This is a genomic window from Calditrichota bacterium, assembly GCA_013151735.1.
Taxonomy (GTDB): Bacteria; Zhuqueibacterota; JdFR-76; order JdFR-76; family BMS3Abin05; genus BMS3Abin05.
Genome location: JAADHR010000146.1, coordinates 19,595 through 73,322, shown reverse-complemented (window position 1 = coordinate 73,322; position 53,728 = coordinate 19,595). Strand labels below are relative to the sequence as shown.

At 48.6% G+C, this 53,728-nt stretch carries 44 protein-coding genes; 2 read left to right on the top strand and 42 right to left on the bottom strand.

Annotated features, from left to right (window positions below; translation table 11 throughout):
• The 10 genes from GXO76_10760 to GXO76_10715 all read right to left on the bottom strand — a co-directional run.
• Positions 1–473 (bottom strand): exo-alpha-sialidase (locus GXO76_10760; GenBank protein ID NOY78335.1); only part of this gene is annotated, 473 nt, incomplete at its 3' end.
• A 176-nt stretch (positions 474–649) separates the two neighbouring features.
• Complete coding sequence (locus GXO76_10755) at positions 650–1,549, bottom strand: hypothetical protein (GenBank protein NOY78334.1); 900 nt, start codon at positions 1,547–1,549, stop codon at positions 650–652.
• A gap of 175 nt (positions 1,550–1,724) precedes the next feature.
• Positions 1,725–3,275 (bottom strand): acyl--CoA ligase, encoded by a 1,551-nt coding sequence (locus GXO76_10750; GenBank protein NOY78333.1) that lies wholly within the window; start codon positions 3,273–3,275, stop codon positions 1,725–1,727.
• 144 nt (positions 3,276–3,419) lie between these two features.
• A complete protein-coding gene (locus GXO76_10745; GenBank protein ID NOY78332.1) occupies positions 3,420–3,641 on the bottom strand; it encodes an acetyl-CoA carboxylase biotin carboxyl carrier protein subunit in 222 nt (73 codons plus the stop codon).
• 81 nt (positions 3,642–3,722) lie between these two features.
• The gene (locus GXO76_10740) at positions 3,723–5,330 is read right to left on the bottom strand and encodes a carboxyl transferase (protein NOY78331.1); all 1,608 of its coding nucleotides are present in this window, start codon (positions 5,328–5,330) and stop codon (positions 3,723–3,725) included.
• Positions 5,331–5,645: 315 nt separating this feature from the next.
• A complete protein-coding gene (locus tag GXO76_10735; protein NOY78330.1) occupies positions 5,646–7,001 on the bottom strand; it encodes an MFS transporter in 1,356 nt (451 codons plus the stop codon).
• Between the two features lie 38 nt (positions 7,002–7,039).
• Positions 7,040–8,419, bottom strand: coding sequence for a beta-glucosidase (locus GXO76_10730; protein ID NOY78329.1), 1,380 nt, complete (start codon positions 8,417–8,419; stop codon positions 7,040–7,042).
• 386 nt (positions 8,420–8,805) lie between these two features.
• Complete coding sequence (locus GXO76_10725; protein NOY78328.1) at positions 8,806–9,180, bottom strand: hypothetical protein; 375 nt, start codon at positions 9,178–9,180, stop codon at positions 8,806–8,808.
• A gap of 205 nt (positions 9,181–9,385) precedes the next feature.
• A complete protein-coding gene (locus GXO76_10720; protein NOY78327.1) occupies positions 9,386–10,945 on the bottom strand; it encodes a T9SS type A sorting domain-containing protein in 1,560 nt (519 codons plus the stop codon).
• A gap of 143 nt (positions 10,946–11,088) precedes the next feature.
• Positions 11,089–11,421: a P-II family nitrogen regulator gene (locus GXO76_10715; GenBank protein ID NOY78326.1), complete on the bottom strand. Its 333-nt coding sequence runs from the start codon at positions 11,419–11,421 to the stop codon at positions 11,089–11,091.
• A 369-nt stretch (positions 11,422–11,790) separates the two neighbouring features.
• Here GXO76_10715 and GXO76_10710 point away from each other — a divergent pair, with 369 nt between their 5' ends.
• Both GXO76_10710 and GXO76_10705 read left to right on the top strand, forming a co-directional pair.
• Complete coding sequence (locus tag GXO76_10710) at positions 11,791–12,777, top strand: NAD(P)/FAD-dependent oxidoreductase (protein ID NOY78325.1); 987 nt, start codon at positions 11,791–11,793, stop codon at positions 12,775–12,777.
• Positions 12,767–13,465 carry a hypothetical protein gene (locus GXO76_10705; protein NOY78324.1) on the top strand — a complete coding sequence of 233 codons (699 nt, stop codon included), beginning with the start codon at positions 12,767–12,769 and terminating at the stop codon, positions 13,463–13,465. The genes GXO76_10710 and GXO76_10705 overlap by 11 nt, the downstream gene beginning before the upstream one ends.
• A 118-nt stretch (positions 13,466–13,583) precedes the next feature.
• On the opposite strand, the gene cadA (GXO76_10700) is transcribed toward GXO76_10705, so the two are convergent.
• The 32 genes from cadA (GXO76_10700) to GXO76_10545 all read right to left on the bottom strand — a co-directional run bounded on the left by cadA (GXO76_10700) (position 13,584) and on the right by GXO76_10545 (position 53,574).
• The gene (gene cadA, locus GXO76_10700; protein ID NOY78323.1) at positions 13,584–15,488 is read right to left on the bottom strand and encodes a cadmium-translocating P-type ATPase; all 1,905 of its coding nucleotides are present in this window, start codon (positions 15,486–15,488) and stop codon (positions 13,584–13,586) included.
• A gap of 116 nt (positions 15,489–15,604) precedes the next feature.
• A complete protein-coding gene (locus GXO76_10695) occupies positions 15,605–15,940 on the bottom strand; it encodes a P-II family nitrogen regulator (protein NOY78322.1) in 336 nt (111 codons plus the stop codon).
• A 94-nt stretch (positions 15,941–16,034) separates the two neighbouring features.
• Complete coding sequence (locus tag GXO76_10690; GenBank protein NOY78321.1) at positions 16,035–19,145, bottom strand: efflux RND transporter permease subunit; 3,111 nt, start codon at positions 19,143–19,145, stop codon at positions 16,035–16,037.
• Between the two features lie 238 nt (positions 19,146–19,383).
• On the bottom strand, positions 19,384–20,334 hold the full coding sequence (locus GXO76_10685) for an HlyD family efflux transporter periplasmic adaptor subunit (GenBank protein NOY78320.1): 951 nt from the start codon (positions 20,332–20,334) through the stop codon (positions 19,384–19,386).
• Between the two features lie 89 nt (positions 20,335–20,423).
• Positions 20,424–21,614: a TolC family protein gene (locus tag GXO76_10680; protein NOY78319.1), complete on the bottom strand. Its 1,191-nt coding sequence runs from the start codon at positions 21,612–21,614 to the stop codon at positions 20,424–20,426.
• A 279-nt stretch (positions 21,615–21,893) separates the two neighbouring features.
• Entirely contained in the window at positions 21,894–22,325 is a 432-nt protein-coding gene (locus GXO76_10675) for a hypothetical protein (GenBank protein NOY78318.1), read from the bottom strand.
• Positions 22,326–22,528: 203 nt separating this feature from the next.
• Positions 22,529–22,885, bottom strand: a complete 357-nt coding sequence (locus GXO76_10670) for a helix-turn-helix transcriptional regulator (GenBank protein ID NOY78317.1) — start codon at positions 22,883–22,885, stop codon at positions 22,529–22,531.
• Positions 22,886–23,152: 267 nt separating this feature from the next.
• Positions 23,153–23,629, bottom strand: a complete 477-nt coding sequence (locus GXO76_10665) for a hypothetical protein (protein ID NOY78316.1) — start codon at positions 23,627–23,629, stop codon at positions 23,153–23,155.
• Positions 23,630–23,680: 51 nt separating this feature from the next.
• On the bottom strand, positions 23,681–25,861 hold the full coding sequence (locus GXO76_10660) for a TonB-dependent receptor (protein ID NOY78315.1): 2,181 nt from the start codon (positions 25,859–25,861) through the stop codon (positions 23,681–23,683).
• Between the two features lie 590 nt (positions 25,862–26,451).
• The gene (locus tag GXO76_10655; GenBank protein NOY78314.1) at positions 26,452–27,615 is read right to left on the bottom strand and encodes a divalent metal cation transporter; all 1,164 of its coding nucleotides are present in this window, start codon (positions 27,613–27,615) and stop codon (positions 26,452–26,454) included.
• A 203-nt stretch (positions 27,616–27,818) separates the two neighbouring features.
• A complete protein-coding gene (locus GXO76_10650) occupies positions 27,819–28,175 on the bottom strand; it encodes a helix-turn-helix transcriptional regulator (GenBank protein ID NOY78313.1) in 357 nt (118 codons plus the stop codon).
• Positions 28,176–29,617: 1,442 nt separating this feature from the next.
• Positions 29,618–31,315, bottom strand: coding sequence for a hypothetical protein (locus tag GXO76_10645; protein NOY78312.1), 1,698 nt, complete (start codon positions 31,313–31,315; stop codon positions 29,618–29,620).
• Positions 31,316–31,340: 25 nt separating this feature from the next.
• A complete protein-coding gene (locus GXO76_10640; GenBank protein ID NOY78311.1) occupies positions 31,341–31,769 on the bottom strand; it encodes a hypothetical protein in 429 nt (142 codons plus the stop codon).
• Between the two features lie 13 nt (positions 31,770–31,782).
• Positions 31,783–32,376 (bottom strand): methylamine utilization protein, encoded by a 594-nt coding sequence (locus GXO76_10635; protein ID NOY78310.1) that lies wholly within the window; start codon positions 32,374–32,376, stop codon positions 31,783–31,785.
• 237 nt (positions 32,377–32,613) lie between these two features.
• Positions 32,614–33,009 (bottom strand): DUF302 domain-containing protein, encoded by a 396-nt coding sequence (locus GXO76_10630; GenBank protein NOY78309.1) that lies wholly within the window; start codon positions 33,007–33,009, stop codon positions 32,614–32,616.
• Between the two features lie 29 nt (positions 33,010–33,038).
• Entirely contained in the window at positions 33,039–35,123 is a 2,085-nt protein-coding gene (cadA, locus tag GXO76_10625) for a cadmium-translocating P-type ATPase (GenBank protein NOY78308.1), read from the bottom strand.
• 508 nt (positions 35,124–35,631) lie between these two features.
• Positions 35,632–36,372: a hypothetical protein gene (locus GXO76_10620; GenBank protein NOY78307.1), complete on the bottom strand. Its 741-nt coding sequence runs from the start codon at positions 36,370–36,372 to the stop codon at positions 35,632–35,634.
• 60 nt (positions 36,373–36,432) lie between these two features.
• Positions 36,433–37,776 (bottom strand): hypothetical protein, encoded by a 1,344-nt coding sequence (locus GXO76_10615; GenBank protein ID NOY78306.1) that lies wholly within the window; start codon positions 37,774–37,776, stop codon positions 36,433–36,435.
• Positions 37,773–38,516, bottom strand: a complete 744-nt coding sequence (locus GXO76_10610; protein ID NOY78305.1) for an outer membrane lipoprotein-sorting protein — start codon at positions 38,514–38,516, stop codon at positions 37,773–37,775. The genes GXO76_10615 and GXO76_10610 overlap by 4 nt, the downstream gene beginning before the upstream one ends.
• A 43-nt stretch (positions 38,517–38,559) precedes the next feature.
• Entirely contained in the window at positions 38,560–41,475 is a 2,916-nt protein-coding gene (locus GXO76_10605) for an MMPL family transporter (protein NOY78304.1), read from the bottom strand.
• A 2-nt stretch (positions 41,476–41,477) separates the two neighbouring features.
• Entirely contained in the window at positions 41,478–43,187 is a 1,710-nt protein-coding gene (gene ptsP, locus GXO76_10600; protein ID NOY78303.1) for a phosphoenolpyruvate--protein phosphotransferase, read from the bottom strand.
• 13 nt (positions 43,188–43,200) lie between these two features.
• The gene (locus tag GXO76_10595) at positions 43,201–44,376 is read right to left on the bottom strand and encodes an NAD(P)/FAD-dependent oxidoreductase (GenBank protein NOY78302.1); all 1,176 of its coding nucleotides are present in this window, start codon (positions 44,374–44,376) and stop codon (positions 43,201–43,203) included.
• Between the two features lie 174 nt (positions 44,377–44,550).
• Positions 44,551–44,727 (bottom strand): YHS domain-containing protein, encoded by a 177-nt coding sequence (locus GXO76_10590; GenBank protein ID NOY78301.1) that lies wholly within the window; start codon positions 44,725–44,727, stop codon positions 44,551–44,553.
• 74 nt (positions 44,728–44,801) lie between these two features.
• Positions 44,802–47,210 carry a hypothetical protein gene (locus GXO76_10585; protein ID NOY78300.1) on the bottom strand — a complete coding sequence of 803 codons (2,409 nt, stop codon included), beginning with the start codon at positions 47,208–47,210 and terminating at the stop codon, positions 44,802–44,804.
• 57 nt (positions 47,211–47,267) lie between these two features.
• The gene (locus GXO76_10580; GenBank protein ID NOY78299.1) at positions 47,268–47,885 is read right to left on the bottom strand and encodes a class I SAM-dependent methyltransferase; all 618 of its coding nucleotides are present in this window, start codon (positions 47,883–47,885) and stop codon (positions 47,268–47,270) included.
• 19 nt (positions 47,886–47,904) lie between these two features.
• Positions 47,905–49,092 carry a hypothetical protein gene (locus GXO76_10575; GenBank protein NOY78298.1) on the bottom strand — a complete coding sequence of 396 codons (1,188 nt, stop codon included), beginning with the start codon at positions 49,090–49,092 and terminating at the stop codon, positions 47,905–47,907.
• A gap of 41 nt (positions 49,093–49,133) precedes the next feature.
• Positions 49,134–50,327, bottom strand: a complete 1,194-nt coding sequence (locus tag GXO76_10570) for a multicopper oxidase domain-containing protein (GenBank protein NOY78297.1) — start codon at positions 50,325–50,327, stop codon at positions 49,134–49,136.
• A 38-nt stretch (positions 50,328–50,365) separates the two neighbouring features.
• Positions 50,366–51,469, bottom strand: a complete 1,104-nt coding sequence (locus GXO76_10565) for a DUF2231 domain-containing protein (GenBank protein NOY78296.1) — start codon at positions 51,467–51,469, stop codon at positions 50,366–50,368.
• Between the two features lie 64 nt (positions 51,470–51,533).
• On the bottom strand, positions 51,534–51,755 hold the full coding sequence (locus GXO76_10560) for an SHOCT domain-containing protein (GenBank protein ID NOY78295.1): 222 nt from the start codon (positions 51,753–51,755) through the stop codon (positions 51,534–51,536).
• A 364-nt stretch (positions 51,756–52,119) separates the two neighbouring features.
• Positions 52,120–52,437, bottom strand: a complete 318-nt coding sequence (locus tag GXO76_10555; protein ID NOY78294.1) for a cupin domain-containing protein — start codon at positions 52,435–52,437, stop codon at positions 52,120–52,122.
• A 194-nt stretch (positions 52,438–52,631) separates the two neighbouring features.
• Positions 52,632–52,865 carry an SHOCT domain-containing protein gene (locus tag GXO76_10550; GenBank protein ID NOY78293.1) on the bottom strand — a complete coding sequence of 78 codons (234 nt, stop codon included), beginning with the start codon at positions 52,863–52,865 and terminating at the stop codon, positions 52,632–52,634.
• Between the two features lie 82 nt (positions 52,866–52,947).
• Positions 52,948–53,574 carry a hypothetical protein gene (locus tag GXO76_10545; protein ID NOY78292.1) on the bottom strand — a complete coding sequence of 209 codons (627 nt, stop codon included), beginning with the start codon at positions 53,572–53,574 and terminating at the stop codon, positions 52,948–52,950.
• Between the last annotated feature and the right edge of the window lie 154 nt (positions 53,575–53,728).

The window sequence follows — 53,728 nt, the reverse complement described above, 5'->3', positions numbered from 1 at the left end:
AGGGCCAGCGGCAGGAGAAGGCGCCCACTTTTGAGCTGTAGCGCCCGGTCGTTATTCATCACGTAATAACCGGGCTCACGAATGCACGGCACGGGGTCATTCCAGGTTTGGGCTTCATCTGTGGAAAGGCGCATCATCGGCACACAGTCCGTATCCGAATTTTTGCGCAGGTAAAACAGGGCAATTTTGCCGCTGCGCAGATGCAGCAAGGAAACGGACATGGTATTCTGCTTCCCCTCGTTGGGCAGAATGAGGGTGTCGCGGGACGTCCAGGTGCGGCCGTCGTCGGTCGAAAAACGACCCGCCAGATACGCACTGGACTCATCCCCCGTGCCACCGGTGAAGTGGGTGTACACAAATAAAATGCGCCCGTCTTTCAGGCGAACAAAATCGCCTTCGCTGTTGCGGGGATTATCGAGTGACGGCTCGATTCGTAAAACGATCTGCTTGCCGTTTTGCAGGTTGGATTCCATTTTTCCCTGACAGGACATAAAGAAAACAAGAAATAGGCTTATTAAAGAGAGGGTTGTTTTCATTGGAATACCTTTTTTGTGTTTCTTAAAGCAATTGCCCGCGAAAGGCTCAAAAGAGCACGAAAACAACCGGTATGCTTTTGTGGTAGATCTTTTTGTTTTCACCATAGGCAATTTTATTCATTCACTGAATCCGTCGCAATTTTCACAAAACCGTCTTTAACGACGACCTGGTTTTGTCCGTTGAGCGCAATAAAATAATATTCCTGTCCATCTTCTTTTCGAATTCCTTCGAAAAATCGAATCTGAATTTCAGATCCTGGAAAAACCATTCCGGAAAAACGGGCGCGGATTTCCCTTATTTTCCCAGGATTTCTACCGGCAGATGTGTTCACAATTTCCCGCACCACTAATCCCAACGTGGCCGTGCCTTGAACAAGAATGTCCGGTAGGCCCACCTGGTGTGCAAACTTTTTCGACGTGTGAATGGGAAACACGATGTTCGTGCACCCATCGTAAATGTAAGGCAGCAGGGGATCAATGGATAATGTCTTTTCCCACAATTGGGGTACGCCTTCCGGAAAAGTTGGTACTGGCGGAAGATCATCTTTACTTTTGCACGCACCTTCACATGATACGCCCCGCAGCAAGGCACCGGTTACTTCCGAAAAAACCAGTTGATTTTGTTCGTCAAACGCCCGAAACCGAAGAGACAGCTGGGTTCCGCTTTTATGAGGCAAAATAGCGGCGACGTCTGTTTGAATCAAAAGGTGCTGCCCCGGACGCACCAATCGGTGTAAAATAAGGTGTTCAGCGGCATGAACCATCGTGGAAAGCAGATTTTCAGGGAATTTCACACCGAGAAGATATTCATTTAAGTGTTTCACAATGGGCCAGGTCAAAGCCACCGGAAAAGTGGGCGGTGCTGAAATCCCTCCCTGCCTTTCATCGTCAAAATAAAAGGGATTGGAATCGTGCAGCGCTGCCGCAAAGTTTTTGGTTTCCCTCCACCCGACTGTGACGTCATATTGCCGAAAGCGCGCTTGCAACAAATTGGAACGAATTGAAAGAGACATGCGTTCTATTCTCCCAAGAATCGGCCTTGCGAGGTTTAACTCCCTGCAAGTTTTCTGCTTACGAGTTTGAATAAAAAAGGTTTTCGCCGCGAATTTCGATGATTTCCATGAATAGATTTTTTGAATTTATAGGCCTAAAATTCGTGTAATTCGCGGTTATTAGTAATGAACTCATTTATTCCGAGAGGTATTTTTCCAGATTCTTTCGAATTTCCTGCTTGGCCAGCTTTCCAATCAGCGTTTTGGGCAGGTCTTTCCGAATAATAATCCGCTTCGGACGTTTGTAATCCGCCAGCCCCTCTTCGCAATAGTGAGCAATTTCCTCGGGTTTGAGGGTTTCGCCCTCTTCCGGCACCACAAAGGCATATCCCACTTCCCCAAAAATTTCGTCCGGGACCTCAATAATACATGACGTGTTGATTTTGGGATGAGCATTGAGGAACGATTCGATCTCCAGTGGGTACACATTGTAACCGCCACTGATGTACATCTCCTTTAAACGTCCCACAAAATGGAGGTAATTGTTCTCATCCAGGTAGCCCAGGTCACCCGTTTTAAGCCAGCCGTCCTCAAACGTGCCCGAATTGTCCTCCGGATCCATGTACGTCCGAATGACGCTGTCTCCCTTAACCAGAAGTTCACCAACCTCGCCGGTTTGAGCCCACTCACCGGTCGTCTTTTTAATTTTAAGCCCGAAGTTTTTCCAGGGTGCGCCTTCGGTTTGCGCGACGATTTCCAGCGGATCAGAGGGTTTCGTAAAGGTGAAAAATCCGGCTGTCTCACTCATTCCCCAACTGGAGGCAATATTGGCGTTTGGAAAACTTTCCTTAATTTTTTCAATCAGTTCCGGCTGGGAGGGCTCACCGCTCACAATGATTAACTTAACCGAATCAACGTTGAAGTCCTTTACATTGACCATCTTAAACATGAGCCGAAAAATAGTTGGAACGCCGCCAAAGTAGGTGATCTTGTATTTCCCAATAAATTCGAGCATTTGTTTGGGATCAAAAGTGGGCATGAGCACTCCCGTAGCCCCTGCATAAAGCTGTACAGCGAGCAAATCGTGTGTGCCGCCCACGTGGCTGGTGGGAAGATTGATAATCACTTTGTCGTCGGCGCTCAATTCCCAGGCTTCCACCGTTGCTTTTGCCATGGCATAGGTGATTTTTTGTGTGATCACTGCTCCCTTGGGCTTCCCGGTGGTTCCACTGGTAAAAATAATAATCAGGGGATCGTCGGGCTGCGGGTGAAGTTCATCCGGGATCGGATTGGCCGGGGCCTGAAGCAACGCCTCGTAAGGTTTGGAATTTTCAATAGTGAGTGCGCCGAAATAGGAAAAAACATGCTCAAAGGGGTATTCCTTGACAAGCGCTTCAGCGGTTTGTTTGATGGATTCCGGATTGGCCAGTGCCACCAAAAGTTTCGGCTGGGTGCGCTTGCTGAGGGCAATCATTTCAGCCGGTTTAAAACGGGGATCCAGAGGCACCACCACTAAACCGATTGCAGAAGCCGCCATATAAAGCGTCACAAAGGCAGGGGATTGCGGCAAAATAGTCGCGATTTTGTCCCCTTTTTTCAAACCAAGCTGCAGAAATGAATTGGCCATACGCTGAATGCTTTCATTGAGTTGCGCATAGGTCATTGTCCGATCCATAAAAATGTAGGCCGGATGGTCAGGTATTTGCTTGGCCCAATTTTCAATTACTTTGCAGAAATAGTTTTCCATGTTTGTACCCTCCATTTTGGGAAAAACAAATTCTTGTTTTTTAACGATTCCCCTTAATCAGGCACCTCCTTTCATTATCTGGATTTAATGTGGATTTGAAAGAAAAAAAACGCCTCTATGCAGAAGTTTTATCGTTTCGAGCATTCATTCAATAAGTGCCAGAACAGTGGACGTGTCTACCTGGTCTTTTTCTTTCACCCGAATCTCCTTTACCACCCCGGATTTCGGAGCCAGAATCGGATTTTCCATTTTCATCGCTTCAATGATCATTAATTCATCGTCTTCATTTACAACGTCTCCCACCTGCACCAGAATTGTCCGAATAAAACCGGGCATTGGAGCTGTTACCTCGCTATTTCCCTGCATGTTTCCTCCAAAAGGACTTGTTTGGGTTGTTTGTAAAAATAAAAAATATTTTGCCTAAAAAATTTGCTTCGGGGGCAACTCTTAGCACCGCATGCCGCGGGTTTTGATTCCCAATCGTGTCTTTTCAATGGGATAAACCATCTCAATCCAGTCACACAAGAGCTTCCGTGTATTCCGGGGATCGATGATATCGGGAATACCAAACGCTTCGGCCGTGCGAAACGGAGAGGCAAATCCACGATACATTTCCATCAGCTCGTTTACATAAGCCATCGGGTTCGGCGCTGATTCGATTTCCTTTCGGTGCGCGGCGTAAACCCCGCCTTCCACCGGAATATTTCCCCACACGGCCGAGGGCCAGGCATACCGCCAGTTAAGCTGATTAGGATTGGATTGCGCTGCTCCGGCCACGCCAAAGCACTTCCGAATGTACACTGTGGCCCAGGGGATAGTCGCCTGAAGCACAGCAAAACTGGCCCGCACTCCTTTGCGAATCGTGCCGTTCAGTTCGGCCTCCCTGCCAATAAAAAACCCCGGCTGATCTACCAGATTAACAATCGGAATGTGAAAGGTGTCGCACATGTCCACGAAACGCTGGAATTTTTCCCCCACATCCCAGGCAAAGGAACCGGCCCGGAAACGGGGATCGTTTGCCAGTACACCCACCGAATACCCATTCAACCGTGCCAGTGCGGTAATCTGAGAACGCCCCTGGTACTTTCCGATTTCAAAAACCGAATCCTTATCAAAAATCAGGCGAATGATTTTTCGCATGTCGTAAGGTTTTTTGCCGTTTCTTGGTACAATTGAAAGGAGCTCCTCATCCCGCCTGTCGCATGAATCCCCTGCCATTTCCCGCCTTTGCGGCATTTCCCAGACATTGGCAGGCAAATAGCTTAAAAATCGTTTGGTCTGTTCAAACGCATCCTTTTCCGAATCGGCCTCATTGTCCACCACACCGCTGCCTCGCGTGTGAATCCGATAGCCTCCCAAATCTTCTTTGGAAATGGTTTCGCCAAAAGCCCATTTGACCAGAGGCGGCCCTCCCACAAACACATGGCTTTTCTCTTTTACCATGACTGAAAAATGGGAATTAACCATCAAAAGTGCACCAATTCCCGACACAGGTCCCAGTCCGATGGACGCCACCGGTACCATGGAGAGCAGCTCGGCCATGTGCTGAGCGGCCACATCGTTTACGGTGGGTAGTTCTGTGTAACCGATTTCTGCGATCTCCTTGATGGTGCCACCGGCACCGTCCAGCAATCGCACAACCGGCAGGCGCAATTCGCGGGCCATTTTTGTGATGTACGCCAGCTTCGACTTGTAAAGTCGTCCTACAGAAGCCCCCTTGATGGTAAAATCGTCTCCGTGCACCGCCACTCGCTGCCCGTTGATTTTTGCCAGCCCCATTACAATCGGACAGGGGATAAATTCAGTGAGGGTGTTCTTTTCGTACCTGGCCACTCCAGCCTGCACACCGGTTTCCTGAAACGAATTTTTATCGACCAGGGCATCAATCCGCTCCCGAACCGTCATTTTGCCCTCATCGTGCTGACGCTGAACATTTTTCTGGCCTCCCATCCGGTAGGCCAGATTTTTGCGAGCCTCAATTTCTTCCACTTCTTTTTGCCAGGAATCCTTTTCGGATTTCGAGGCCGACGTATTTTCTTCCGGATTTTTCGGCATTGTGTTTCTCCTTCTTTCAAGAAATGGAATTAGTGAAAATCTCCAAATTGGGTATTCAAAGAGAATTTCACTTCTCCCAAAAAAGGACAGGGTCAATCAAACCACTTTTTATCTCAAAGGGCTACTTTTTCACGCGGAAAGAATTTTGGCTGTTTCAACAATCTCCCAAAATCCGGGCGCATAAAATGCTAATGTATGTCAAACCTTTATTGGCAAGCAGATTGGGAAAGTTTGATTTTTATGAGAATTTAAAGAATTCATTTGTAAAAAACCAGCAAAAAATAATCATTCTGCTCTGGTTTCATTGCCACCCCACTACCGCGCGTTTTCTTTTCGAATGGCCAAATCGTTTTGAATCCGGATCAGTAGATTCTTATCAATCTTATAAAATGAAAAGATGACCAGGGCCAAAAAAGCGGCAGCGGCCGGGAGAAAACTCATCAGCAGTCGGATGCCCAGCAGGGCATGGGCGGACTGAGCGGCATTAGCGACGTAGCCAAAAAAGGCCAGAACGCCTCCGGTGAGGGCGCCAGCCACACCGGAACCGAATTTTATGGAAAGCGTTCCTGCCGAAAAAACCAATCCTGTGGCGCGGCGGTTGTTTTTCCATTCGGAGTAATCAGCGGTATCGGCCAGCATGGCGAAAAACAACGTGATTCCCGGACCGGTTGAAAATTCCATCAGGGTGCCCAGAATAAAAATGGCCGTGATGTTTTGGGTTCCGGCGAAAAATAAAAGTGCGCTGCTGATGAGCGCCAGCAGCAGACTGGCTTTCATGGTACCTCGTTTTCCCAGCACGCGCGTAAAGGGCCCGGTAAGGGCCGCGCCAATCATCGCTGCAATCACATTAATAACCATAAATGCCGTTGCCAGGTTCACTCTCCCCAGGTAGTATTTGAAATAAAACATCGTGGAACCCTGCTTGAGGGTGGTCATCGAAACAAAAAAAACGCCTATAAAAAACAATATAATCCAGGGACCGTTGTGGAAGAGATCTTTTAAATCATCCTTGAGCGCAGAGTGTTTGCCTTTGATGGGTTTTACGCGTTCACGCGTTGTAAAAAAGGTGATCAAGAAAAAGACGACGCTCATCCCGGCGAAAAGCATCATGGTGTATTTGTAGCCCAGCATCTGGTTGCCGTGCCCGAAAAATTGAACCAGATAAATGCTGAAGCCCTGGACAATCAGGGCACCCAGAAATGCAAAAAAGAAGCGGTAGGAAGAGAGACTGGTTCGGTCGTCGGGGTTGGGCGACATCACGCCCATCAGGGCGGAATAGGGGACATTGCTGGCCGTGTAAACCAGAATGAGTCCGATATAGGTCACGTAAGCATAAATCAGTTTTCCGACGGGGCCCAGGTGGGGTGTGGTGAAGGTCAAAACGGTGAAGATCCCAAAGGGAAGGGCCATCCACAAAACCCAGGGGCGGAATTTCCCCCAGCGGGTTTCCGTGCGATCGGCGATCATGCCCATAATGAAATCTGTAATGCCGTCCAGAAAACGGCAGGTCAGCAAGAGGGTGCCGACGGCCGCAGCGGTAATGCCGAAGACATCCGTGTAGAAAATGGGTAGAAAAACCATGAGTGTTCGCCAGACCAAATTGGTGGCCGTGTCGCCTAATCCGTAACCAACCTTTTCAACAACAGAGAGTGTTTGTCGTGACTGTTCCATTTGCAAGTTCCTTTAGCGATTCCGATTCAGAAGCAGGTTTACAATCCGTTATTTGTGATGACCGCAGCATACCAGCGGGCAGAGTCTTTTGGAATGCGTTTTTGTGTGTTGTAATCCACGTAATGGATGCCAAATCGGCGCGAAAAGCCCAGGGCCCATTCGAAATTGTCCATAAATGACCAGAGAAAATACCCCCGCAGATCGACGCCTTCCCGAATGGCCTGATAGGCCTCGCCAATGTAATCCGAAAGAAATTGAATTCGTTTGGGATCATGGACCTGATTATCCACAACCCTGTCGCGGCAGGCGCAGCCGTTTTCTGTGATTACGACGGGCGGATGGGTGTACCGGGTATCGATCCAGTGAAGCAGCTTTCGTAATCCCCACGGAACAATGCTCCAGCCCATTTCTGTTTTGTCCCATTTGGGATCAGCAGAAAGCCGGACGTCCTGATCCTCTGAGATGCCTCCGTTGCCGTAAGGGGTGGTGGAGACAGGCTTTCCCTTCGAATCGGCCGCATACAGGGTCGTGTAATGGTTGAGGCCAAAAAAATCTGTGGAGCCGGAGAGCAAGTCCTTGTCCCGGTCGGAAAAGCGGGGCAGGCGGTCCGCCACGCGAGCCCGCATCACGTCCGGGTAGTCGCCGCGGTAGATGGGATCGGTAAACCAGCCCAGGAAGAATTCCAGCGCCCGCTGGGCGGCTTGCTTGTCCGAAGCAGAATCGGTCAGCGGTTCCCGCCAATCGCAATTGTTGGTGATGCCGATTTGCCCGCCTTGCCGGGGTTGAAATTTTTGACGGTAATGATCGACGGCGAGGGCGTGGGCACGCAAAATCTGATGCCCTGCCTGATAGGGTTCCGAATGGGAAACCCGGCCCGGCGCAAAAATTCCCTGACCATAGCCAAGGATAGCCACTACCCAGGGTTCGTTGAATGTAATCCAGTGCTTCACGCGGTCTCCGAAATGCTCAAAACAGATGGAAGCGTAATCCCTGAAGATTTCAGGCATTGCCGGATTGAGCCAACCATCCCGTTCCAGCTGCAGCGCCAGCGGCAAATCCCAGTGGTACAGCGTGACCCAGGGGGTGATGCCGCGATCGAGCAGTTCGTCAATCAAATCGGAGTAAAACCGAATACCCTGAGGATTGGGTTTCCCGCGTCCTGCGGGCTGAATGCGGGACCAGGCAATAGAAAACCGGTAATGTTTTAGTCCCATTTCGGCCATGCGGGCGATATCCTCCTTGTACCGGTGAAAATGGTCGCAGGCCACGTCTCCGGTATCCCCGTTTTTTATTTTCCCGGGTGTATGGGCAAAAGCATCCCAAATGGACAGTCCCTTCCCACCCTCGAGCCAGGCGCCTTCAATCTGGTAACTGGCCGTTGCCGTTCCCCAGATAAAATTCTCCGGAAATTCTTTCATACGAATTTTTCCTGTTCCCATTGGTTTTGTTTAGAAAAGATTCTTGTAATCTGTTAAAAGCGAATTTTCTGTTTTTCATTTCAAGCAACTTTTGGCCTGAAAAGGGATGAAAAATGTCGCAAGGCAGATTTTTTTGCAGACTTTTCCAAAATAAGAAAAAAATGTGTCTTTTCAAAATGATTTTTTAGGAAAAATTGGGAATATGAAATTGGTGAGAGGCTCTGGAGGGAAAGGGCACTAAATGTTTCTTGCCGCGAATGCGCCAATTAGAAAACACATCGTGAGTTTTTATTCAGATTTGGAAGACCCTGAATATAGGACAAGTTAACAATTATTCGGTGCGCTGTTAAGAGAGGTGATTTGCAGATGCAGGGATTGTGTCTTCTTCAGTCCTGGGTTCTGTTTTTGGAATTGTGATTTTCCGGATCATTTTTTGAAGTCTGATTGGATTTGGTTTGGTGATGTTTATTTGACGCACGGGCGTTTTCCCATTCACTCTGTTCCGTAAAGTTAACATAACTTCTTTTACACCGTTCCCAGAATGAACTGCAAAGTCGAACACGGTGCTGCTGGAGGAATTTTTCGATTTTGGAGAGATTCATCATTTCGAGATTGTAAAAAACCCGCATAAACCGTTTTCTGGGATTGAATGTTACATCAATAATTCCGGATTGGCGATTCAGCAGTTCCCGGAGCTCCTCCAACTCGGAGGAGTCAATTGGTGCCTTAAATTTGATACATCGATGTTTAATAATAGACATTTTATGTCTCCTTTATGTGAACCTGATCTCCGGGCACTTTAAACAAGGGTTGAATGATTACTGTACAAAAACGTATGAATTATACTGCCGCTGCAAGGGACAGGTTAACATCCCGCCTTTTGATATGTTTAGACGTCATATTGTTATTTTGCCCCTTGCATCGACAGCTGCGCTTGGATAGAGTCAGTCCGTGTGTGGATAGTGCTTATTTTGCCAGAGTCATTTTTCGGATTCCCACGATCCGGTTGTTGATCCTAATTTCATAAAAATAAATTCCCGAGGGAAGGGACGCCGCCTGAAACTGAACGCGGTGTACACCTGCATCCGTGACCCGATTAAAAGGTGTCGCAACCACTTTTCCCAGCATATTGTAAATGGTCAATTTTACATCCGCCCTTTTGGGCGTGGAAAATTCGATGGTTGTTTCCGGATTGAAGGGATTTGGATAATTCTGTTGAAGTGCAAATTCAGCCGCAATTGCCGGATCATTTTCGGAAACGCCCGTGGGGACGGATTCGGCCGTTAAGATCACGAAACCACCGATTTCCTGACCTGCAATGCTGACCGTGTTTGTCTGGCTGTCTACTACGGCGCTGTGAAGAGTGACCCAGTGATTCTGATCATCATCCCAATATCGTGCCTGAATATTTGTCTCGGACAGGTGGTTGTTTTGAAGCTGCTGATCCGTATAGTGCAACTGCATTTGAAAATTGGATGCGAATGTCATGTGTCCTCCGCAGCCATTTCCCTGCCACATATTTCCCGATCCGCCGGATGTCCGAAAAGCAATTTCATACGCTGCAAAAGCGTTTTGTCCATCCGTGTTTGGGATATTCTGGGGGTAGACCTCCATCATCTGCGCATACATAGAATCGGGCATCATCATTCCACCATGATGCCATTGGCCTGAACCGCCCCAGCCCGGATTGATCTGCATCCAGCTGGCGGTGTCGAATGGGGCATAAACCCTTTGAGAATGATTCATAGTCCGGCTTATCCAGCGTCCGCCAAAATGGGACATGGCTTGCGAGGAATCCCGCCAGGCCAGACCATTTATTTCATATACGACCAAAATGGACATGGTCGAATCCGAAAGGAGTCCGCCCACGATGGAAAGGGAATCTCCTGAAGCGGGACGGGTGGCTCCGCTGGATGGGGTGTACCAGGGCGGTCCGAAATTGAGGAAGTAATCGGGGGTCCCGTCGCCATTTGTATCCAGATAAACCTGCTCATGCATAAATGTTGAATCGATGAGTGCCGTTCCATTGAGACTAACCGTTTGTAAAGAGTCATGATCCATGCCGAAAATGTGATTTCCGCACATTCCTTCCCCGCCCATCTCATGATCATTTTCCCCCTGCATATGGTTCCACGTGGGTTCGTACGGTTCCCGCCAGAATTGCCCGTCGATCGAATAGACAATAACAACAGGCCATTGTCCGGTCATAGATTCGTGCTCACCGCCGGTAATCGTGATTGAATCGCCGTCCGCAGGCCGGGTGGCGGCACTATTGGCGGGTTGATACCATAGGGGGCCGAAGATCAAGAAATAGTCGGGGTTCCCGTCGTGGTTTGTATCCAAAAAATACAACGGCATCATTTGGGAAGAATCAATCGTAACAATTCCGCTGAACGTTGTGGTGACAAGAGAGTCCGGGTCAGCACCCCACTCGCCATTATGGTGGCCCATGTTTTGGGCATTTATCGGAATTTGCGATACCAGCAAAATAAATGCTGCGCTCCATATTATCGTCTTAATTCTCATTTCATGTTCCTTTCTGTAGTTTTTTGTGGATGAGTCTGCCGTAAGGTGCGTCAATCCGCTCTTTTCAGGAATTTTCAGCAATTGATTTAGTTGAATATCGTTTATGGCAGATTTGGCTTTGAAAAGCGAATGTATTCATTCGGTTACAACGCATTAATTTCACCGGTTCTTATCTTTACGGCCATTTCAATAGGGGTAACAAAAATGATTCCATCCCCTTTTAGTCCCGTATGAGCGCGATCCTGAATAATATCAATGTACGTGGAAACGTCTTCATCATTGGCCACGACTTCCAGCTTTGTGATTTTGAAATACCTCTTTGCCGTTTCATGCGCCTGAGAGAAATAATTGGCGTCAAATCCATACCCGACGGGATGAACCTCAACGACCGTGATCCCGGGTACATTTTCTTTCTGAAGAGCCTGGACAACATCTTCCACCCGATTGGTTTTGATGTAAGCCTTAATCTCTTTCATTTTTTCCCTCATTTCTCATTTTGTGCACGATTATTTCATGAAATCTGTTTGCTCACTACTATCTCTCACAAATCCTATGCCAAAAAAACAGAAAACAATAATGTCCAGAATATCAAGCGGTTGGAGAAAGAAGAAGAGGACGCCTCTTTTTTTATTGAAGAATATTCTACATTAAAGTGTGCAATAATATGCAATTCCCGGTGGAAAGGCGGGTGAAAAATTGTTTAACTTTTCGAAAATGAATGTGATAACCACTTGATATTTATGCAAAGAATTTTTTGGGGGTCAGGATAGGTGAAATGGTACAGTTGTTGTAAGATTCAAAGCAATAGACAGATTTTCGGAATGAATTCTAACCGCCGAATACTTATGACAACCCAACCAATTATTTATGACTGTGTGATTCTCGGGGCAGGGCCTGCCGGCATGACGGCCGCTATTTTTGCTCAGGCAAAGGGCCTGAATGTAGTTATTCTGGAAGGGGCTGAAGCCGGGGGACAATTGAAAAGTCTCTATCCGTACAAGCCTGTTTACAATTACCCGGGTTACTCAAACATTCCCGCTGGCAATTTGGCAGATCGTATGATTGAACAGGTCAAGACTCTTAATATCCCCCTGCTTGAAAATCGCGCGGTAGAGGAAATCAGAAAATCCGATAAAATTATTTTTAAAATCTCCGGTAAGAATTTTGTTGTTTTTTCACGAAGTGTAATTTTGGCAAGCGGATTGGGACTCTCCGAGCCGAGGCGACTGGATGTCGCCGGAGAAAAGGAGTTAGAAGGAAAGGGAGTTGAATTCAGCATAAAGAATGTTTCCGAATGGGCGGGAAAGAATGTGAGCATAATCGGCGGGGGAAACAGTGCAATTGATAATGCCATGCTGTTGCTTGAACAAAATGCGCAGGTGATCTTGATTCATCGAACGGATAAACTCAGGGCTGAACCCAAAAGCATTAAAAAACTGCAGCAGAATGGTGTCCAATTTTATCTCGGCTGGAAAACGGGGCGATTCAAACAGTCCAATGAAGGGCAGATTATTCTGGAGATTGAAAAGGCGGGCCAGAAGATTTTTCTTAAGATCGATAAAGTCTTGGTTAATATAGGATTAAAACCGAATATAGCGTTTTTGGAAAAGCTTGAGGTGGACAAAAAGAACAAACAAATTTTGGTGAATACAGAAATGCAGACCTCCATGCCAGGCATTTTCGGATGTGGCGACGCCGTTTCGTATCCCGGCAAGGTTCGACTGATTGTGACGGCTTTGGGAGAAGCGGCCACGGCTGTGAATGCTCTGCAAAGGTATTTGAAATCACTTCCGCATCCAGTAAGGGAAGGTGAGCTGATTCATGGAAAATAGAAAACACCCTATCAGAAAATCAATTTTAATCCTTTTTCCGCACAATGACCTGTGTGCACAAATAGTCAGGCTCTTTGCCGAAAACAATTTCTCCGTATCGGCCGTTCTGTTTGAAGACAAATTGCAATCCCATTTTGGGGACTCAGAGAAACGTGTTGCCACGATCAGCCTGGATTCCTCAACCGGCCGCTCCTGGGACAATTTGACTGCCGAGGCAAAGACGAACCTCTTGTCCGTACCCATTGTTCTTTATTGTGCCGACAAGGATTTTTTAAAAATGAAAACAACCGGCCGCGAAGAAGAATGGTCTATTGATTTCCAGAATGAGGTTCAGCAGCGTTTTGCATTTATTAATCATCTCTTGAACCAATTCAGCCAGGGATATCCCAAATTATGGATGAACCTGGCACTTGGCACACGGGCACCGGACAGGGAAACAGAGGCCTATTGCAAAACCCGCTATGGAATGATTGGATTTAGCAAGGCCATCCAGCTCAATCCGCGATTCAAAGGAATCGATGTACAAAATATCTGTTTATCCTTCTTTCGGTTTTATCAAAACCATCGAACGGCCGAATACTGCACCTATTGCACGACTCCCCAGCAGCGCCAATCCCTGATGAATTTGACCGGCGAAGACGAGCTTCTTCAGTATTTGATCAATGAAAGTGAAAAATTATTTCAATAAAAAAATTCCGGGAAGGACCCGGAATTTGAAATCGGACGCCCCCCAGACGAAACCCCATTCCAACCGTAATTCAACGAGTAACCGGAAAGGGTTACGGATTTTGCAAGGACAGGGAGTTTTAGTTTTCTGCCACCTTGCCTGCCCGCAGGCCGTTGGCCACGGCCAACAGTTCTGATGCTTCGTGAAAAAATACGGCCCCGGCGACGGTCAAAAAACCCGCAACCGCTGTGGGAATTAAGCCGGCAAGGACAATCAATGAAAAAACAATATTTTGAAGGCTGATCCGGCGCGCTTTTTTGCCCAGAGTCAGTGCAAAGGGTACCTTGTTCAGATCGTCACCCATCAGCGCAATGTCGGCTGCCTCGATGGCCGCATCCGTTCCGGCAACGCCCATAGCCAACCCGACAGTGGCCCGCGCCAGGGCCGGGGCATCGTTGATGCCGTCGCCAATCATGATGGCGGGGCCGTATTTTTGCTCAATCTCGAGGATGGCATTGATTTTATCTTCCGGCTTTAAACCGGCCCGCACGTCATCAATGCCCAATTCCCGGGCAAAGGCATCGGCCGTACGCGCGTTATCACCGGTAAGCATGGCCACTTTAATGCCCATGCGGTGCAGACGATCGATCACGGCCTTGGCGTCGGGGCGGATTTCATCACGGATGGCAATCACACCCTGAAGGCCATTTTCATTACCCACCACAACAACGGTCTTTCCTTCGCCGCGCAGTTTTTGAATCGGGTGCTCCAGGGATTCCTTTGCCGCCCCGCTGCCGATCAGTTCCTGCCGGCCCACGACGATCTTTTGTCCGTTGATTTGCCCCTGTGCGCCGTATCCGGCAATGGAACGGAAATCCGAAACCTCCCGGGCGTGCAGCTTCAATTCTTCAGCTTTACGCACAATGGCCCGCGCCAGGGGATGTTCAGACAGTTTTTCAATGCTATAGGCGAGTTGCAGAATGTCTGTTTCCGTACCATCCACAGCCAGGATGTCCGTAACAACCGGTTCGCCTTTGGTCAGGGTACCGGTTTTATCCAATGCAATCGCCTTTATTTTTCCCAGATTTTCCAGATGTACACCGCCTTTAATCAACACGCCGCTGCGCCCGGCTTTACCGATGCCGGCTGCCATGGCCACCGGCATGGACATGATCAGCGCACAGGGTGCTGCCGCCACCAGCAAAACCACGGCCCGCGAGGCCCAAAACGCCACGGACAACCCCAATGCCCAGGGAATGACGATCATTAAGAATGCACTCAACAAGACCAGCGGAGAATACTTGCGCCCGAAGCGTTCGATAAATGCCTGGGCTTTTCCCTTTTGGTCTTGCGCTTCCTCCACCAGATGAATCATCTTGGACAGAGTGTTGTCTTCAAAAGTGGCGGTGGTTTTTATCTCCAGCGCGCCATCCTGATTCATGGTGGCAGCAAATACCCGCATGCCTTCTTTCTTGTGTACCGGAACGGATTCACCGGTAACGGGCGCTTCGTTGATGTTGGAGCGGCCCTTAATGATGACGCCATCAGTGGGAATAGATTCTCCCGGGCGCACGATGAACACGTCGCCCACTTTCAGGTCCACTGCCGGAAGGGTAATCTCTTTGCCATCGCGAAGGACATGTGCTTCTTTGGGCGCCAGGTCCAGCAGTTTACGAATGGAGGCCCGTGTTTTGGCGTAGGTGTATTCCTCCAGTCCTTCAGCGGCCCCGTACAGAAAAACCAGAAAGGCTGCTTCGTCCCACATGCCCAAAATGGCGGAGCCCATCGTGGCAAAAATCATCAGCATTTCGATGCCGATTTCATGTTCTTTGATCAGATCTTCAATCCCCTCTCGTGTCCAGTGATACCCGCCAATCACAATGGCGGTAACAAATAGCGCAATTTCAACGGGCCTGCTCAAAAATCCGCTGCGGGTCAGCAGAAAGGCGGTTACAGCAATAGCGCCGGCAATGAGTGCATTGCGCAGAGGCGGATGGCTGTACCATTTTCCGTCGAAACCGACCGGTTCATTTTTCTTGTTCATTTTGTGTTCCCTTTCAGTCAAACAGGTTTACCGGACAAAACGGATCTTCCCGATCTAATCGTCTTACGAATGACGAAACAGGTTCATCCGGGAAATTCTGTTCATCCTGTCTAAAATTACACGGCGGCCAAACCTCGTTCGCCGCTGCTAATACGGACGGCGTTCATCGCTTCGCACACGTAGATTTTCCCGTCACCCCGCAACCCGGTGTGGGCGGCGCGCTCGATGGCCCCGATAATTTCCTCTGTCAATTCATTTGTACAAAAGATTTCTATTTTAAGGTGACGGACAAAATCGCTGAGTTGTTCTTCTGTCAGCGGCTTTTTTTTCCGGCCCCGGCCAAAACCCTTTACGTCCAGAACCGTCAGTCCGGTCAGCCCATCAATTTGATGCAGTGCCTGAGTGACGGCGTCCAATTTGTGTGGTTTGATGTAGGCGATAATGTGTTTCATGGTATTGTCCCTTTTTGGTTTTAATGTCCGGTATCCTTTGCAGAACGACCATACACCGCGTTCTTGCTGGACACCTCCTATCCGTTCTTCATTCTCAATCCATCTGCACTTCACTCTCGGTGTCAATGGCGAACCACTTGTAAATGGCCGGGATAACCAGCAGTGTCAGCAGAGTCGATGTGACCAGCCCCCCAATGACTACGGTGGCCAGGGGGCGCTGCACCTCGCTGCCCACACCGGTTGCCAGCAGCAGGGGGATCAGCCCCAGGGCCGTGGTTACGGCAGTCATCAGAACGGGGCGCAGACGCAGCAGGGCGCCCTTAACCGATGCCTCGTCCATAGGCACGCCGTCCTTCAGCAGTTGATTGAGATACGTCACCAGCACCATACCGTTTTCCAGGGCGATGCCAAACAGGGCAATAAATCCCACGGAGGACGGCACGGAGAGATTCTGCCCGGAAATCCACAACGCGGCAATGCCGCCCACCAGTGCCAGAGGGATATTTAACAGGATAAGCAGTGTATTTTTGAGTGACCCGAAACTGGAAAAGAGCAAGATGAAGATAATCATCAGCGTGACCGGAATAACCACGGCAAGCCGCTTGTTGGCTTCCTGCTGCAGGCGGAACTGGCCGCCCCAGGTGACCAGGTACCCCGGCGGCAGCGAGACATTTTTATCGATGGCCAGTTGCGCTTCCTTTACAAATGAGCCAATATCGCGCCCGACCACGTTGCTCTGGATGGTGATAAAGCGTTGACTGTTCTGACGAGTAATCTGTCGGGGACCGACCATCTCGCGGATATCCGCCACTTGCTGGAGGGGAATATGGGTTCCATCGGGCGTTTCAATGAGAATTTGGGCAATATCCCGGGCTGTTTTTCGAAATTCCGGTGCCAGCCGTACCAAAATATCAAACCGTCGCACGCCTTCAAAAACCTGGCCGGCCGTTTCCCCGCCGACTGCCGCCCGAATCACCTCTTGCACATCCTCCATATTCAGACCGTACCGGGCAATGGCATGGCGGTCTACCTTGATTAAAAGCTGAGGTGTTCCGCTGACCTGATCCGGCTGCACATCAGCCGCCCCGGGTACGCGCTGCACGACACGGGCGATTTCGTCAGCCTTTTCCTTGAGTACCTCCAAATCGTCTCCAAAAAGCTTGATGGCCAGTTCTGCCCGTACGCCTTCCAACAGTTCATCCACGGTCATCTGAATGGGCTGAGTAAAATTGGACAGGACGCCCGGAATTTCGCCCACTTCCTGACGAATGACCTCTTGCAGCTGCTGTTGCGTTTTGGCCGTGCGCCAGGTATCCTTTGGCTTTAGCAGGATGTACATCTCGGCGCTGTTGATAGGATCGGTGTGGGCGCCCACTTCGCCGCGGCCAATGCGCGTCACCACATGTTTTACTTCCGGCACCTTCATAACCCGCCGTTCAACAATTTGTGTCAGACGAGTGCTTTCGGTGAGTGAAATAGACGGTGCCATGGTGAGGCGAAGCACAATGGTTCCCTCCTGGAGGGTGGGCGTAAATTCCGACCCCAGTCGGGGGTAAATCAATCCGCCGGCCATAAGAAGCAAAACAGCCAGAAGAATGGCCAAACTGCGGCGCTTTATGAAAAAGCGTATCACCGGCCGATAGAGTTTGTGCATAAAACGAACCATCATTATGTCTTTTCCGGCCTCGCCCTCTTTGGGTGGTGTTTTGGGGCGGCGCATGAGCAGATGTGAAAATAATGGTGAAAGAAGCAATGCAAAAATCAGGGACCCCAGCATGGCCAGTGAAACCGTGTAGGCCAGCGGCTTAAAGGTTTTGCCTTCCACACCCTGTAATGTGAACAGGGGCAGAAAAACTACAATAATGATCGTAATCGCAAATAAAATGGGCCGGGCTACTTCCCGGGCCGCGCGGGCCACGACATGGATACGCGGCTCATCCCGGCGCGCGCTCCGCAGCATCCGATCCACATTTTCAACCATCACAATGGTTCCATCCACCATCATGCCAATGGCAATGGCCAGCCCGCCAAAGGACATCAGATTGACCGACAGTCCCAGATATCGCATGCCGATGAACGCAAACAAAATCGAAAAGGGAATGGACAACGCCACGACAATGCTGGGCCGGATCGATCCCATGAAAATAATCAGGACGAGTGCTACCAAAAGAATGCCTTGCAGCAGGGCGTCCGTTACCGTATTTACGGCCGCTTCCACCAGTGACTTCTGCTGGTAGTAGGGAACAATACGAATGCCTTCGGGCAGCATTTTATTAATTTCGGCCAATTTCTGTTCCACCTTGCCGATGACCGTAGAAGAATTGCTGCCGTACAGCTTAACAACCATCCCGGCTACAACCTCCTCAATGCCGTCCCGGGTCTGAACGCCCCGCCGTACGGCCCCGCCAATATTTACATCGGCCAGCTGCTTCAGATAAACCGGCGTTCCGTCGACCGTTTTGATAACAATGTTCTGGATATCTTCTATGTTGGATACCAGGCCCACCGAACGAACAATAAACTCCTCATCGTTCTTTTCAATGAATTGAGCCCCCACATTCAAATTGTTGGCCCTTACCTTTTGGATAATATTTTGAATGGTGACATCGTAGCGCAAAAGGGCATTTGGATCCACGTTCACCTGAAACTGCTTTTCCCAGCCTCCGATACCCAACACCTCTGTCACGCCGGGAACGGTTTGTAATTGGTACTTGATCAGCCAGTCCTGAATGGTGCGCAGCTCCGTGAGTGAATATTGACCGGTGGTGTCATCCAGATAGTAGAAGAGGATCAATCCCATGCCTGTGGAAATGGGCCCCATCTGCGGATCCCCGAACCCTTCGGGAATCTGTTCGCGGGCTTCCTGCAGGCGTTCGTTAACCACCTGGCGGGCAAAGTAGATGTCCGTTCCATCCTTAAAATAGATATTCACCACGGACAGGCCGAAATTGGAAACGGATCGAATGGTTTCCAGATCAGGCAGACCATTCATGGCGGCTTCCACAGGAAAAGTTACGTATTTCTCAATTTCTTCCGGCGCCAATCCCTCGGTCTCGGTAAAAACCTGCACCAGTGAAGGTGAAACGTCAGGAAAGGCATCAATGGGCAGTCGTTTGTAGCTAAACCAGCCCCCGGCAATGATAAGCACGGCAAGTGACAGCATCAACAGGCGATTGCGTAAAGAGAATTCTATGATTTTGTTCATATGTGATGGTCTCCGTTGTTGTCAGTTTTAATGAAGGCCTAAGGGCCAGGGAAATCACAAATCCCGGGCACCAAATTACAAATAAGCTCCAAAATACAATCCTCAAACTCCCGACCTCCCAATCATTCCGCTTCAGTCATTGCAATTCTCGTATTTGGAATTGATTTGGGATTTGTATTTTGGAATTTGACGTTTTAATTCCCCGGATCCCCTGCATTTTCCCCCGTGCCCTTCAATTCTAATGCCCGTGTCCGTTTTCAAATTCGCTTTTCATTAGCTCGGCTTTCAGAATAAAGCCGTTATTGCTCACATAGACTTCACCGGCTTTTAGTCCGTGCACAATTTCCACCAGCGTGTCGTTTTCCCGGTTGATGTGCACCGGCTGGGGTTTGAATCCCGCATCGTCTTTAACAAAAACAACCGTTTCCCCGTCCAGCGTTTCCAGTGCGGTTTTGGGCACGGCCACATCCACATAAATGTCATTCGTTACGATGCGTCCGGTAACAAATAGGCCCGGTTTCCAGATGCCGTTGCTGTTGCGCAGCACAACGCGGGCCTCCGCCGTGCGCGTGGCTTCGTCAATAATGGGCGAAATGTAACTGATCGTACCCTGTACATCGGGAAGACCTTTCCCTGCGGAAATGATCACCTTCTGGCCCTTTTTAATATAGGGCAAATCCTTTTGATACACTTGCAGGTAGATCCACACGGTACTCAGATCAGCAATCACAAAACCGTGCTCACTGTCGTCAATCATTTCACCCCGCGTAAGATGCATCTCGATCACGGTGCCGCTGATCAGGGATTTAATGGCATAATCGGACATGCTTTCGTTGCTCTCGATAATGGCCAACACATCTCCCTTTCTAACCTTGTCACCGATGGTCTTTCGCACTTCCTTAACAATTCCCGGAAAGCGGGGATGAATATGTGCCAGATTATCCGGCGGAATGATCACTTCTCCAGGGAGCATGATGTGGATCTGCAATTTGGCCGGACCGGCCGTGGCCGTTTCCACATCAAATTCTTTCATTTCGTCAGGCGTCATTGTAACACGGCGTTCCTCATCGCGGTGATCCTGTATGTCCTGTGTTTCGATCACTGGTTTTTCCGAGGAACCGCATTGCCATAATCCGGTGGAAACAGCGGCGATGAATATCAGGGTGAGGAATAGCTTCTTTCTATTCATGGTATTTTCCTTATTGTTTAATCATCAAGAATCAATTGGGGTGCCCCAGACGTTTCCGGGTTTCCCAAATTCTCTGCACTCTCCACGACCTATTTTAGATTTTCCAACGACTGTCCGATCAAACGCTCGATCTGGGTTCGTATCTGTTGATAATCAGCCAGGTTCTTTAAATAGGCTTTTCGGGATGAAAACAGGGTGCGCCGCGCATCCAGAACGTCCAAAAAGCCAAATTTGCCCTGTCGATATCCCCGGTTTATGGTCTCGAAGGCCTGTTGAGCTTTTGGAATGATGTCATCTTTCAGGGACTTCAAGGATTGCCGGGCGGCCGCCAGCATCTGATACCGGCTGCTCAGTAAAGCATGCAGCTCAATACGACTGGAACGCTCCTGCCATTCCGCCTGTTCTGTGCGCCGCGCGGCTTCTTGTATCGCACCCTGTTTGCGGTCGAAAACAGGCAGCGGAATACTCAGTCCCGCCACGAAAGCCCGATCTCCTCTTTCGTTGAACCACCGCCACCCAATGCTCAGTGCCGGATCCGGGATGGCCTGTGCCCGTGCCAGGGCCTGTACAGCCCTGCGCCGGTTCTTTTCTGTTTGCCACCGTGCCAGGTCCGGATTTTGCCTGGTTAATTGAAGCAGCTTGTCCAGATCCGGCAAGGGTGTCACCTGATCCAGACTTCCCACAGCCTGCCCAAAGGTGATTTGAGACGCACCCCAGGTAGCTGCCAAATCCAGTTTGGCGGCGGTCAGCTCCTTTTGACCGCGCTGCAGCGCAATACGGGCATTGGCGGTTTCCACTTCAGCCCGTGATAATTCGGCCGGTGAAAGACGCCCGGCTTGTACCCGATGGGCAATCGTGGTTTTAAATTCTTCGGCCAAAGCCAGAATTTCCTTGTCCAGTTTGATCTGTTCCTGAACGGCCAGCACATGGTTAAACGCCGCCACAACCCGTGCAAACACGTCCAGTTTTTTCGATTTGTAGTCCCATTCAGCCAGTTTGCGTTCAAAAACAGCTGCGTTCGCCCGTTTTTGCCGCTTGCCCGCCAACTCGATGAGCTGACCGATGGATACGGTGGTTTCCGTTGATCTGAAGCCTGAAAGCAATCCGCTGCCCGCAACGTTCTCTGCCTCCACATTTAGTTCAGGATTGGGACGCAGGGCCGCTTGCAAAGCGGCGGCTTCCCGGGCACGGATTTCCAGGGAAAAGACGGCAAGCTGAGGGCTGTGCTTCAGAGCCAACGATAGGGCCCGGGACAGGGTGAGCCCGTCCTTCGTTTCCAATGTATTTGGTTTTACAGGGGTCGGCGTTGTCTTTTGAAAATCTACAGAAGCCGGGGATTTTCCCTCCTGAGACCAAGCACTTCTCGTCAACCAGCTGCCAAGGCAAAGAACTATCAAACTGAGGGATAAAATGAATTTCATGTGTACTCCGTAAATTTTGTTTAATCGTCATTAAACGACCCGGTTCAATGGGTACTGACCAAAAACACTTTATTTCACAAGGCGATGAAAGACATCCGTAAATCTATTGATGAGGAATGGCAAAAAAAGGAGAAAAAATCAAATCAGCAGGACAACATGGTTTTCAGCGTTTTGCAGAGAAAAAGATGGACGTAAAAGATGAAGTCCGGCAAAGAGTTGCGGGGGCCGAACAGGAGGTGCGGTACTGCTCTTTTGGACAAGACGCACAGATTGAACGGCCAATGGGTATCTGTTGGCAAAGAGGTCCTGAGAATATTGAAATAGCGAAATATCAATACAGGCGTCGTTGTGAAATCCGGTCCGGGCATTTTCCTGAGCAGTGATTGCATTTGAATTGGCCACGGAACGGGTCTGACTGCTTTTCAGTTCAAGGGCCACGTGGTCATCTCCCACACACAACACCAGGCTGGGCAGAGAGACCGGTAATATGAATATTTGGCTCAGGAATAAAAGAATCGCAAAAAGATACGCTGTTTTCTTAAACAAAAACCCAATTTTTGGAATGATCATAATTTGTCCCGTTTTAATCCTGAATGGGCTCCCATAAGATTTTTTTTCCTCTGTATCGCGCTGAACCTGAATTCAGAATCCAGATCCCTTCCGGATTAAGAGGCCTTTCCCGCTGGTAACCAGGGGCGCCAAAAGGCCCTCTTTAGGGCCGGCCAAAATCAAATCAATCCATTTGAGATTGGCCGTTTGCTGCCGGGAAGCGGCTATTCGGAGACGTGCTCCAGCGCTGTTTGTACCAATTGTGCAATGTGTTCATCATCCAGCGAGTAGAAAACCTGTTTGCCCTGTTTACGAAACTTGACAATCCGCATGTTGCGCAACAGTCGTAATTGATGCGAAATAGCGGAAATCGAAACATTTACAATTGCCGAAATATCGCATACACAGAGTTCTTCCAGCAGCAGGGCCTGCACGATGCGCAGCCGTGTGGGGTCGGCCAGAGATTTCAAAAGACCGGCCATGTCACGGGTTTCTTTCAGGCTGGTCAGGTTTCGATTGACCCGATTTACCTTTTCCCGATTGATAATTTCTACTGAACAGATGTCTTGAGACAAGTTCATAGTCGCCTTTACATTTGAACAACTATTCAAATATAAGGAAAAAATGCGGTGATGTCAAATATTTTTTTCAATTCTTAGTGATTCTTATGTACAAATTGAGGCTATCATGCCAGTACCCGGCACTTCTGCAACATGCCTTGAGTCTTCGGCTTCAAATAGTGATGGGGATGGAGAAGCCCCCCGGTGTAATCTTCAGGGACCGGCAGGATTTTCGCTTTCCGCTTCGACTTGTGCGGCCCGGTGATTTTTCAGCCGTTATGGATGGAATCAGCGCAAAAGGATGACCCAGCCGCCTGCGGAAATGGCCGCCATGATGCCCCAGAAAAGGGCTCTCGGGAGAACCGAAAGGCCCCTGTAGTAAAAGGAGTATTGTGAGCCGGTGTGAGAGCGGACATACAGTTCCGCCAACATTTCCCACGTGGCGTGGATACCCACTAACATGGCAAGGATTCCGACAAAACCCGTAGCATGGGCCGACAGAATCCACCACACAACGGCCAGGGTATAGGCTGTGATGACGGGTAATGTCTGGAAATGCCCGAACTCGTGGATGATACTCAATTTGTGATAAGAATCATCCTGCATTCCAAAACGCAGCAGCCAGTTTACAGCCGGGGGATGCGGAATAAGCAAACGCCCAAAGCCTGCCCGATGCAAGGTGCGGTTGCGGATTTCAATAACCGCCGTCATACCGAACCAGGTGCGTTTATGCATCAGAATACCTGAATGTGCCGCCGACAGCACCCAAGTGCAGTCTATTTATGGTATTTATCTTTTTCATTGTTAAAAATCCCTTTAAAATAAATCATATTTCACGACGATATTTCCCACCCTTCCTTCCAACGGAGCATATATTTCATTGAAAACCGGATTGCTTAACGGCGGATGAACAATATTTTCATATCTTGTTTGCCGGACGTCGAGAAGGTTTTCGACGTTCAGGGCGATTGTGAAATGGCCGATTTCTTTTTGCGCCATGACATCAATACGCCAATAATTGGGCGTTTTCGTTCCGTCTTCCAGATATTGGTCTGCAAAGTAAAAGGCCTCGATACCGGTTTTCCAGCCCGTTTCCTCGTTTTCGTAAATAAGCATGGTCGACAGTCTGTTTTGCGGCGCCAGTTCGAGAGGTTTGTTGGCGTCATACGTTTTGCGCGCATCCAGATAGGTGTAATCCACGTAAAACGAAAATTCGTCAAGAGATAGGTTGAAAATCGTGCTCAATCCTTTGCTTTCAATATCGCCGTTGGCATTGAGATAGGACACCGTTTGATTCCGCAATAAATAGGGGTCCGCAATGACCGGACTGTTAATTTTCGTCAGAAAGAACGAGTGATTGACCGACAAAAATAATTCGCCCCAAAGCAGTTTCTTATAGTTCAGGTCCCAGGTGGTCCCGGTTGATCTTTCCGCTTTCAGGCCGCTCAAAGGCTTCACGTCCTGGTAGCGCGTTCTCTCGGCCTCGTCGGTAAAAGGTGTTGGAATTTTGTAGCCCAGGCCGCTGCTCAGGCGGGTGAAAAAATTACCGGTAAACTGATATTTTACGGCTAATCTTGGAAGAAGAAATGTCCCGTATTTCTGATTGGAATCGAATCGCAGGCCGGGTTCCAGCGATAATTTCTTGGCAAATGCCCAGTTATCCTGCAGAAAAACGCCGACCGTTGTGTGTGTGTAATCGAGCGCAGCGTGCTCTGCTGAGATTCCTTTTTGATTGAAATCGTCATAGTAATAATTCACACCGCTTACGAATTTGTGTTTTCCGGCATTCAGCAGATAGGACAACTCCGAAAACGCGGTGGTCTGCAAGCCTTTGAACACATTTACATTGGTAATCAGATTTCTTTCGAAACTTCCTATGCTGCTTTTTAACGTCAGAATGTTGCCGCTCTTCGAAACGTGTTCGTATTTTAAATAGCCGTTTCGCCGCGCTGTCTTGTTCTCTTCGAAAAAGGCATCGGGATTGGCGGCTTTATCGGCAATCGCTTTCATGTTTCCGCCGATTCTGTTTTCGGTTACTAAGGACAAACCGATAAAAAGGTGATTGTCTTCAAAATCGTAAAACAATTTGGGCGAAATAACCGTCCGGTCATATTTGGGGATGTCCGCGAAGCGGTTTCCGCTGACATCCCGTGCCCTCTGTGCATTAAAAGAGGCCAGTACGGTGAAGCCAAGTTTTCCGCGCCTTCCGGAATAGTACGAGCTTACATCCGTTTCGCCTTTGTGCGTTTGATTGAACAGCATCGAGAACTCGGGTTCATCGGATGGCGTCTTCGTTATCAGATTCACAATTCCGGCAATGGCGTCGCCGCCGTAAAGCGTGGATGATGAGCCCTTGATGATTTCGACCTGCCTCAGATCGAGCGGCGGAATTTGCAGCAGACTCAACCCCGAAGAAAAACCGCCGTACATCGGAAATCCGTCCTGCAGCAATTGCGTGTATTTCCCGGGCAGTCCCAGAATTCGCAGCGTTACATTGCCGGACACAGCGGAGGTATTTTGAATTTGAATGCCGGAATTCTCACCGAGCATTCGGGTGATGTCGGCCGGATTAATGGTGATTCCCTCGCGGACCTCTCTTTGACCGATCACCTCGATACGCGTCGGAACCTCTTCCACTCTGTTGTTGGTGCGTGTGGAATAGGCGATTACCTCTCCCAGATTCAGCGGCGAAGCTTCCATATAAATGACGATCGTTTCAGCCGCATGCCGTGGAAAGAGATACGATTTTTCAACCGTTTTATAGCCGATATACGAAAATACAAGCGTTTGTTTTCCATTGGGGATATTGGTAATCGTCACCTTGCCGTTTGAATCGGAACTGCCGCCCTTTGTTGTTCCTTCCACAACAACGTTAACGCCGATGAGCGGTTCTTTTGACTCCTCGTCCTTGACCAATGCCGTAAAGCTATTCTGAGCCAGACTGATACCGATTGAACTGAATAGGATAAATATTACGAGTGTTATCTTTTTTGTCATTTTGTCTGCTCCCTCGCGTTGTTCGAATAACGGCCGGGATGCCAGGCTCGGTAAGCTGGCAGAAAACAAAGGAACCTTCGCGCCCCGTAACTGCGACGTGAATATGTTTCAGTTCCTTCAAATGATGCGAAACCAACGGCTGGGAGAGCCCGGCAATCTGTTTGTAGTAAATTTTCATGATATTCAATCGCTTCATTAACATATAAATAATTAATAATAGGTTAATGTACGAAAATAATGAATTTTGGTCAAGCTTTTTTCCCGGACTTGCATGCTTAATTATCGGCCGCATCTCGCCCTACCTACTCAGGTGATTGAAACTTCTGCAATCGTAAATCGTTATTCCTTGTTCTTAAATCAAGATCTTAAAAAGATGATCTACGAATGATGATTAACGATTTTTGATCGGCGAAGTGATTGAAACTTCTGCAATCGTAAATCATTATTCCTTGTTCTTAAATCAAGATCTTAAAAAGATGATTTACGAATGGTGATTAGCGATTTTTGATCGGCGAAGTGATTGAAACTTCTGCAATCGTAAATCATTGAGATAGGTTAGAAAACCTAGAAAAAAGCCTGTTCTTGCACCCCTAAAAAAACGGGCTGGCTGCCGCATACAGACCTAAAATACTGGTCATTGCTACGATCACACCGACCGCAACAGAGTAGCTTCCATGCAAGCGGTACGGTTTTGGCAACGCCTTAACTGCCAGCAGATAAAGAAATCCAAGCACAATTGGCAGCAATGCCGCGTTCATCACCTGGACCCCCACACTCAGGTTGACCAGGTTAACTCCCGAAAGCACCATGACGCCTCCTGCTATCAGCATGGCGGTATAGATCATATAAAACCAAGGCGCTTGATGGGGCTGATGCTCGAGGGACCGCTTGTACCCGCTCACCTCACCCAGTCCCCAGGCGGTGGCAAGAGAGACCACAATTGCCGCAACCAGTGATGCCCCAATCATGCCCATTGCAAACAGAATTGTGCCCACGGTTTTCCCTAAAAATGGGGTCAATGCGTCTGCGATCTGTTGTACCGTATTCAGCGATGCGCCGGGTTTCTCCACACCAATGGTCGCGGCGACGGTCACCAGTATTGCGATCATAATAAGCTGGGTAATAATCGCTCCAATGGCCGTATCCCGCCGGGCTGCCGGCAGATCCTTGCTTGTCAGGCCTTTATCCACGACAGCAGACTGATGGTAAAAGACCATCCAGGGCATAATCACAGCGCCGATATTGGCTATGGCGAGGTACCGATATCCGGACTCCCGCCAGGGAATCTGGATTAAGCCGCTCAACATGGCCTCAGGGCTGGGACGGGCCCACCAGGCCACAACCAGGAAGATCAATTCAAAACTGCCAATAAGAATAGCAATGCGCTCGACGGAGAGGTACGAACCGGTCCAGGCTACAATCGAAAGCAGCAACACGGCCATGCCAACGCTTAGCCAGGGGGGAATGCCAAACAACAGCCCGGCACCGGCCACCCCTGCAAACTCCGTAACCAAAGCTCCCAGACAGGCGACCATCAGCGTGGAAACCGAAAACCACGCCCAGCCTTTGCCGAAGTGTTCACGGATCAGCTCGCCGTGTCCCTTGCCTGTGACTAACCCCAGCCGTACCGCCAGATCCTGCACCATGTAAACAATCGGGATCAGGACAATCTGGAGCAAAAGCAGTTTGTACCCCCACACCGCGCCGCTCTGCGCAGCCGTAATGACACTTCCCGCATCGGTATCAGCGAACATGACGACGAGACCCGGTCCGAACACGGTTAAAAATCCCAGAATATTACGACGTTTCACAGTAATCTCCCCCCAACGGTTCTGTCCCCATGCACGCCAAACTTAAACGGGTGATCCATCTGAAAGGCCTAACTTTGTTCCAATTATCATTTCCAGGGTTCTTTCCTGTGCCTTACCGCTTTAATTTCAAGGACAATTTGTCCGTCCTATTCATCGAGATGTTCCTGAACGGTACGAATCAATTCGCTGATGTGGCTGTCGTTTAGTGAGTAATAAGCAATTTTCCCGTCGCGGCGATACCTTACCAGCCGTAAATACCGGAGTATTCGCAGGTGGTGCGATACGGCGGGTCGGCTTGTACCAAGAAGAGTGGCCAGATCGCAGACACATAGTTCTTCGCGGTCCAGGGCCATAATGATTTTGAGGCGCATGGGATCGCAGAGTGCCTTAAAAATTTCTGCCATATCACCGGCCCTGTTGTTGGTTTTCAGGTATTGTGATACGGACTTAACTTTTTGCTCATCGACATAAAAAATATCACAGCTGTTGCCGCTTGAATCCATAGTCAGATTCCTCAACTGAATTAGACGATTAAACATTCGTTTAATTAATGGCCATTAATTCAATCGCAAAGCTCAAAGCAAAAGGCGGATTGCCGGTGCCCAAAATTGTGCAGGGGTCAAAATCCCAGCAGCAATCCAAAGTTAACATGGCCCATATCGTATGATCCGTCTGATTTTTTAATTTCCGCGCTGACGTAAGTACGAACATTAGCCCGAAGCAGGACCTGCAGTGCCGGCACAAACCGGCTGTCCGAAGTGGCTGTTCCGTGGTCAGCCCGTTTAAATTGCCACGCTTCCCAGCGAAGGAAGGGGATCAGCCAGGGGTACAGCATGTAATACCCTTCCAGGTAGTAAATCCGATTTGTTGTGCCGGTGGAAAGATTTTTGTAAGGACTGTCATCCGTCCGGTAAGAAAATCCGCCCGCAAGTTTCAAATGCCGGTAATTGGCATCAAAGTCGCCGCCCAGCATTCGGAAAGCATCTTCCTGGTTCACCGTCAGTTGGGCTTTGCCGATATAGGCAAAAACACCGATTTGCAGTGCATTATCCCCCCAGCTCTGCCGGCCGTTATGTTGTGTTCCGGGACTGACCCCATTGTAAGGGAGTCCGCCAAATTTATAGGCGATGTGAAAATAGGGTTCTTTGAAAGGATTCTGAAGATTTCCCCGTCCTTCCACCAAACCGACATTGTAGCCCAGCCTGCCGGAGGCCAAAATACCGCTGGCTTCCAGCCCTTTCTGGCTGTTTTCCAAAGACCATTCATTGTCTCCCATTGTGCGGGTGGTTATCCAGTAAGGCGGTCCAAAACGCCGGTGGTTGGTCACAAAGAGCACCTCGGGAGGCAGTTTTCCGACCTTCAGATTGAGCCGGGCGTCCTTTATAATATTGTAAAATCCCACATAGCCCATCTCCAGTTCGACGCCCTCTTCACCAATGGACAGTGAGGTTAAAAAATTGATATCGTCGCCGATATTTCCGCCGGTTAATATTTCCATTTCACTCATCAGTTGCGAAAAATCCACATTCGTACGGTCTGCTTCGGTGTTAACACCGATTTCACTCTCCAGCATCACCCCGATAGGCGCCGTTCCCGGAATGGTGGACGGCCAGACCGCATTGGGCCAGAGCCTCTTGTAGGCGTTTGCTCCCATGCTGATAGGTTTCTCCTTGACCATCTGCGCATCCTGGCCCTGAGGGAAATGATATCCCAGACGCCGGAACGCCTGCCCGAAAGCGTTCAGTTTGGGGAAGGCCGCATGACAGGTGGCGCAGCTGGTCCGATATTTCCGGGCGAATGCCGGAATGGCTTGAGCGGGTTTATCGACTGCCAGAAAAAACATAAAACTGAAAATAAATACGCCAAGAGAAGCAATAAAGCGTTTCATTTTTACGTCCTCGGTTTTGGTTGCCCGGTCCCAATTAAATTTTGTAACACCTTGAAATTATTTATAAACGACCTTTGATTTTTCTTCCATCACCACGTCACCGGTCTCCCAGCCATATTGGTCAGCCAGCGGCTTAAAGGCTTTGCGGTAAATAAGTGTCACCTTCACCGTGATATAATTCCGGGTGTTCGCAGCATCAAAAACAAAATTTTGCACATCCGGTTTCCGGGGGACCAGCCGGTTGTCCTGAACAATTTTTGTGGCCTTCCAAAACGGGACATTGATATTTCCACGATCATCTGCGGTGATACGGGCATAGCCCACACCGGGAAGGCCTGCATAATTTCCTTTCTCCGGGCTGCCCTTTCCAGCCCATTCGGGAATCTTGGGCCCCGCAGTCTGGGATAAGATTTTTCCGGTGGAATCGGCTGCCTGCACCAGCAAAAGCATATTGCGGAAAGTAACCCCGGTTGGAAGGCGGTGACCGGCATTGGTATTTGTGACGCTGACCATCACCGACAGCCGGTTACCCTGTAAACGGGGTCGCACCAACAAGAAAGCCGTGTTTTGCAATCGTTTAACCGCTGCTCCTTCAAATTTATGGGGGTGGATCGTGGACGGATCCCGGCGGACTCTCAAACGGCGAATCATCCTATTTGTCATACCGCCGCCTGCGGCCTGAACAATGTAGGTGTCATACGGCAGCATATCCTGTGTCCAGTTCATGTGGCAGTCCTGGCATTGCTGTCCCTTATTGGGATCATCCGCAGGCAGGCTCTCCTGCCAGTTTTTCCACTCCTGGTAGGTCCACTGATTGGGCACGATTCGGCCGTTCTGAAACTCTTCCGGCGAAGCATTCGGATAAACGGTTTTATAATCCCAGGTTTTTTTGGCCGGCAGTTCCCGGCCGTTCAGGTGGCAGGATGAACAGAACTCACTCTGACTCAATGCGGGATTAAAGCTGGCCGCCATGGGCGGTGTGACGACATCGGCCAGACTGCCGTAAGCCATTACCGGCCGCGTGCTCATCATTCCCATCCGGCGGGAGGGTTGTTCAATCCGGCTAAATTTCAGGGTTTGAACCCCGGGCTTGAAGCTCACTTCCACGTCTTTAATTTTATGGCAAAAATCACAGGATACACCCTCCGCTTCAACGCCCCCCCGGCGGACAACTTTTCGTAAATCGGTTTGACCCGGCGCCTGAACGGCGGCGGCCGGAGCGTGGCAGTCCGCACAAATTTTTCGGGCAGCGCCGGCATCTTTATATTGATCCATTACACGTGGATTGCGGGTTGTCTTTGCCATGGAAGATTCTTTCCACCAGTCGTAATAGTTTGCGTGACAACTACCGCAGGTAGGACTTCCGCCCCCCATCATTGCGCCCATCATTCCACCGGAAGAGGGTACCGGATCAATCCAACGGTAATCGGGATTATCTCCCTGCGGAACCGGCGACAGGATCAGTTCTGCATTTTGCTCGCCTTTCTTAAGCTCCCAACCGCCATTAAACCAGCCTTTTCTTCCCACCAGAACCGGTACCGGATTTCCCCGGTACCGATCCACCGGAAGACGGAAACGACCCCGGCTGTCTGTTGTAACCCAGCTCGTATCGGCCTGAATCATGACTCTTGCGCCGGAAATCGGCAGCACGCCGTCGCTCACCCGACCCGTAATCACGGTATTGGATTGAGCCAGAACCAGGGGAACGCTTATACCGAACATCAAAAAAAGAGACAGCAGGTGCAATTTTTTCATTGCCATTCCTCCTCATGTCGACTATTTATTTTACTGAGCGCACGTTACCGGTTTTCTTGTCCACGAAAAGGCTGGCGACGCGGATGCCATCCGATTTACGAATCAACGGAAATTCAAACCCGCCATCCCGTTCCCGGCTTTTACCGATTTTGTAGTCCGTGTTGCCGGTGGATTGCAGATACGCCTGCGCGAATTCATAGGCCTTTTTTTCGTTAATATTCTGTTGAAAATTACGGGATGTTTCGGTCCGCTGGCCGCTTTGAAAAGACCCCATCATTCCACCCTTTCCGGAAACGGTGCTGTCCTCCACTCTATTCTGCCTGCCTTCCATCATATTTCCTCCACTCATCATTCCGCCGCGCCTGTTTTCATTTGAATTTTGTCCGCAGGCAGCCAAAATGAGTAAGAGAGCAAGGACCAACCCCCAGACTATTTTTCCTTTCAGCTGTTGCATGCTTAGTCTTCCCTCATTTTACCATAAAATTTGCAGTGACCGTTCCCTTTTCCGGAACCGTCACTTTTTGCGGCCGGGCATTTCCGTATTCCGACCACACTTTGAGCGTGTAGGAGCCCGCCGGCACATTCTCGATTTTGTAGCGCCCCGCTGCATCGGTCTTGGCGAAATACGGCGTGGGTGCCACATAAATGAAGCCCTCCATTTCGGGGTGAAGGTTGCACAGCAGCACCACTTCACCGCTTTTAGTGAACGTGTGGGTCTTAACCTGATTGCCTTTCCACGTTCCCAGGTTGAACCGGTCACCGGCCGGGGAAGGCGTGAAAATATTGTGGGCAACCTTGTCGTTATTTTTAAATTTTACCGTGGTGCCCACCATTACCGCCAGTACATGGGGTGTAAATTTCAGGTTTTTCTGATTCATAGCCGGTTCTTGTTTCGGGGCCGGGAATGTCATGCCCTTATTTTTTACAATAAACACGACGGCACCCCCATTATCCGCCGCCCCTTTAACGGTGACCGTTCCGGTAATTTCTCCGGCAGTCAGGTTCAGTACCCAAATTAGAACCAGTAAAGCTGTTGAAAAAGCCATTGAAATAATTTTCATTGTTGTCTCCTTAATACGTATCTGCCCCGTTTAACCCGCGTGATCCAAAATCCCTTCACAGCGCGGCTGGTGAAAAAAACACGTTCTTTCATCCGGCCGTATCGATGGCAATGGTGAGCCTTGGTCTGTTTTGTTCGGCCTGATGGCCACCCTTCCGTATTATGCCTGCATACCCCGGAGCCATAAAAACTTCGGGGTATGGGCTTTAATTCTGAACCTCACCGGTTCCGGGTTTTTCTACACGGATTCCATAACCGATTTTAATTCTTCCTGAATGGTCTGAGCTACTTTTTTCACTTCCGGATTATTCACAGCCTGCATGGAAGCCACCGGATCGATGGCTGCGACGATCGTTTCATCATTGTCATTCACATAAACAATCACATTGCAGGGCAGCATCAACCCAATTTGTTCTTCTGCTTGGAGCGCCTTATACGCGTTGGGGGGATTACAGGCGCCCAGGATTTTATAGGGTTTGAAATCCACATCCAGTTTCTTTTTCAGCGTTTCCCTGACGTCTGCCTCTGTCAGGATACCGAACCCTCTTTTTTTGAGCTCTTCCGTCACTTTTGCAATGGCTTCGTCGTAACTCAGGTTCACTTTTTTTGTAAATGCATATTCGGTCTGTTTCATGATTTCTTCTCCGTTCTTGGGGGTTTATTTTATTTTTTTAGTTTTAAAAAACGTGCGTTAATGGCCACGATGACTGTGCTTAAAGACATCAGCACGGCACCCATGGCAGGGGTTAACAAGACTCCGTAGCTGTATAAAACACCAGCAGCCAGAGGGATGGCAAAGGCATTGTAGCCGGTTGCCCAGGCCAGGTTTTGCACCATCTTTCTGTATGTGGCTTTGGCCAGGCCAATAATGGCCACCACGTCCAGCGGATTACTGCGCACCAGTATAATATCTGCCGTCTCAACGGCCACATCCGTTCCGGCGCCAATAGCGATTCCCACATCAGCCTGTGCCAGAGCCGGGGCGTCGTTGACGCCGTCACCGGTCATCGCCACGGTCAGGCCTCGCGACTGCACATCTTTGAGTTTAGCAGCTTTTTCATGCGGCAAAACTTCCGCAAAATACTCATCCAGATCCAATTCGTCGGCAACCCATTTTGCTACCTGTTTATTATCACCGGTGAGCATCATGGTACGGATGCCCATTTCTTTCAGCCGCTTCACGGCTTCCTTGGATTCGGGTCGAATAATATCGGCCAGTGCAATGGCGCCCACTGCCATACCATCAATCAAAACATAAACGACCGTTTTGCCTTGACTATTCAGGGTTTCGATGGCTTTGTTTTGAATATCAATTTTTTCCTCGCGCAGGTAACCCGGGCTGACTACCATTACCTTTTTGCCCTTAACAACGCCCTGTGCTCCTTTCCCGGGGATAGCTTTGAAGGCTTTCACATCCCAGGCCTTCTTTACGGAATTAACGATGCCCTGAGCAATAGGATGCTCGGAGTGGGCTTCGACAGAAGCAGCGTAGGCCAGAAGTTCTTCTTCATTCAATTTTCCATTCAGTAAAACGGTATCCGTAACGCCGAACTTTCCTTCCGTCAGTGTTCCGGTTTTGTCAAAAATAATTGCCTGAATCTTTCTGGCGGATTCAAAAGCCATGCGATTTCGAATGAGCAGGCCGTTGCTGGCCGAGATGGCCGTTGATACGGCAACCACCAGCGGCACGGCCAGGCCCAGCGCATGCGGACAGGTAATAACCATCACCGTTACCGTGCGTTCCAGCGCAAAGGCGAAATCCTTGTGCATGATGGCCAGCCACACGAATAGGGTAACCGCTCCACCGGTTATGGCGATAATCGTCAGCCAGAATGCCGCGCGATTAGCCAAATCTTGTGTTTTCGATTTGCTTTGTTGGGCTTCGCGCACCAAATCAATCACCTGCGACAGGAATGAATCCTTTCCCGTTCGCTGCACCTCGACGGTAATTGATCCTTCGCCGTTGATGGCCCCGCCGATGACAGGCTTTCCGGCCGTTTTATGTACCGGGTTGGATTCACCCGTCAACATGGCCTCGTTTACCGATGATTCACCGTCCACAACCATGCCGTCGGCCGGGACCTTTTCACCGGGTTTAACCAGTACACGATCCCCTGCTTTCAATTGGTCCAGGGGGACATCCATAACGGAGCCGTCAGGCATGAGTTTATGGGCATCGGCAGGCATCAGTTTGGCCAGCTCTTCCAGCGCCCGCGACGCCCCCATTACCGATTTCATTTCAATCCAGTGTCCCACAAGCATGATGTCGATTAAAGTGGCCAGTTCCCAGAAGAAAAATTTTCCGCTCAGGCCAAAGACAACAAAGCTGCTGTAAAAATAGGCCACGGAAATAGCCAGGGCAATCAATGTCATCATGCCCGGTGTAGCCTTCTTAAGTTCATCGAACAGGCCCTTTAGAAATGGATACCCCCCATAAAAGAACACGGTAGATGACAGGATGAACAAAAGATAGGTGTATCCGGGAAACTGCAACGAGACACCCAGTCCCAGAAATTTTTGAACCATGGGTGAAAGCAGCAGAATGGGAAGTGTGAGCAGGGTTGAAATCCAGAACCGCTTGCGAAAATCGGCTACCATGTGGGCGTGGTGGTCGTGATGCCCCTTGTGTTCTGCATGGTCCTGATGTCCGGCATGGCTATGTTCCATTTGCTGGTGTTCGGCGTGTTTGTCGTGTTCAGCAGGATGGTGGTCCTCGTGATCGCCATGCTCGTCGTGCATGTGTTCCATTTCTTGATGATCCGCATGCTCCTTATGCTCGTCATTCATGTCATGATGATGGTGTTCGGGCTCATCATGATGGTCCGAGTGATTTGAGTGATTGTGGTCTTTCATTTGTTAATCCCTCTTAGTTTTGGTTCATAAAAAAGTTGCCACAGACGATAATGAATCGGCCTTTTTTTCCAGCGATGCAAACATGATCTTCAGGAGTTACGGCCTCGGGTATTGGGCAAAAAAATAACGCCTGAAATTAATTTGGTAACAGTTAGGTCATAGTTTATCCCTTTATTTTAATGGTATTTTTTTAACAATACTTCAACTTCTATGCCAGCGTATTCTTGTTGGAGTAAGTATTATAATAACATATAGATAACTGCAGGACAAAATGAAAATGAGTCGGGTGTTTTTATCATTTTGTAGAATATTCTGCAGTCAGAGTGTTGAGTATTATCTAACAATGATGAAGAAAGATAAAAATCGTCCAAGCGGTTTATTCTGTAAAAACGTGTAAAATGCGCTATTCCGGATGGTGTGGGTTTTGGTTATTCTCAAAGGGCGTTTTTTTCGGAACAATTTTTAACCACAAGATGTGCTCATAGTAGCTTGACCATAACATTCCAAAGGTAAAGGCGAAAAGCAGTTCTTCAATCGGAATTCCAAAGATAAAAATATTAGACATATTGGACAATGTCCAGACCTTTTCCACATAGCCGGGGAAAGTCAGATCCAGGGATAAAAAATAAATGGTATAAAAAAGTAAAAAAATAAGCCCACTAACCCATATTTTGATTTTCAAATCCGGCCTGCACCACAGTGCTGCCAGCCCGGCCAGAAACATGGTGGCGGTTGCGCTGTAAATGGGATTCCAATCGGTTAAAAAATAGAGCAGGGGAAACAGGATGATCGGTGATAAAAGGGTCCAGATATGGAAGCGATGATGCTTGTGATGTTTTTCAGACGGACTCATTTTTTCATGTTTGATTTTGAAGACAGCATCATAAAGAACGATCCCGAGTCCCCCAATACCGAATGAGAAAATCAGGCTCTCAATGTCAAATCCGGTCGTCTGTGCCAGATTAAAAAGAGAGGGTGGATTCCAATATTCCGGCACAAAGATGGGTTCTGTTAATCCGAATGGGGCCGTCAGTAAACTGGCCCACAGCATTCGCTTCCGCCCATCCCGGTAAGCGACAAAAACACCAATCCAGACCAGTATAAGGCCCAGCGACCACACAAACCAGATTAAATTTTCAGGCATTTTTCTCCCAATTTGGTTGGTTTCTGTCCTACTTTTTAATTTAATACAATTTACTGAATTTTAAAAGTTAATTTTGGCCCGCAAGTAAATTTGACGGGCATTTTTCCAGCTTCCGAAAAGGGTTGAAGGCTTCCCGCCGGTACTAAAACTTCCCACAGAAAACTGCAGATTATCGATGGCCTGGTAAGTCAACTCCGGAAAAAGTCCAAAACCATAAAAGTTTTTTACTTTCTGCCATTCGGCAATTTCCAGACCGCCGCCGAGTGAAAATTTGATCCGGTTTTGAAATAATTGCTTTTCCATTAGCAGAATAAGATAATCATGTAAGAACGGACTGCCCCGCTCAGTGAAAAATCCGTGCATCCACTGGGCATTAAAATACAAGCCTCTGGGGAACGTATAATCCCCGCCAAGGGTGAATTTGAAATAGGGCTTACTGTCCAGCGCTACCGTGCTGCTTGAAAATGGGCCAAGAACCGTTCGGGTGATTACCTTCTCCGGGAAAAACAGGGCACCTTCTCCCCAAAGCCCCAGGCCAAAAAGCTCCGTGGCAAAATCCCCGCCGGCCACCTGCATTTTCGGGAATTTCAGATCGAGCAGGGTGTTGGCCACACCTTTTATGTCCACCCCCGATAGAATTGGAATGTCATCATACCCGTTGAAATAACTTAAAGAATAATCCCACTTACCCCAATTCCCACTGATTTTGAAGGCGAACATGCTGTGGTTTAGCCGGGGGGTCGGCCGCATCAGTGTATCCTGGAATCCGGACATCTGGCTGCCCAGAAACAGATCGGCGCCGTGCCGCGGCAGGAGCACAGGTGTCAGAGACGGCAGCCACACCCCGGTCAGCGTCAAGTTTCCCGCGTAATACTTTCCGGTCAGAGCCCAGGTGGGGATTTTTTCGGCAAAATTCACAAGGTCAGAAAAGTCATCCGGATTCAGATTATCGGTGGGATTGAGCTTGTCTGCGGTTCCCCATGCCAGACGCTGTTTGCCCATGCGCAGATCAAAGTTTTTCGTGAGAAATCCGTAAATATCTACGTAGGCTTCCCAAATGGACCAATCGGCAGGTGAATTTCGGCTTAAATCCTCCAGTTGGGAGAGTGTACCCACTCGTGATAAATCGTAAAAACGGAAGTCCAGACTGGTAAAAGCGGACAGCCGCTCGCTCATGGGGGCCGATAGTTCCAGACGAAAACGGTTGTAGAAGTCGGCTATGGCTGCGCTATCGCCTCTGATGGTCACTCTCTTGTCCAGTTGCAAAAAACCACTCAACTGAAGTTTCTGAGCCGAAACCGAAGAGGCCGCAAAAATAGCGAAAATAACAAACAGCCATTTCAGGGTTTTGACAGGCGGCGCAAGGATGGGGCGCTTCGATTTTCTTTGTAAATCAGTCATCATTTGACCCTTTTTAGATTTCTCTCGCTGAAAAAACTGTCCTTCAAACCCTGATCGAATTGAATCCTGGACTGTTTCAGAACCGTTCGATGACCGTTTTTGACGGTCTGCATTTCCATGCGCATGCCAAACCAATAGCCGTCTATTTTCTGGATATCGTCGATTTTCATAATCTTTTGCAACGTGCCGGCCGGAGTGTAATATTCAACTTTTCGAACCACATTATTGGATTTGTCCGCAAACAATACCAGTTTGCCGTAACTCACATCGGCGTTCGGCCTGGGAATGAGTTCCAGAATGACCTGCTTTGCCGTTTGCTGCATCGATTTTACGGTGTAGTCCTTCCCGTAACTGCTTTGTGACATATCTTCATAACTGAAGTCGGTGCCCATAAAATTCTCGTTTCTCACGGATGAGGCGATCCGCCGTACACGGCGAAAGGCGGGGAGGTAGAGATAGAGGCGGTTTTTTGACAGGCGCAGGAATCCCACGCCGCGAACATCGGCCGGCGAAAGAAAACGCACCAGGCGCTTTTGGCTGCCTTTTTGGTAAATCTTAATCTTGCGGACTTTTTGCGTACCATTTTTGTCGATCAACGTCATATTTTCTGCAGCGATCATGTCTTTGGGCGCACTGAGCACTGAATCAATTCTGGCAAGGACGGTTTGGCCAGATTGCGTGTAGGCGCTGCCTGCGATCAGAAGAAAGAAACTCATCAATAAATAATTTTTAGGCGATTTCATGGTTACTCCTTATTTGCTCCGGTTTTGGGTGGCGCAATCCGTGTCAGATTTTCTTTGTTTTGGTCTCTTCTGAGTGCTGGATAGCCTGCCTCATGAATTTAGGTCTGACCCATAAGAATAAAGAGGGCAGCAGCATCAAGGTGAAAATGGCACTCACAATCATGGTCAGAGCCGTTAGACCCCCGAATCGGCGAATGTGCTGTCCGCCTGCCGCCAGAAGTACTGAAAAGCCCAGACCCACGGAAAGGGTATTGATAAGAATGGAAATACCGGTTGTTCCAAGCGTGCGTTGCAGCGCGGCCACTTCATTGCCGTCTTTTTTTAACTCATCGCGGAATCTGGAGATGAAATGAATGGCGTAATCGATACCCAGCCCAATAGCAATAGAGGCAATCATGGCCGTGAAGGAATCCAGTCCGATGCCGGTGTAGCCCATAACCGCAAAATTGACGAGGATTGTGATCGTAATGGGCACCACAGCCAGCACACCTCCCAGAGGTGAGCGAAAAATCAAGGACAGCAGCACGATGATGACAATCAGGGTGATCAAAAGGCTTTCGGTCTGTGTTGGGGTCAATTCCTCCTCCATGCGGTTCAGTACAGGCGCAAGGCCCGTTTGCGCAAAACGCCAGGACACCTCACGGTACGATCCCGTTTTTTCGCCGGCGAACAAGCGCTTCGCCTGTTGTGCACCCATCACCAGGTCATTTTCATTAACTTCCCACAAACTGCCTTTCACATCCCGCAGAAGGTTCTTTTTTTCGGCCAGAGAGCCTTTAAAGCGATTTTTAATGATTTCGAGAGCGGGGGAAATTCGACTTTCGCCGGCAGCCACCCGCACAACCTGTACCAGAGATTCGGCCAGCATGCCGGTGTCGGCAGGGTCCGCACCGGGAGCCTGACGGACGATAATTTGCGTCAGGGCGTCCTTTTTGGGAATTTCCCCCTGTTGCAAACGGCTGATGACAGCACGGGTGATCCGGCGGACGGAAAAAGCAGGCAATGCAAGTTCTGCTTCAGGACTCTGCAAATAACGTGTAACCGCCCGGCCGATATCTTGCAGGGCCGGTTTATCCGGTCGTGCATTCATCGCGGAAGCAACAACTTGCCGCAGCTCGTCGGTGGATGGACTTAGTCCATATTTTTCCATATCGCGGCGCAGATTTTTCATCAGGGTTTGTTTCCTGATCTGCAGCAGGGCAGGCAGCAAAGATTGTGGTGCGGTGGACAAATCCACGACGGCAAGCTCAGACGGCAGCCCGGTCAGGAAAGTATTGATGCTGTCCACTGCCGCTACCAGTGCCGTGGTTCGCCAGGTGTCCAGCCTCGCCTGCAGGAGTGCCTCCTTATCGTCTTCGGCAACCATCTGCTTCATCATGTCTTTGTCTCCGATCAGAAACCACAAGTTGGCTACGCCCCGCCGGGTTTCGGGGATAACATAGCGGTCATTCATAGCAGCGTTCATTTCGGCGATGACGGAGGCAACAGAAGTGGACTTACTTACCATGGGAATGGTTTCCAGCTTACGCTCAATCACGCGCATGGTTTTCAATACGGCCGGATCTTTAAGGTCGCCGTTGATAAGAATCTGAATGGGAAGCGAGCCGCCAAACTCATTTCTCAGAATCATTTCGGCATGATAAGCGGAACTGCCCTTTGCCAGGCAAAGGGACCAATCCACATCTTTGACAATTCGTGGAATGGCCGCAAGAGAAACTATCACCACGACCAGGCTTGCAAGGAGGATGCCGATTTTGCGATGAACAATAAACAGAGCCAGATGGTCCATTATTGTTGAATGGGAAGACTTCTTGGTTTTGCCCGGTTTAACGCGGATATTGTAGGACAGAAGTGCCGGCAGGAGCGTAAGGGTAATGACCAGAGCCAACAATACGCCCAGCGCCGTGAGTAAACCAAATTGACGGATAACGGTGAAGTCAGAAATGGCCAGTGAAGAGAATCCAACCATGGTGGTAATCGTTGTCAAGGCGATGGGTGTGCCCATCTCTTTGTAAACGAGATGGGCTGCGTCACGGGCAGACTCGCCCTTCCTGCGCCGTTCAAAATAGCGCTTCAAAAGATGAATGCCATCGGCACTGCCCAACGCCAGCAGAACAACCGGCATAATGCCGGTGAGCAGATCGAATTGCAAATTGAAAATACCCATCAATCCCACAACCCAGGTAACCGTTATTGTGACCACTAATAATGGAAATACAACTCCTGCCCAACTGCGAAATCCGATGTAAAGTATGAGCATCAGAATCAAGACCATTAAGGGAACCAGCACCTCCAGATTATGGGTGATGAGCATGGTCATATTGAAAATGAGGAAAGGCATGCCGCCAAAATAAATCTTCATCTTTTCTTTGGAAAGTTGTCCCGGTCCAATAATTGAATCCGTTACCTGTTTGACTTTAAGCGAGGTTGTGAAATGTGAGATGGTTTTGTTTCCGGTATCTCCAAAGCGCAAAATAATCGCCGTTGCCTTTGCATCCTGGCTGACCAGGGTTCCCACATAGCGGTCTTTGCTCATCACATAGGATTTCAGAGAGGAAAACTCTGGAGGTGTTTCAGGGATTTTACTTTTATCCAGCAGGGCGCCCACCTGCAGTCCCCACTCCGTTTTTCGGAAATCCACCACATTGGTCAGGCTGGTCGCATAACTAATGCCTTCCATGTTGCCATACGCATCTGTTAATTTTTTGATGAGCTCAAAACTTGGTTTCGAAAAAACATCATCCGCGGTGATCAGGGCGATGCCGATGGAATTGCCTCCAAAAACCTTGCCGATGCGGTTGTATTGTTGGACAAGAGGATCATCCTCTCGCAGATAGCTTGAAAAATCCGCATTCAGGCCTACCCGAAGAGCCTGCCAGCCCAGCAGAATCGTTATTACCAGAATAACAAGAATGACCACAAGACGGTGACGAATGACAAAATTGGCTATTTTCAGCATGTTTATTTCCCTGTCTTTGTGAAAAAATCATTTAAGAATCGTTGAACATCCGCTTCATAATTTGTTGCCAGGCTTCTTTCTGCCAGTTTCCGGCATGGCCCCATCTCCAAAGAAAGGATTTGTTTCTTGATGGGCGGGATCAACAGCGGGGCCATGCTCAGGGAGCGAATTCCCAATCCCAGCAGCAACGGCGTCCAGCGCGGATCAGAGGCGATTTCGCCACATACGGATACCGGTTTGCCGAAATCCCCCGCAGCATCCACAACCTGTTTCAACATACGCAAAATAAGCGGATGAAACGGCTGGTAAAAGGGCATAACGTTTTCATTGTTGCGGTCGACGGTCAGAGTATATTGTACCAGGTCGTTGGTACCAATACTGACGAAATCCACGTGGGGGATGAGTTCCCGGATCATGAAAACAGAGGCGGGAGTTTCAACCATGATGCCAAATTGAAAATTGGAGTTTTCCGTCTTAATTCGGTTCAGAATTCCATTCAAATAATCTACCTCTTCCAGATTGTTGATCATGGGATAGAGAATTCTGACGGGGCCGTGCGCGGCTGCCCGAAGAATGGCCAGTAATTGCGTTTCCAGAATTTCCGGATGATATTGAAACACGCGGTGCCCCCGCAGACCCAGATAGGGGTTGTTCTGTTTACCCATGGAAAAATAGGGCAGAAATTTATCGCCTCCAACATCCAGCACCCGAAAGGTAACCGGTTTGCCATTCATGTGTTTAACGATTTTTTCGTACCACCTGACCTGCTGTTCAAAGGAAGGGAAATTGGTCTGATCGTACATAAATAAAAATTCGGTGCGAAAAAGGCCGACATTATCAATTTCATCCGGTGAAAAGAGGTGCAGCTCATCCAGCCGCTCAATATTGACCCCCAGGGAAATTCTTGTCCCATCCAGTGTTTTTGCCGGAAGAGTCCGGATCTTTTGATAAGCTTTGGTAATTTGGCGAATTTCCTTAAGGCGTTTCTTGTATCGATCCAGTGTTTGAGCGGAGGGATTGAGTATGATCTTTCCATCGTAGGCGTCGATAATGATGGGTGTACCCGTACGGATGGTTTTTGACACATCGGGCGGGCCAACCAGTACGGGAATACCAAACGACCGCGCCAGAATGGCTGCATGAGACGTGGGGGCAGCACTTTCAACCAGAACCCCCTTCGTTGCCAGCCGCTTGCCCGCCAGAATAATTGACGGAAAAAGTTCTCCGACAATCAAAATGGTTTCTTTATCTATTTTTTCCTCCGGGATCCCCAGTTTTTCGATCGATTGGTTTTTAAAGTACCTGGCCAGATCGATGAAGTCAATGGCGCGTTCCCGCATGAGTTCGTTGGAAGAGGCTGCCAACCGGCGGGAAAAATTGTTCATCACGCGTTCCACCGCTGCCTCAACCGGGATAAACTCTTCCGAAATGAGATTGATGACCTTTTTCTTAAACCCTTCATCGGCCAAAATCATCTGATGGGTTTGAATGATTTCTGCATCCTTTTTATCAATTTCTTTGGAAATGCTCAGGAATAATTCCGATAAATCGGAAGCAATATGCTTGACCTGTTTGTCAAATCGTTGCAATTCCATTTCCACATCGATGTCCTGTTTATCGGTGAGTACCGACGAGGGCTCCGGAACCAAAAATGTTTTTCCAATCGCAATGCCCGGCGAAACAATGCGCGCATTTAATACGGTGTCTTTCATTATGTAATTCTCTTTAAATATTATGAAGAAATAATGGTTTTTCCAGATCGACTGCCCCGGCATTTTCGTTTCTACCGCAGCGGCACCAGACGCAGTCACAGTCTTTGTGCATGCATTGTTTGTCGATCAAACGGGTGTGATACCAACGCTTTGCCATTCCGAAGAGTAATCGTTTTGAAAGAGACAACTGATAATATTTCTGCAGGACATGAATGACGTTGTCCGATCGGCTCAGCCGGTTCAACAGGTGTTGATGACCCCAATTTCCAAAAAGATCAAAGAGCAGTCGGTTGGCTAAAGACGCTTTTTGTGCGGGGAGGATGTACTGGCGGATGAGTTTCTCATAATCCCCGCCGATGATAATACTTGCGGCGGCAAGATATCCGGATAGCAATGCGTAACGGATGCCAAATCCCCACAAGGCGTCCTGGAAACCTGCCGATTCGCCCACGTACAGTGCCTTATCGTTTTTGTGTCTTGAATCGGACAGAAAAAAGTTTCCGAATCCGCCAAAAGAAACAGGCTCCCGAATATCGATGTCCAGGGTCTTTTTCAAGCTTTCAAGGGAGCGGTCAAAATAATCCTGAGAGTGGCGGAAATCTTCAAAAATACAGGTGGCGAAGGTCGCTTTCCCATTGTTTACCAGTAAATAGACGTACCCCTTTGGGGCAAGGCGGTCATCAACAAAACCATAGTACGCATCCGGATGGGAGGTTTTGAACAGAATGCCCTTGGCAATCACATCGGCCGCTTTGGGTCCGGTACCAACGATTGTTTTTTCCCCGGGAAACTTTTGCACATTGTCGTTCCATACGAATTGTACGCCAGCGGCCAGGGCCTGTTGTTTCAATCCCTGATCAAAAGATCCGCTGCCGCTGCCACGCTCAATGAGATAAAAGAGCGGTCTGCCCACCTTTATTTTAATCTCTTTTTGGTTCGGACCATAAAAATGGCCGGTCTGATAGGGTACACAGCGAAAATTTACAGCAATGCCCATATTTTTCAGAAAAGAGAGGGCGTCTTCTTTCGACGTCCAATTTTCAAGTCCCTGAAAATCCCCATTGAAGCGGCTGCCAACCTCACTGTTTTTTTCGTGCACAATTGCCTGATAATTTGCTTTTGCAAGGGTAATGGCGGCAATCAGGCCGGCGGGGCCTGCACCGATAATATGTACTGTTTTATCTTTCATTTTCGGCCATAAATTTATTTTTAAAAAAATAATTTTGACGCATTAAATAACCTGAAATAAAGTAAATAGGGATAAAAATGTACCAGGACGCTGAAGAACCCCGCTTCAGCCGCATAAATGAGCCCGGCCGATTTGAGTGGAGACCAAATCAGCCGGGCTCCCGCACAAGTCCTGCTAATGGTGGTGGTGACCAGAGTGGCCGGAATTTTCGGCAGCGAACTTTTGGGGTTCTTTGTCGAAAGTCGCCTTGCAGCCCGGTGAGCAAAAGTAAAATGTTTTGCCCTGGTACTCGCTTTTTTCGGCGGCGGTTTTTTCATCCACCTGCATTCCGCAAACAGGGTCTTTAGTCATTTTGAACCTCCTTTTGGTTTTTTTCCCGTAGCATTCACACAAATGTCCGGGCATAAAAATGCCGGAGAATCGGATCATTGATGATCCATTCCGGCAGATGTATCAGGTATGGCCCTCTCTTTTTGGATCAAAATGAAAGAGAACGCCGCAATTCCCGTGTAAAGAAATGCGCCCGTCAGCAGGGCGTAGGTAAACCCCGCCCGGATGCCGATTATCATGGCAAGGATAGAACCTGTGACCGAAGCGATCCCGTTAACGCCCCACATCCAGCCCACGTATTTTTCCAGATGATACTGTTTCATAAGCCGAATCGAGAGTGGAAACGGATAACCCAAAAGGAAACCCAGTGGAAAGAGAATTACCGCCGCCACGATTTGCGGAGCGGACGCAACAGCCGAAAATATATGGTTCAGGAAAATACTATAGACCAAAAGCACCAAAAAGGTCGACAGGGCAGCAAACGACAGGGCTGTTGCCAGCCGTTTTTTTATCAGCGAGCTGGTTAAACTGCCGATTCCGGTGCCGAGTAAAAGAGACGTCAGCAATATCGTTAACGTGAAAACGGGCTGTCCGATATATAGGGTTAATTTCTGAAAGAGAGCTATTTCTATCATCATAAATCCGGTACCCATGGTGAAGAACAGCAGCAGGAAAATTTTCATCTGCGGAAAACGAACGAACGGTTTTAAAACCGCAGAACGGCTTTTGGTTGCCGCAAGCGGAATCGCCAGGAGGATCAGTACCAGGAAAACAAATACGGAAAAAAACCCGAAGGGTTTTGGCAGCCCCAGTTCCTGCTTGTAAAAAAATGGACTGTCATCAGTTGTAGGACTGATGTCTATGGATGCGCTCCGGATAAGCTGATTCAGGGTTACCTTGCCTTTCGAAATATAAACTAAAACCTGGTCGAACATTTGTAACTGGGAATCTGCCCCCAGTCGTTCGGAGAGTCTGATCGTCTGCTGCGGGATGTAAGGAAAAAACAGATTGCCCCGATCGAACCCCAGCCGGTGGCTGACAACATGCCGGGGACCGACAGCCTCTTTTGTAAAAGCTTGATTTTTAATGACGATTGTCGGCATCATTGTTGAGCCGATAGTATAAATGTGTTTCATAGCCTCAGGTTGTGAGATATTTTTTTCTCCGAATGCCGTTAGGGCCAGCGAAACGAGGCGGTAGATTTCTGCGCTGTTGTGTGCCACAATTACAATTCGGCCTTCCGGGGTAAGGTGATCCAGGTAATCCCGGAGGGCTTCAACCGTGAACAGAAAGTTTTCGGTTAGTGCAAACCCTTCCAGGCTGCGACTGCTTTTGGTAATAGGAACGGAGAGCATGATGAGATCATATTTTTTGTGAACGGTGCGCAGATAGTTCCGGCCTTCCTGCACAACCACTTTGACATTGGGTATGCGGGTGTAAATACCGCCGTCAAAGGTTTCGTATTTTTTGACCAGCGCCACAAGGTCCGGGTTAACCTCAACGGCTGTAATCTGTTTAACGCCGCCAAGTAGTGCCACAACCACATCGCGGCCCCCTCCGGCTCCAATGATCAGAGCATTGTCCTTTTCGTTATCTTTTAAAAAATAAAAGGGGAAAAACAGACCGAAATGGCTGCGAAGCTGCATTTGCTCCTGCTTGTTATTCAGAAGAAAATCCAGGTTGTACATCACCGTCCCGGCCGCGCCGTCAACAAACAAAACCATTTCATTGGGTGTAACCGAGCTTTGCACCAAATCCGTTCGCCCAAAAGCACTCCATCTGGTGTCAATAATTTTGGCATTTTCACCGGGGTTATTCAATATCCGATACATATCCTTATTAAAATCCATCGCTACCGGAACCTTAGGTGAAAACAGGCTGGCAGAGAAAAGAAAGAGAAAGAGGATGACGATAACGCCAATGTACCTTAAAAGAAATTTTATATTTTCTGCCAGGCCGATAAGGATTGCTCCAAGGGCGGCCACGATTGCGATAATAAAAGCCGCTCGGATACCGCCAAACGTGTCCAGCAAAAGCACCGCCGCCAGCGCACCAAGGGTCGCGCCCACCAAATCCAGGCCGTATAAAATAGAACTCCTGCCCGCAAATTTTTGAAAGATGGCTGCAAACGCCAGACCCGCGAAAAAAAAGGGCAGGGTCGACAGGGCAATGTAAATCCATAATCGGAAATCGACAAAAAAGCTGTTTTCGTAGATTGGCAAATTGATAATGGCAAAGACGGAAACGGAGATAAATAATGCAAAGAGCGCTGCCGATCCGCCGATCTCCGCCCGCGGTGATAGCTTCTGCCACAGGCGCAAGGACATTCCTCCAAGCCCCAGACCCAGTAAGGAAAAGGAAACAACCATAAAGACAAAATGATACGAAAGCATGACGGAAAAAATTCTTGTCAGAATAATCTCGAACCCCAAAACACTGAACGAGATCAACGGGATTGCAAAAGCAACCGCGCGGAAGTAAGACTGTTGATTTTCATTTTTCATTACATTTTCTCATTTTTGGGGTCATTCATGCAAACCACCCGGCGGCAATTTTGCACACTATTTGTCGTTGATGACAACGATTTTTTTGAAGATATCTCCCCACAAATCTGTAACATGAATGGTGGTGAAACCGGCTTTTTTCAGATTCCCAACAGTATCCCGGTTGATATTGGCACCGTATAAGAACAATGGAAACGGATTGAGTGCATCCATCAGCGGGCCAATTACTTTGTGGGTACTGCGCACATGCTCCAGCATGACAATTTTTCCGCCTGGTTTGCACACGCGGCGTATTTCTTTCAGACCCAATACAGGAATCGGTACTGAACAAAAAACACAGGAGGTCAGCACACAATCGAAGCGGTTATCGCTAAAGTCCATTTTTTGAACGTCCATCTCGATAAATGTGACATTTTTGTGAGTGTTCTCATATTTTTCCCGTGCCTTGTCGAGCATTTTTTTGCTGAAATCAATGGCAATCACGTTTACCGTTTCCGGATAATAGGGAATATTTCGACCGGTACCCACACCAACTTCCAGCACGGTGCCCGATACCTCGCTGATGATGTCTTCCCGCCATCCGGCGGAAAACCCCTCCATGGGTTTTTCCAGCAGATCAAATACCACCGATGTGCGATTATAACGTTTCTTGATTTTTTCTGTTTCATCTTTCATTTTTTTTGCCTTTTTAAGCCTACGGAATATAACCGTGTTCTAAATTCAACAGCGAATTGCGGTCGTCAAATTGTTTGTTCCAGCGCTGATCGATAGAATAAACGAAACCCGCCTGAAAGCGCGTTTCGCTTTTCCCGTACAAAGCTTGTAAATCGCCGTTAAAACGCGCATGCTGCACCTGAACTGCCAGATCAAAATTCTCGCCCAGGCGATAAAAAGCATTGGCCACCATTTGCCACTGTTTGGTTTGGCGCGTTAAATTCGGAAAGACTTTAAATCCGCCGGAAAGAGCCAGTTGCAGGGTTGGACGTTCTAATTTACGATACAAAAAACGCAAAGAGAAAAAATGCGCCGCCGCTGTGGCTCGTGTTAAATCGTAATAATTGGCGATGGTTTTGATTTCGTTAAATCCCAAATTGTACACCACCTGAAAACGAGCGTCCACAAAATAAACGGGATCGGGCTTGATGTTAAAGATGCCCGATACCAGAATATTTTTCAATGTTTGGTCGAATTGGTTGGAATAGCCCTGCCGGTCCGTTAAAAAATTGTTCAAACTGATTCCCAGTTGCTGAATACGCGGCCGGTTCCAGATCTGCGTTTCCGGTACCCGGTATTCCAAAGCCAGTCCCGCGGCATTTAAACTGAAATCGGTTTCGGAAGTGGCCGGAGGCTGAGGGGTTTGGGTAAAATGTTCGCCATGCAGGCGCAGCCAGTAACGCTGGGCGAACACATGCGCCGCTTCGATGACATTCCCGTATTGATTGTCTTCCGTGTTTTCTCCGGAAGAGAAAGGATTCAGCGCGTCGGTCAGCGGCAGGGCGTCGTCATCGCGTAACGTGGGAAATTCAATCAAAGCGCTGAGCACGCGCGAACGCCCCATTTTAAGAATGTTCTTCTGATCTTCGATTCTTAAAAAGGTCTGATGAAAAAACACCTGACCCAAATCGGAATCGGCATCCGGAAATTGGAGTCCAATAACCAGTTGGCCTCGAAAATTGCTGTACAATTTTTGCCGGAAGCCCAATAAAATTCCGGTATCGGAAAAGTCGTTTACGCTGGTGGCTTTTTGGCTGCCGCGAATATCGGTATTAAAAGACATGACTCCGCGGGCGCCCAGTTGGGTTTCCGGCCTGACCTGGGCCGAGGCGCCTTGCAATAAAGCCGCCAGAAATGCAAGCAAGAATATGTTTTTTATAAAGTACATTTTAATCTCCAGAATTTCTGTTCATCCCTCTAACCGGGGGGTTATTCATCTAAAGCCACAACGGGAAGGTTTTTCAGTCCCATTTTTTTAGCCATCATGTTCAGTTCCGTCTCTTTGGCGGGCAGATCTTCGTACACCAGTGCCAAAAGGTTGCCGCCCGGGTACAGCCCGTTATTGGTTACCCGCCGTGTATCGTGATCGTGAAATGTCCAAATGCCGCGGTTTTTGCCCTCGATAATAATGTCCAGCGTTTTACCCGGACTCAATCGTAAGGTATTGCGCTGCCAGGGCTGCGGCACCGGCAGACCGTCATCGGCCACCTGCCAAAAATCGTGCCCGTGTAAATGCAGGTAGTGCTCTTCCATGCCGGCATTGATCAAACGGACGCGGATGTTCTCACCTTCTCTGATGTACAAATTGGGCGTCATGGGATACGATTTTCCGTTGACCGTAAACCAGTTGGCGACCGGCAAGTCGGCAGGCGCCCGGCGGTTTACCACGTAAGGCGGCTGATAGCCGTTTTTAACGGCCTGCACAAATTCTTCTTTGGTATTGAATACGGCAAAACGCTCTTTGTTAAACCGTCCGGTTTTCATCAGATACATGCGTTCTTTCATGCGTTCCAGCATGCTGTTCATCTCTTCACGCAAAAAGTTCACATCGTGCGCCGAATACAGTAAGGTGTATTCGCGCTCATAAGGAAAGCGCTTGCGAATAGGATCGTCGTCTTCCTCTACAATCAGGCTGCCGTACATACCGGCCTGCATGTGTAATAACGTTCCCCAGTGACAGTGGTAAAAATGGGTGCCCTGCGGTTCGGCGGTAAATTCGTACACAAACTCCTGCCCGGGCATCACCGGCATTTGGGTCACATAAGGCACACCGTCCATGCGCCAGGGAACATGCATCCCGTGCCAATGGATAGTGTGGTTCAGCTCGGTTTTGTTTTTGAAAATAACCCGTACCTTATCCCCGCGTTTAACACGAATTTCCGGTCCTGGCACCTGATTGTTAAAGGCCAGCGTGTGGATTTTAAAACCGGGCACGAATTCCTGTTGATGGATATCGATAAAAAGGTGGAACTCCTTCACATCGCCGTCCATGACGGGTTTCAGCGGGGCCGGAAATTTTTGGGCGTTGGCGGCCATGACCGGCTTACTGAGCAAATGGGTCGGCAAAAGGGCCGCAGCCGCGGTTAAAATGGTAGATGTTTGCATAAAATTTCTTCGTTTCATAAAAAGCTCCCTCAAAAGTTACGTATAGAATTTGAAGATTAGTGAGGCATATTCTGGTGTTCCATATTCATCATAGGTACTGCCTCGTCCAGCGAAATCACATCGATTTCAGCAATCTGAATGTTGCCCGTGCCGGAAAAGCCAAAGCCTGCGGCCCCGGCTTCCGGATCGGAGCCGTGACCGTGAGCGACCAATTTGTCATTGATGTAGCCGCGGAAATGTCCCTTGCTGCTCACGGCTTTAAAAGTCAACCAGGTTTTCTGGGGGAATTCCCCTGTGTCGAAAACTTTTACAACGCCGTTTTTCATTTGTCCCAGTTTGGCCTGGTTATTTTCTGCTTCAAAAAATGTGTAGGCACCCGGGCCCAAAATGTGGTGTGCCAGAAAAAAACGCCCTTTAAACCCGTCAAGATTGACCCATGCCGTAATTTGCACATTTTCAAGATTTGGTCCGAAATCGAATAAAAAGGGTTCATTGCTTTTTGATTGAATGTCTAAAGCCGGGGTACCGTTTTTGAACTGAACACCCTGCAAAACCAAGTTTTTCCAATTTCCCCGAAGAAGATTAAAATTCTGGCGTAATGTGGCCGGAGCATCCGTACCCGCCTTCCAGCGCCAGGACCCTTTTTCGCCAACGACAATGGCTGCTGCGGGGGTTTTATTTTCGGATGCTGCTGCAGGAACGGCCTGTGTCTTGGTGCCCACACCGTAGCGAAAAACCAGCTCACCGCCCCGCTCAGCGGTTTGCTGTATCAGGCCAAGTCCGGCCGCTGCCACAACAAACAAAAGGACAGCCACAACCGGACGATGATCCCATTTTTTCCAATAAATTAGAAACCGTAACAGAGCATAGATGCTGAAAAACAACATCGTAAAAAGAGCCAGATCGGCGTGTGTACTGATAACCGGAAAAGCCGGGGGCGGAAATTTAACAATGTCTGCAGCCTGCTTACCGGAAAGATAGGCGCCGATGGTTCCCAGTGCGCCAAAAACATAAAGCCACAATGCGGCCGGTTTTAGCCACGTTTGGCGTCGCAGAATAAGTCCCACAAAATCAGCCGCAACGGCAATTACCAGAAGGGCAATGGGAAAGTGAACGATGAGCGGATGCACATTGGACATCCAATCAGGAATAAGTGTCATTATGGCCGTCCTTTATACTGGTTTAAAGAATTGGGGAATTTGCGGATCAGATACGTGCGCAAATTCATGAATTGCCAAGATCCTGTCTCATGCGTTCGTATTCAATCTGCGAAATTTCGCCCCGGGCATAACGCTGTTTCAGAATATCCAGGGCGTCCGAATAACGGCCGGGTGTGTTGCCTGGTGAAAAAGAGTGGTCCCTGTTTCGATTTGAGTTAAACAGGTTAAACGCACCCCAACCAATTAATAACAGGGCAAGTAGCCCGAATACCGATCCAAATCCCATTCCTACCATCATGATTTTTCTCCTTATGTATTATTTGTGTTTTTTCAGTTTTCTTGTTGTCCATAGTAAACGCAAACCCTATGCCATGGAATAATTGCGCCGATAGGGTATTGTTATTTATGAAATAAGCTGGATTTATTCAGAGGAAATTAAAATGAGACATTAGACAATATTCTTTACTTTATCTGGAATTGTGCAGAATATTCTACACAATTTTATAAGGATTCATTAGTTTTTTGGATGAAAACAGGGACGAAAAGGCAATATCGTACTGTTATTATTTGGATGGCTGTTTTTATTCGTTCTCTTTAATTTGCGCTTTCGGGGTAAAAAGGTTGAGCCCTGTTTCTGATAAAAAACCCTTTCAGGATTTGATCATGACCAGCATCATCTTAAATTTTTGGGTTGCTTTTAGGCCGTGGGGATCATTGGCCGGCATGATGATGCTTTCTCCCGTTCTTAAAATAAACGGTTTCCCGGAAATGGTGATTTCAGCCTCACCATCCATAATGTAGACAAGGGCATCGTAGGGAGCCGTATGCTCACTCAAAGCCTGATTTTGATCAAAAGCAAAGAGTGTTACAGACCCGGCATCCTTCTTCAGGAGCGTTTTGCTGACCACGGAGTCCGCTTGATAGCTGACTAAATCAACCAGGGTGTGAACGCTTAAATCGGTGCTCATTTTTCCTCCCGTATTCGTTGTGAGATTTGGGTCTGTCTGTGTTCCAAACCCAAACTAAGGGTATTTTTGTTATTTGCAATGGTTAAATATGCTGGCAGTCCGGGCCCTGTTTTTAGTCGCAAAGGCACCCCGCCACAATTGCTCCAAAAAATAATTTTGAAACACACTCGTTAATATACTCAAAAAATGATGTCTTATTCAATTAATTTTTTCCTCATGGCATCAAATTCATTTTGAGTCAGTTCTCCCTTTGCGTAACGCTTTTTCAAAATTTCAAGCGGTGTTTCATCTCTTGGAGTGGTTATCTCGCGATTTTCTCTCTTTTGGTTATGGGTAAAGGAAAGAATGCCCCATATAATGACTCCCAGAAACAAGAGCCAAAAAATGGATCCAAACCACATACCGCCCCAGCCAAATCCGTGCATCATTTCTTTTTTCCTCCTTATTTAAGTTATCCTAAAAAAATGGGGCAGAGTTTTCAGCCCTGCCCCGTCAGCTTTTGGGTCTGATCTATTTCATCATGCCTGTTTTACATTTTGTCATAGGCGCTTGGGCTGAAAGTGCTTTTAGTTTTTGCAATTGATCCGGCGTCAATACCCGACGTCCCTGTTCAATTGTGCTCAGGAATGTTACGCGCAGCTTTCCTTCCAACGCATTGATTTGATTAACCTTTGCCCGGGCCTTTTTAAAATCCGGATTATTTGCATTTAGAATTTGTTTGAGCTCGATGGTTGCAACCTGACGGTCGGCCTTATTCTGAACAGCCACCTTCTTAAAGTTCAGCTTCAGGTTTTCCAGTTTTTGGACTTGTTCCTGGGAAAGACCCAGGGGAGTGGATACTTTCAATAAATATCCCGGACACCCATAAGCGTAGAGGGTTTTAAACAGCGGATCGTGCATGCCCATCATGCCATTCCCCTTCATCATACTCATCATGCCCATCATGCCGCCCTGCATCATACCGGGTTTTGCCTGGGCACTTGCGGTATTGCCCATGGCCTTTTGACGCATTTGCATCATGCTGTTTTTCATTGGCATGGGAGTGTTGCTCTGCCCGGCTGATTGAGCCATGGCCCACTCGCCGAATGTCAAAAGTCCCAGCACAATTGCGAATGTCATAATCATTTTTTGTCTCATTTTAAACCTCCTCGTTTTGGTTATTTTTAACGTTCACGATGGTAAGGCTCAATTATTGTGCCAAAAGCCTCGCGATTGACAATTCCAGAAAAAACAACCCATCAGAAATTACAGATATGAGAAAGACTCCCCCGATTGAGGGTTATTCTACACC

Coding starts and splice junctions, on each gene's coding strand:
- GXO76_10755 (NOY78334.1), bottom strand. CDS start 1,549: ATGTCTCTTTCAATTCGTTCCAATTTGTTGCAAGCGCGCTTTCGGCAA.
- GXO76_10750 (NOY78333.1), bottom strand. CDS start 3,275: ATGGAAAACTATTTCTGCAAAGTAATTGAAAATTGGGCCAAGCAAATA.
- GXO76_10745 (NOY78332.1), bottom strand. CDS start 3,641: ATGCAGGGAAATAGCGAGGTAACAGCTCCAATGCCCGGTTTTATTCGG.
- GXO76_10740 (NOY78331.1), bottom strand. CDS start 5,330: ATGCCGAAAAATCCGGAAGAAAATACGTCGGCCTCGAAATCCGAAAAG.
- GXO76_10735 (NOY78330.1), bottom strand. CDS start 7,001: ATGGAACAGTCACGACAAACACTCTCTGTTGTTGAAAAGGTTGGTTAC.
- GXO76_10730 (NOY78329.1), bottom strand. CDS start 8,419: ATGAAAGAATTTCCGGAGAATTTTATCTGGGGAACGGCAACGGCCAGT.
- GXO76_10725 (NOY78328.1), bottom strand. CDS start 9,180: ATGTCTATTATTAAACATCGATGTATCAAATTTAAGGCACCAATTGAC.
- GXO76_10720 (NOY78327.1), bottom strand. CDS start 10,945: ATGAGAATTAAGACGATAATATGGAGCGCAGCATTTATTTTGCTGGTA.
- GXO76_10715 (NOY78326.1), bottom strand. CDS start 11,421: ATGAAAGAGATTAAGGCTTACATCAAAACCAATCGGGTGGAAGATGTT.
- GXO76_10710 (NOY78325.1), top strand. CDS start 11,791: ATGACAACCCAACCAATTATTTATGACTGTGTGATTCTCGGGGCAGGG.
- GXO76_10705 (NOY78324.1), top strand. CDS start 12,767: ATGGAAAATAGAAAACACCCTATCAGAAAATCAATTTTAATCCTTTTT.
- cadA (NOY78323.1), bottom strand. CDS start 15,488: ATGAACAAGAAAAATGAACCGGTCGGTTTCGACGGAAAATGGTACAGC.
- GXO76_10695 (NOY78322.1), bottom strand. CDS start 15,940: ATGAAACACATTATCGCCTACATCAAACCACACAAATTGGACGCCGTC.
- GXO76_10690 (NOY78321.1), bottom strand. CDS start 19,145: ATGAACAAAATCATAGAATTCTCTTTACGCAATCGCCTGTTGATGCTG.
- GXO76_10685 (NOY78320.1), bottom strand. CDS start 20,334: ATGAATAGAAAGAAGCTATTCCTCACCCTGATATTCATCGCCGCTGTT.
- GXO76_10675 (NOY78318.1), bottom strand. CDS start 22,325: ATGATCATTCCAAAAATTGGGTTTTTGTTTAAGAAAACAGCGTATCTT.
- GXO76_10670 (NOY78317.1), bottom strand. CDS start 22,885: ATGAACTTGTCTCAAGACATCTGTTCAGTAGAAATTATCAATCGGGAA.
- GXO76_10660 (NOY78315.1), bottom strand. CDS start 25,861: ATGACAAAAAAGATAACACTCGTAATATTTATCCTATTCAGTTCAATC.
- GXO76_10655 (NOY78314.1), bottom strand. CDS start 27,615: ATGTTCGCTGATACCGATGCGGGAAGTGTCATTACGGCTGCGCAGAGC.
- GXO76_10650 (NOY78313.1), bottom strand. CDS start 28,175: ATGGATTCAAGCGGCAACAGCTGTGATATTTTTTATGTCGATGAGCAA.
- GXO76_10645 (NOY78312.1), bottom strand. CDS start 31,315: ATGAAAAAATTGCACCTGCTGTCTCTTTTTTTGATGTTCGGTATAAGC.
- GXO76_10640 (NOY78311.1), bottom strand. CDS start 31,769: ATGCAACAGCTGAAAGGAAAAATAGTCTGGGGGTTGGTCCTTGCTCTC.
- GXO76_10635 (NOY78310.1), bottom strand. CDS start 32,376: ATGAAAATTATTTCAATGGCTTTTTCAACAGCTTTACTGGTTCTAATT.
- GXO76_10630 (NOY78309.1), bottom strand. CDS start 33,009: ATGAAACAGACCGAATATGCATTTACAAAAAAAGTGAACCTGAGTTAC.
- cadA (NOY78308.1), bottom strand. CDS start 35,123: ATGGAACACATGCACGACGAGCATGGCGATCACGAGGACCACCATCCT.
- GXO76_10620 (NOY78307.1), bottom strand. CDS start 36,372: ATGCCTGAAAATTTAATCTGGTTTGTGTGGTCGCTGGGCCTTATACTG.
- GXO76_10615 (NOY78306.1), bottom strand. CDS start 37,776: ATGATGACTGATTTACAAAGAAAATCGAAGCGCCCCATCCTTGCGCCG.
- GXO76_10610 (NOY78305.1), bottom strand. CDS start 38,516: ATGAAATCGCCTAAAAATTATTTATTGATGAGTTTCTTTCTTCTGATC.
- GXO76_10605 (NOY78304.1), bottom strand. CDS start 41,475: ATGCTGAAAATAGCCAATTTTGTCATTCGTCACCGTCTTGTGGTCATT.
- ptsP (NOY78303.1), bottom strand. CDS start 43,187: ATGAAAGACACCGTATTAAATGCGCGCATTGTTTCGCCGGGCATTGCG.
- GXO76_10595 (NOY78302.1), bottom strand. CDS start 44,376: ATGAAAGATAAAACAGTACATATTATCGGTGCAGGCCCCGCCGGCCTG.
- GXO76_10590 (NOY78301.1), bottom strand. CDS start 44,727: ATGACTAAAGACCCTGTTTGCGGAATGCAGGTGGATGAAAAAACCGCC.
- GXO76_10585 (NOY78300.1), bottom strand. CDS start 47,210: ATGAAAAATGAAAATCAACAGTCTTACTTCCGCGCGGTTGCTTTTGCA.
- GXO76_10580 (NOY78299.1), bottom strand. CDS start 47,885: ATGAAAGATGAAACAGAAAAAATCAAGAAACGTTATAATCGCACATCG.
- GXO76_10575 (NOY78298.1), bottom strand. CDS start 49,092: ATGTACTTTATAAAAAACATATTCTTGCTTGCATTTCTGGCGGCTTTA.
- GXO76_10570 (NOY78297.1), bottom strand. CDS start 50,327: ATGAAACGAAGAAATTTTATGCAAACATCTACCATTTTAACCGCGGCT.
- GXO76_10565 (NOY78296.1), bottom strand. CDS start 51,469: ATGACACTTATTCCTGATTGGATGTCCAATGTGCATCCGCTCATCGTT.
- GXO76_10560 (NOY78295.1), bottom strand. CDS start 51,755: ATGGGATTTGGATCGGTATTCGGGCTACTTGCCCTGTTATTAATTGGT.
- GXO76_10555 (NOY78294.1), bottom strand. CDS start 52,437: ATGAGCACCGATTTAAGCGTTCACACCCTGGTTGATTTAGTCAGCTAT.
- GXO76_10550 (NOY78293.1), bottom strand. CDS start 52,865: ATGATGCACGGATTTGGCTGGGGCGGTATGTGGTTTGGATCCATTTTT.
- GXO76_10545 (NOY78292.1), bottom strand. CDS start 53,574: ATGAGACAAAAAATGATTATGACATTCGCAATTGTGCTGGGACTTTTG.